Below are 55708 nucleotides of genomic sequence, written 5' to 3'. Positions count from 1 at the left end.
GCGATCGGTGATGCCGGCCCGCAACTGGCGGCGCGCATGCTGCGCGGTGAGCCAGGCGAGCCCGGCCACGGCCTCGATGATCGCGATCAGACCGTAGCGGAAGCCCTCCAGGCCGATGCCCAGGTTGGGCAGCAGCACCGCGGCGACGCCGCCACTGGTGAACAGGCAATATGGCACCAGTCGCGATGCGGCACGCAGGCTCTCGTCGCATGCCGCGGCGTGATATCGGCTGGGAGCGGGCTGCTGCCGGACGATCTGCACAAGCCTGTTTCGTGCCGCCTGCAGCAGACTCATCCGGAATTCTCTCGATAGCGAACGGGTGCAGCCTATGCCGGAAGGCTCGTCAGGCCGCCGCATCGAGAAGCGAGGCTAGCATGCGTCGCACTAGGTTTGGTTGTAATAAAAAGCCGGGCACGGTTGTATCCGGCCCGGCTTCACGGAAATGTCAATCACGTAGCCGTGAAGAATTAATTTTGTTTCAGGCTGCCTGGAGCTGAAGCTTTTCCAAGACGTCGTTGGCGGCGAGGCCGAATAATTCCTCGCAGCGGCGAATATGTGCAAACAGCGTTGCGCCCGCCACATCCGGATCGGTTGCGGGATGATAGGCGCGGGCGAGGTCCTCGTCGATTTCCAGGTGCGACGGCCCTTCGTGGTCGTCCTCCATATGCGCGAGGCCCCAGATCCAGCGACCGGACGGGAAAGCGCCGGTGAAGGCTGGGGCATGGCACAGGTAGGCCGCCAGTTCTTCCGCAATATATTCGGTGCCGGCGAGCCAGCAGAAGAACTCGACCGGATCCTCGCTGTCGGCGTTGGCGAGCAGCTGCTTCACGCCTTCGACCATCGGGGAGTTGTCGAGATCGATGCCGAGCTCGTCCGCCGCGCGACGCCAGAGCAGGGCGTGCGAGCCTTCCTCCTCCTTCATCTCGCGCACCGCCTCGCGGGCCTCGTTGAAGAAGGCGCGCACGCGGCTCTGGCCGAAGCGCTGGACCAGCGGACGGGTCGGCAGCCGGCCGACGCGCACGTCGATGGCTCGCTCGAAGGCCTGCACGAACGGCCAGAAGCCGACCAGCAGGGCGCGGATCGCCTCGCGGTCGCCCGCAGCGCAGGCCCGGATCAGGGGGGAGCCGAAGACCTCTTCGCGTGCATGGACGCGCAGAGCGCGCCTGTCGACGGCAGGCTCGGAAAATAGCAATGCGTACATGATGCCCTCGGATTTTGAAGTCTTCGGCCCGGCAACGAAGGCTGCCGTGAGCGCCTGTTCATCCATAACTGTCGGGCATGTCCATAAAATGAGAAACTGCATGAAAATATTGCAGTCCTGTTCTATGAATTTAGCTTGAAAATCGTTTTTGAAACCGAAATAACCTGGAAGTTTGGGTTTCGTGGTTTTGACCTGACCCCGACGGGAGCAAATATGGCCCTGTCCGCGTAATCCTGGTCAAGTCCATAATTTGATACGATTTGCAGGATTAGCGCGGGAGGGCAGGCTCAGTCACGCAAGGATTGCAGCTCAACCCTTGGGCGCAAGGATCGCGTCCAGGCTGGAATGGTCGTTGCCCGACCGCACCAGGTGCGGATAGCGCAGGCCGGTGCGATCCTCGACCTGGATGGTGCGGTAGGTCCGGCCCGAGGTGACCAGCAGCTGGATCGGCGCCCCGGAATGCTGCGCCTGCGTGATGGCGTCGGCGAGGTCGTCGGCGTCCTGGAATTTCATCCCGGCGATGCCTTCGATGCTGTCGCCTTCGGTCAGCCCGGCCTTCCAGGCAGGGCTGTTCCAGGCCACCTCGACCACCTTCGCGTCCTTCAGCACCACGCCGATCGAGAAACTGAAATCGCGGATCTTCCGCTCGCGCTCGAAGGACTCGAACAGCGGCGATTTCTGGTCGGTCATCACCAGCCGGTAGCCGCCACGCTCGAGGCCGTCGAGCGGCGCCGAGCCGCCGCGCCGGTCGAGCCTGGCGTGCAGGAAGCCGGCCCAGTCATAGGGCAACGCCCCGTCCAGCGCCTTCACGACATCCTCGAATCGATACGTCCTGGTCACGAAGCTGCCGTCGTTGCTCGAGAACAGGCTGCGGGCGACATCGTCGAGCGACTTCGTGCCGTGGCTGCGCGCACGGATCAGCGTGTCGGCGTCGAGCCAGATCAGCATGCCTTCGAGGTAGTAGTCCTCGCCACGCTGCCAGTCGGGCCACGGCAGGTCGCGCCGGCGGACGAAGATCGGACTGTTCGTGGTGTCCTCGAGCGGGCGCCAGCTGCGCCCGACCTCGCTTTGCATCATGGCGCTTTCGTAGGCGAGCGTATCGAGCGCCTGCTCGCGGGTCCACAGCCCCGCCCGCGCGGTCAGCACCTGGCCCCAGTACTGGGTCATGCCCTCATAGACCCAGAGCAGGCTGTCACGCTCCGGGACGCTGTTGAAGTCCGGCGACCACAGGTCGGCGGGACGGAAGTACTTGCCGTTCCAGGAGTGGGTGAATTCGTGCGCCAGCAGGTCGCGGCCGTCGGCGGTCTTGTCCCACTCGCTGAAGTAATTGCCGTCGGTGGCGTTCTCGCTCGAACGGTGATGCTCCAATCCCTCGCCGGTCAGCTCGTCGCTGAGCGCCAGCAGGAAATCATAATGGTCGTAATGGTGCGACCCGTAGAGCCTGTAGGCCTGCTGCACGATGGCACGGTGTCCGGCAAGCTGCTGTGCGCTCACCCGCAGTTCCGACGGCTTGTCGGCAACGACGTCGAGGTGCACCGCAACCTTTCCGCCCGGATCCAGATCGAGCCGCTCGAAATAGCGCCCGGCATAAAGTGGGCTGTCGAGCAGCGTCGAGAACGGCACCGCCCCGAATTGCACCCGGCCATCCGGGTCGGCTGGCCCCTTGGCGCCGAGTGCTGTGGCGAATTGCCAGCCAGAGGGCAGCCGGACCGACGGTGCGACCTGGATGTCGCGGGTGAAGTAGCCGGCGGGATAGAGCGCCACCGTGTTCCATTGGAGATCCAGCATGGCGGGCGTCATCACCACGCGGCCCTGCCCCTCGATGGCCGGCGAGAGGAACTGGAAATCGATGCCGATCGATGTGGCGCCGGCCGGTACCGGGACATGGAAGGCGTACATGTCGACCGGATCGCGACGCCAGTCGAGTGTGGCGGTGCCCGCGCGTGCAACCAGCCCGGCAAGCAGTTCGATCGGCCCGGTCGGGCCATGCGCGCCGGGGATCCACTCCGGATAATGCAGGATCAGGTCGCCGGGCGCGGCGACCGGGATGGTTTCGTGCACCGACATGATCCGATGGGTGAGATCGGTGGCATCGACGGAGAGGGCGATGGTGCCTGGATACGGCGTATCGCGTGGCAGCGGCACGGCGGGTGGCATCGGCAACGGGGTTGGCGGCGCCTGACGGGCCCTGGCCGGAAGTGTGGCGAGCGAGGCGGTCGCAAGCAGCAAGGCGAAACGGATCATGCGGTATCCTGGTTGAAGGGTTTTCGGGTCAGGGTCGTAGCCGGGCCCACGCCGGGGCGTGGTCGCTGGCACCGTGCTCGCCACGCACTTCGCGGTCGACGCCGGCATCCTGCAGGCGTCTGGCGAGGTCCGGGCTCAACAGCAGATGGTCGAGCCGCAGTCCGGCGTCGCGCGCCCAGCGATCCCGCTTGTAGTCCCAGAAGGTGTAGAGCGGCGCCTTCGGGTGGCGGGAACGGAGCGCATCGGTCCAGCCCTGCCCGACCAGGCGCCGGAACGCCGCGCGCGGAGCGGGCTGCAACAGCGCGTCCTTCGCCCAGGATCTGGTCGGGTAGATGTCGGCATCGGTCGGCACGACGTTGTAGTCGCCGGCCAGCACCACCGGTACGCCAGCCTTCTGCAGCTCGGCTGCATGCGCGATCAGCCGTTCGAACCAGTCCAGCTTGTAGTCGAATTTCGGACCCGGCTGCGGATTGCCGTTCGGCAGGTAGATCGACGCGACGAGCACGCCCGCCACCGCCGCCTCGATGTAGCGGGCCTGGGTGTCCCTGGCGTCACCTGGAAGCTGCCTGCGTGTCAGCACCGGTTCGGTGTCCCGGGCCAGGATGGCGACGCCGTTCCATGTCGGCTGGCCCTGCCATACCGCGCCGTAGCCGGCCGCCTCGAGTGCCTTCGCCGGGAAGGCGTGGCTGGCGGCCTTGAGCTCCTGCAGGCAGACGATGTCCGGCTTCGAGTGCTGCAGCCACGCCAGCAGGTTCGGCAGCCGCCGGTTGACGTTGTTGATGTTGAAGGTCGCGATCTTCACGCGGCGGACAGGCGGGTCAATGGGTTTCCTGGCTCAAGTGGTGCCGATGATGGCCGTGCCGGTGATGCAGATCGGGATAATGCGCGTGCCGATGCCACAGGCGCGCGTGCCGGTGCGGGTGGGTGTGCGGCTCCCCCGGCTGTACGCCGGGCGGATGGGCGTGCCGGTGATGCTCGTCGTGCCGGTGGCTGTGCTCGTGCTCCATCTCGTCGTGCAGGTGATCGTGCTCGTGGCGTTCCGACAGATGCAGCCACAACCCGATCGCCATCAGCGCGCCGGCGGTGAGCAGGATGGTCGAGACCGGATCACGTAGCAGCACCAGAGCAAGCATCGCACCGACGAAGGGAGCCAACGAGAAATAGGCGCCGGTACGGGCCGCGCCCAGGTGGCGTAGCGCCAGGACATAGAGGGCGAGGCTGACCCCGTAGCCGAGGAAGCCGACCAGGGCAGCCATCGCCAGCAGGCGGGGATCCGGCAGCGGCACCCCGTGCAGCAGCGCCAGCACCACGTTGACGGCGCCGGCGACCAGTCCCTTGAGCATTGCCAGCTGCACCGGATCGGCGGCGGACAGGCGTCGCGTCAGGTTGTTGTCGATGCCCCAGCACAGGCAGGCGCCGGCGATCCAGACGCTGCCGAGGTTCAGGCGTGCCCGGGCGGCACCCTCGCCGCCGTACGACAGCAGCGCGGCGCCGGCCAGGATGGCGAAGGCTCCGGCCAGCAGCCGCCGATCCACGTTCTCGCGGAACACGATCCAGGCGATCGCCATGGTTGCGAGACCTTCGAGGTTCAGCAGCAGCGAAGCGGTGGAGGCGTCGGTCCGGGCCAGGCCCAGCATCAGCAGCAACGGTCCGGCCAGGCCACCGGTCAGGATCACCAGCCCGAGCCAGGGCAGGTCCCCGCGCCGCAGGGGTGCCTCGGCAGCCCTGTGCCCGAGCAGGCCACGCGCAAGTCGTGCGCAACCGAGACCGATCCCGGCGCCGAGATAGAGCAGTCCCGCGGTCATCTGCGGGTCGATGGAGCCGAGCAGCAACTTGGCCATCGGCGTGCTGGCGCCGAACAGCAGGGCGGACAGCAGGGCAAACGGTATCCCCGTGCGCCTCACCGCTCCGATGACCCGGAAGTCGTCAGCCTGCTAATCCTCCGCCGTCTCGCGGCGCAGCAGCACCTCGCGCTTGCCGACATGGTTGGCGGGACCGACCATGCCCTCCTTCTCCATCTGCTCGATCAGCTTGGCGGCGCGGTTGTAGCCGATCGAGAGATGCCGCTGGATGAACGAAGTCGACGCCTTGCCCTCGCGCGCCACCAGCGCCACCGCCTGGTCGAACAGCCCGGCCTCGCCGTCGAAATTGCCGCCGTTGAGGCCGTTGCCCGATCCGCCGCCCGACCCGCCGCCGCCGGAGGACCCGGAGGCGTCCTCCTCGAACGGCGAGGTCACGTCGTCCAGGTAGGTGGGCTCGCCCTGCTGGCGCAGGTGGCGCACGACGTCCTCGACCTCCGCGTCGCCCACGAACGGCCCATGCACGCGGGTGATGCGTCCGCCGCCCTGCATGTAGAGCATGTCGCCCTGGCCCAGCAGCTGCTCGGCGCCCTGCTCGCCCAGGATGGTGCGGCTATCGAACTTGCTGATCACCTGGAAGCTGATGCGGGTCGGGAAGTTGGCCTTGATGGTGCCGGTGATGACGTCCACCGAAGGCCGCTGCGTCGCCATGATGACGTGGATGCCGGCTGCACGCGCCATCTGCGCCAGCCGCTGCACCGTGCTCTCGATCTCCTTGCCGGCCACCATCATCAGGTCGGCCATCTCGTCGATCACCACCACGATGTAGGGCAGGTTTTCGAGGTTGAGCGGCTGCTCCTCGAAGATCGGCTTGCCGGTCTCGGGGTCGAAGCCGGTCTGCACCCGGCGCATCAGCACCTCGCCGCGCTCGCGCGCGACCGCGACCCGGTCGTTGTAGCCGTTGATGTTGCGCACCCCGAGCTGGCTCATGCCCCGGTAGCGCCGCTCCATCTCGCGCACGGTCCATTTCAGCGCGGTGACCGCCTTGGCCGGCTCGGTGACCACCGGCGCCATCAGGTGCGGGATGCCGTCGTAGATCGACAGCTCCAGCATCTTCGGGTCGATCATGATCAGCCGGCACTCGTCGGGCGACAGCCGGTACAGCAGCGACAGGATCATCGAGTTGATGCCGACGGATTTGCCGGAGCCGGTGGTGCCGGCGATCAGCAGGTGCGGCATGCGGGCGAGGTCGGCATAGATCGGCGCGCCCGAGATGTCCTTGCCGAGCGCGAGGCAAAGGCGGGACGGATTGGCGTGCCAGGCCTCGAGGTCGAGAAGCTCGGAGAAATAGACCGTCTCGCGCCGTGCGTTCGGCACCTCGATGCCGATCACGTTGCGGCCCGGCACGGTCGCGATGCGCACCGCGGTGACCGACAGCGAGCGCGCGATGTCGTCGGCAAGGCCGATCACCCGGGCGGACCGGATGCCGGGCGCCGGCTCGAGTTCGTACAGCGTCACCACCGGGCCCGCATGGATCTCCCCGATCGCCCCTTGCACCCCATAGTCAGACAGCACCGTCTCCAGCAGCCGCGCGTTGGCCTGCTGGCTCTCCGGCGAGGGGCCGGTGGCGGAGCGCGGCGGGGCCGCCTTCAGCAGCGACAGCGGCGGCAAGGTCCAGCCCTCGCCGTCCGGCTCGGGGGCGCGCCGCGGTGGCACCGGGCGCGATGCGGCGGCGGCTGGTAGTGGCTGCGCGGAAGCGCCGGCAGCAGGCTCGACGCGGCCACCCAGCAGCTTGCGGATCGACATCAGCGCACCCTCGCGCACCGGTGCCGGCTGCATATCGGCATGGCTTGGGTTCTCCCGATCCGCGGTGCGCGACCCGGTGGCCTGCACCGGCGTCGCGGTCTCGCTGGCGCGCCGGGCGGCGGCCCGGGCGGCAGCCGAGCGCAACGGCAGGATCGGAACCTCGTCATGCTCGTCACCGGCGCCAGGCGGCAGCATGTAGCCGCCGCCGTTCTGCGGCGTCGGCCCGGCGCCCGGCCCACGGCTCGGCACAGGGCTCAGGCTCGGCTCGCGGCGGGCACGGCTTCGCTCCTCGCGCGCATCCGGCCGAACCGAGGGTTCGGCCACTGCAGCCCGCCGTCCGGCTACCGCCGTGGCGGACGTCGCGGTATCCGCCGCGCGATCCAGGACAGAGTCCCGGGCACGGGACGCGAACGGAGACGGGCCGGAAGAGGTGCGGTCGGGCAGGTCGGCATCCGGCACGAAGCCGTCGGTGGGCATCGCGGTGCGGCGGCGCAGCCAGGACGGCACGGTGAAGCGGGCCTGCCGGCGCGCGGCGGCGCGGGACCGTCCGGCGACCGTCCCGGTCTCGCGGTCGCCATACTGCATCACCGGCCGGGTGGAAAAACGCGCGGCGCGACGGGCGCCGCGTCCGGCGGCGCGCCATTCGCCGGCGGACAACGCCAGCGACAGCGGCGACAGCACCAGTGCCAGCATGGCGCACAGCGCCCAGGCCAGCGGCGCCCCGGCGACGCCGATCATGTCGTGGCCGGCGCTCAGCGCGATGCGCGCGAGCGTCTGGCCGACCGCGCCGCCGAGCCCCGCCGGCCCGGGCCAGCGCAGGAACTGCGTATGCATCAGGATCGGCAGCGCCGAGAAGGCCGCCGCCGCCGCCGGCAGGGCGCAGAGCAGCGCGATCCCGCGCAGCGCCAGGCTGCCAAGGCCACGATGGGATCCGATGCGCCAAGCCCAGCCGAGCAGCGCCAGCGGCAGCAGCAGGGCGGCGAGGCCGAAGCCCTGGATCAGCAGGTCGGCCAGGATCGCGCCGGACGCGCCGGCAAGGTTGGCCGGTGGCGCGGTGGTGGCGGTGTTCAGCGACGGGTCGCGCGCATCGTAGCTGACCAGCGCAACCAGGGTGGTGATCGACACCAGCGCCAGCACGATGGCCAGCACCTCGGCGACGCGGCGCTGGGCGATCGCCTGCATGCGCGGCGAGGCCAAGCGTTCCGACAGGTACCGGCTGCCAAAGGCGACGTTCATCGGGCTGTTCCTGGGCATGATCAGACCGATCATGCCCTGCTGGTCGTGGCGAGGAGCCGCAGCCGTCGTGCCGGCGTTGCGAGCAAGGCCGGGATTCGGGTGCCGCTCCAGGGTGTTCCCGAGCTTAGCTCAGACCAGGGATGAGAAAAAAGCCGAGAACCTCGTCGTACCCTAGTAGGTGCGCGCGCCGGTGTCGGCGGTGCCGGAGCCGTGGGCTTCAGGGCCGGCGCCGTAGCGGGCGGCCAGCGCGCCGGCATTGCGGGACAGCAGCCCGATATCGGTGCCCACCGCCACGAAGCGCGCGCCGAGCTCGATGTAACGCCGCGCCAGTGCTTCGTCGCCCATCAGGATGCCGGCGGCCTTGCCCGACGCGCCGATGCGGCGCAGCGCGTCCTCGATGGCGGACTGCACCTCGGGCGCGGTGGGGTTGTCGAGATAGCCCATCGAGGCAGACAGGTCGGCCGGTCCGATGAACAGACCGTCCACCCCGTCGATGGCGGCGATGGCATCGAGATTATCCAGGCCGAGCCGGGTCTCGATCTGCACCAGCAGGCAGATCTCGGAGCCAGCGGCATGCAGGTAGCCTGCCTGCCGGTCGAAGCGGGAAGCGCGCGCGATCGCGGCGCCGACGCCGCGGACGCCCTCGGGCGGGTAGCGGGTGGCGGCGACCAGGGCGGTGGCCTGCTCCGGGGTCTCGACCATCGGCACCAGCAGCGTCTGCGCGCCGATATCCAGCAGTTGCTTGATCATCCAGGTCTCGCCGACCGGCGTCCGCACCACCGGATGCGAGGGATACGGCGCCAGCGCCTGCAGCTGCGCCAGGATCGAGCGCAGGTCGTTTGGTGCGTGCTCGCCATCGACCACCAGCCAGTCGAAGCCGGCGCCCGCGCAGACCTCCGCCGCGTAGGCATCGGCGAGCGCCAGCCAGAGTCCGATCTGCGCGCCGGGCTCGCGGAGCCGTGCCTTGAAGGGATTCGGGATCGGCGTCATCGGGCTCGCACCATGCACGGTCTTGCTGACGGACCGGAGCAGAGGCGCCGCCGGTTGTCCAGCCTGGTCAGACCTTCATCCTGCGCCGCCGGATGGGAGTGGGCGCGAGGGGGGCGGGCGGCAGGACGGGCGTCAGTGGCGGCTGCCAGCGGCCCTCCAGCACGCCGAGGATGCCGGCGATGCGCGCGGCATCCGGCCGGTCGAAGCCGGCTTCGGCGATCCTGCCATCTTCGACGACGAGGCGGCGGTCGGTGATCTGGGCGGTTGCGACCGCATCGACGCTGTTGACGAGGACGCAGGTGAAGCACCCGTCGCGCCAGGCTTCCCCGACCCGCGCCTGCGCGCGGAAGCCGCCGCACAAGGGCGCGTCCGGGAAATGCGCCGGCAGGTCGGGACGCAGCTCGCGCGAAGCCGAAAGCACGATCTGGAGCCCCTGGTCGGGATCGACCAACGCGACATGCAGCCGGCCGGCAAGGCCGACCCCGGGGATGAACGCCCATCCCTTGATCTCGAACCGGTCGCCCGCCTGGCTGTCCGGCGGGAGTTCACCGAACAGGTCGATATGGTGGCGCAGCGACCGATTGGTACGCCAGCTCGCGCGGCCGACCGGAACCCGCGGCAGCACCAGCCCGGGTTCCTCCCCGGTCTGCGCCGCGACCCGGTAGAACGCCCAGGTGACAGTCTCGTTGGATGGCCGGTGCTGGGACGCCTCGACGATGCGACCGGCCTTGACGGTGATCGACAGCCCGGTCAGGCCGAAGGCGGCGCGGTCGCCGAAACTGTTGACGAGCGCCACCAGGTAGCGGCCCTCGCACCATGCGCCGCGCAGCGCGATGCGGGCATTGAAGCCCGACCGCCGCGGCGCATCGGGGAAGCTCGCCTTGATGTCGTCCCGCGCCTCGCGCGTGGCCGGACAGAAGATCACCGCCCCGCCTTCCAGGCCGACCAGCGCGACATGCACCTGCCCGTCGAAACCCAGCTTCGGCACGAAGGTCCAGCCGCTCACGGCCAGTTCGTCGGCGGGCTGCCAGGGGTCGCGTTCAAGATGGTCGGGGGAGGCGCCGCAGACGCTGTCGAGATGCACCTCCGAGCCCTGCACATGGCTCCAGTCCTGGATCTGCGCCGGCAGCTCGAGCCGCACGCCGGAGCGGCGGCTCGGATCGAGGATGTGCCTGGGCGGCGCGAGGCTCTTCCAGCTCGCGTGCGGCAACAGGTGAAGCTGGCCCGCATCCAGGCCGAGGCCGACCTGGCTTAGCCGCCGCGCCGGCGTCACCGATCGATAGACCTCCAATACCCGGGCTGCATAGTCGTCGGCATCGGTCCAGAGATGCGGGCCGAGACCTGCGCGCATCCTGGCCAGGCGCCGCGGATCCGCCCGCAGCAGCTCGAGCAGATCCAGCACCGCGCTGGCGTCGCCGATGCGCACCTTGAAGCCGTTGACCCCGTGCTCGACCCGCTCGCCGAGGGCGCCGATGTCGCTGACGATGGGAACGAGGCCGGCCCGCCAGGTCTCCGAGAGCGAGATGCAATAGGTCTCGGGCCAGATCGACAGGTGCAGCGCGATGTCGGCCTGCGCCAGCAGTCCGGTATCCCCCGGTGCGTAGCGCCCGTGGCAGGTGACGTTGGGCCGGTCGAGCCGCGCCAGCAGATCGGCATAGAGCGGCTCCGCGGCGCCCAGCAGATGGAACCGGAACAGCGCCGGGTTGGCCTCCTCGATCAGGCTCACCACCAGGTCGGCACCTTTGGCGCGCAGGAAGTTGCCGGCGACCATGATGGTCAGTGTCCCGTCCCTGGCGGGCGTGCGCGCCGGGGGGGTGGCCTGAATCGTGCCGCCCGGGGCCGGGATGCCGAGGACCAGCCGTCGCCGGTCGGCGAGCCCGGGGTAGATCCGCAGCATCAGCGCCTCGGAGCTGGCGGTGCCGTACAGGAAAACGTCGATCGAGCGGATCACCTCGACCATGAAGGCGCGCCGCGTCTGTTGCGCCCCGGCGGGGATCGCCTCCGCGGTGCGCAGGCAGATGTCGCAGGCACTGATCGATTTGTTCCCGATGTCGCAGAATACCTGCTCATGGTTCAGCAGCATGTAGCGCGAGCAGACCAGGAAGAAGTCGTGCGCCGAAAACACCGTGCCGGCGCCGCACGCCTTCGCGATGATCGGCAACGATGCCGCGTGATGGCCGAGATGCTGGAAATGCACCAGGTCGATGCCGTACTGCCCGATGACGTTGGCGAACGCGATCTCCTCCGGGGCATCCGTCAGGCAGTCCAGCCAGCCGATCGCCGGCATGTCGAAGCGCTCGAGGATCTCGCCGCCCTCATCCAGCAGCTGGCACTCGCCGTCGCGTCGCAGCCAGAACAGTATCTCGGCCTCGCCATCGAGCATGGCGCAGACCGTCTGCTGGTAGACCTCGACGCCGCCCCACTCGTTGTTCCGGATGGTGGAATGCGTGCACATCAGCACACGCAGCCTGCGCGCCGGCAACGATGGCGGCGCCGCCCGACGCACCTCGAAATTGCCGCCGCTGACGGCGCGCAGCCTTGCCATCCGGTGCGTGTAGAGTTCGCAGTCGCTGGCCGAGCTCTGCGCGTCGGCCGCCTTGGCTGCGCGCAGCATCGGGTTTTCCAGGATGCGCCTGATCGCGCCGACGAGATCCTCGCCGTCGCGGACGAAATCGATACCGCGCAGGGCGTCGAAGCGGCCGGCCTGCAGGGCACCGCCGCAGTCCACCACCTGCGCGGTGCCGCTGCAGGCCAGCTCGAACAGGCGCGGCCCGGGCGCCGTCGCCTGGCCGGCGTCGCCGTGGCTGGCATAGTCGCGAAACATCGTCAGCGTCACCCGGCTCGCATTCGCGAAGTCGATGAAGGAGGAATGGCTGACCGGCCACTGGATCGCGAGACGCGCGAGGTCGGTCGGCAGCGGCGGCAGGAAGTCGTTGGTCGGGCAGACCAGCTTGAGCCTGGCATCGGGAAACGCGGTCAGGATGCGGCGCAGGCCGCGCACGCGATTGGGCCACATGGTGCCGGCAAAGAAGATGTCGTATTCGAGATCGGCGTCCGGCCTGATCTCCCGGTGATGGAATTTCAGGCTTCCCGCCAGCGGCAGGTAGTGCCCCTTGGCGCCGTACAGGGTGGCGCAGGCCGGATCGTTGCTCAGCACGACATCGAACAACCCGGCATGGCCCTGGTTGTATTCGAGCATGAACGGATCCTCGAACAGCCACAGCACCATGGTCGGGAAGGCGTGCCGGACACGCCTGAGCAGGCCTTCGTGCAGCCGTTGGCCATCCAGGCAGATCAGCACGTCGTGCAGCCCTTCGGCCGCCAGCGGCGCCAGCGTGCGATTGTCGGCGAGCACCACATTCTCGCCGCCGAACACCTGGCGCGCGGCGTCCATGATCGCGAGCGTGAGGTAGCTGTTCGGATTGTGGGTGAAGTTGGTGTTGTAGAGGACCGTCATGCGAGGCCGATGGCCTGCAGCGTGTCGATCACCTGACGTGCGCGATGGGCATAGAGATGATCCGAGAGCGCCCGTCGCTGCGCCAGTTCGGCGGTCATCAGCCGACGTTCCGGATCGTGCAGGAAGGTCTCCAGCAGGCGGCCGAACTCGGCCTGGTTGGAGAAGGCGGGGACCTCCCCGGCGGTGAAGCAGTGCCGGATCTCGTAGGTGTCCTCGTGGAAGAACTGCACCGCGCCCGCGAGTGCCGCCTCGAAGGTGCGTGGCCCCGGCGACGAGGGCGTGATCATGTGACGGCGGTTCTCGAAATGCAGGCTGCGGCCGAGATTGAGGACGACGCGCGCCTGCCGGTAGAGCCCGGCCAGTTGCGCATTGTCGATGCGCCGGTCGGAAAATCCGTGGCCGAGCCTGCCCCAGCCAGGTCCGATGAAGCAGAGCTTCAGGCCGGCCAGGCAATCCCGCAGGTCATCGACGATCTCGAGCCGGCTGGTGAAGGCGACGCCGCAGAACAGCACGTCGATCGGCTTTCCGGCATTGCCGTCGATCGGCGCGTAATGGCGCTTGTGGCAGCCGGCCAGCGGAAGATGGAATACGTGAGGGTGGGTGTAGAAGTTCGCGCCCCACCGGTCGCAGGAGAAGATCGCATCGAAGTCGTGCTCGATGCGATAGCTGGCATCCTGCTCGTACGGGTCTTCGGTGGCCCAGAACACGGTAGTCTTGCCGAGGCGGCGGGCCGCACGGCTGACCTCGCCGAAATAGGTGCTCTCCGGCAGGTAGGAACCAATGCCGATGACAAGGTCGGGCACGGTCGCCTCGATCACCGCCGCCGCGCCACTGATGTTGGCGCTGAGGACGTTGTCCTGGCCGAGGCATTCGATCCAGCCGTCGACGATGCATTGCCTGACCAGGACATTCGCATCGGACTCGAAGCGACCGCCGCTGCAGATCAGGGCCGTCAACGCTGCCGGCATGCAGGTGAACCTCCGCGGCGAAATCATTTCGCCAGCAGCACGCTTCTCCTACACGATCATGGTGTCACGTTCCAGGTGCGCTACGCGGGTGATTCCGCGCCGTGCCTGCAGCGTGGCGGGTCAGGAAGCCGGCCGGAAATGCTGCCGCCGTTTGGCGGTCGGCAGCATGTCCCGGTTTGGCGTCATTCCGCCTTCAGGTTGACCGCGGAAATGCGGCCCTTCTGACCGGATTCGAGGTCGAAGCTGACCTTCTGACCGTCGTTGAGGCTGCTCCAGCCGGCGCGCTCGACGGCGGAGATGTGCACGAACACGTCGCTCGAACCATCGCTCGGCTGGATGAAGCCGAAGCCCTTGGTCGCGTTGAACCACTTCACGGTGCCGCTTGGCATGATCCGTTCTCCATATATTCGGAGGCCGCCACGCTGGCAGCCCATATTGCTCGCAAACAGTAAGAGACGGTCGCTTTGGAAGACGAACTGCCCGGCTGGAAGAAGCACCGAGCCCGCATTATGGCCGCGCCGGGGCCCGCTGCCTAGAGTGGCCTCCGGGCGCTGCTGTCGATCAAGGCTGCTGCCGCAGGCCTGCTGCGCCGGGTCATGATGTGCGGAGTTCGCGGGACAGCGGTGGTGGAGCTGAGGGGAATCGAACCCCTGACCTCCTCATTGCGAACGAGGCGCTCTCCCAACTGAGCTACAGCCCCGCCGTGCCGGCGGCGGAAGGTAGCCAACGGCCTGATGAAGTCAAGCGCGATCACCGGGCCCAGGCCGCCGGACCGGACAACCAACGGCCGCATTGCCTTGCCCTGCCGGCCTCGCTAGCTTCCGGCCCTGTTCGGGAGGCGCAATTCCTTGCTCGTGACCAATCTGTTCGACCTGGTCATCCTGGTGATACGCCTGTTCAGCTGGGCGCTGATCCTGTCGTGCGTGTTCAGCATGCTGTTCGCTTTCGGCGTGCTCGATACCCGCAACCGTGCCGTGTGGACCATCGGTAACTTCCTGAACCGCGTCACCGAGCCGGTGCTGGCACCGGTCCGGCGGGTGATGCCCAATTTCGGCAATATCGACCTGTCGCCGCTCGTGGTGCTGCTGCTAATCCAGTACGTGGTGATCCCGTTGATCGTCACCCTCGAGTACCGCGTGCTGGCCGGCGGCGCCGGGCTCGCCGGCTGAGTGCCGGCGGCACCGTGCGGTTCTGCCCGCATGCGTGCTCTGGCATCGGGCTGCAGGGGCAGTACAGTCGGTCTACGTTCAAGGGCTCGTCGGCCGGGTGAGATCTAAGGCCGGATCGAAGCACGGGAGAGCACAGCGAATGCGCCATCGACCCGCGACCAGGACCAGCCTCCCCGGGAACGTCCCTGCCTGGAACGTCCCGGCCTGGAAGGTCTGGGCATGACTGCCCAGGACAAGGCGATCCAGCCGGCGGAGATCCAGGCCGGCCACACGCCGCTTGCCTTCGAAGGCAGCAACGGACCGCTTTCGCCCGGTATCGCGATCGTGGGCGCCGGTTTCAGCGGCACCCTGCTGGCTCTCCACCTGCTGCAGCGCGTGCCGCTGCAGACGCGCGTCGTGCTGATCGAGCGCAATGCGCAATTCGGCCGCGGACCGGCCTATTCCACCGGCAATTCCTCCCACGTGCTGAACGTGCCCGCCGGAAAGATGAGCGCCTTCCATTCCCGCCCGCTCGACTTCCTGCAATGGCTGCAGGCGTTGCCGGCCGATGAGCTCTCCGGCATCGACCCGACCGCCACCACCTTCGTGCCGCGCCGGATGTTCGGCCGCTACATTCGCCACTTGCTCAACCAGGAGGTGAAGGCACGCAATCACGGCGACCAGTTCGAGCTGATCCGCGGCGACGTCGTCGACATCGTGCCCAACGGCGGCGGCCTGAGCCTGACGCTGGACCGCAATCGCACGGTCGAGGTCGATCGCGCGGTGCTGGCGATCGGCAACTTCCCGCCGGCGCCGCCGCCGGTCGCCGACATGTCGTTCTATGACGGCCCAAGCTACCGGCCCGACCCCTGGGCCGCCGACACGCTGGACGCGCTCGATCCGGACCTGCCGGTCCTGCTGATCGGCACCGGCCTCACCACAATCGATACTGTGATCTCGCTGCTCGACCGGGGGCATCGCGGCCCGATCACCGCGCTGTCCCGGCGCGGGCTGCTGCCGCATCGCCACGGCTCGAGCCCGCCGCCGCCGGACATGCCGGAATCCGACAGCTTCCCGACCCGGGTCAACGACCTCGCCCGTGTCCTGCGCGAGGGCAGCCGGCGCTGCCGTGAACTCGGCGGCGACTGGCACACGGTGATCGACGAGTTGCGTCCGATCACTACCGAGCTGTGGCAGGCGATGTGCGTGAAGGACCGCGCCCGCTTCCTGCGCCACATGCGGCCCTGGTGGGACGTGCATCGCCATCGCGTGGCTGGACCGGTCGCCGACCGCATCGATGCGGCGCGCGGCAGCGGGCAGCTGCAGATACGCGCCGGCCGCATCCGCGAGTACCGGTCGCGGCCGGACGGCCTCACCGACATCGTGTATCGCCCGCGCTTCGGGGCCGGGCTCGAGAATGGCGGCCTCGACTGCGTGACCGCGGGCCGGGTGGTGAACTGCGCGGGACCGGATGCGGACTACAGCCGGATCCGCGATCCGCTGGTGCGCTCGCTGCTCGGCAACGGCCTAGTCCGGCCGGATCCGCTCTGCCTGGGCCTCGACGTGACCGCCAACTGCGCCACGCTCGGCCGAGACGGCTCGATCTCTCGCCGGCTGTTCGCGGTCGGGCCGGTGACCAAGGGCACTTTCTGGGAGATGACGGCGGTCCCGGACATCCGCCAGCAGGCGGAGTTCCTGGCCGGGCAGCTGGCCTCGCTGACCAAGCCGGTGCGCGTAGCCGCCGCTTCCGGGGGGCAGGCAAGCTAGCTTCTGGTGCGGCCGGCCAAATCCGACCGCACTGCACAAAAGCTTGAGTTTCGGCCCGGTAGCCGTTAGACACGGCGGCGGTGCACCGCGCGCACCGCTACGATCCCTTCAAGGGTGTGCCTGGCGCGGACGGCATGCCGGCTTAGGGAAGACCACGAACGACTGCACAGACCATCTGAGCCTGTCGCCCGGCATCTTGCCTGCGTTCGTGCTCGTCCAGCCGGTGGACCCGCTGTCCGCCTGATTTCCCTCCCTGTCTCGACACTGGCCCGACCGCGCTGCGGCGGATGCCTGACCGAGCCTGGCGCCAGGAGGCGCCTCGTATGACAAGTTTTGCCGACCTCAAGCTCTCCGAGCCCTTGCTGCGTGCCCTGAACGAAGAGGGCTACACCACGCCGACGCCGATCCAGGCCGGCGCCATTCCCTACCTCATGCAGGGCCGCGACCTGCTCGGGCTCGCCCAGACCGGCACCGGCAAGACCGCCGCCTTCGCGCTGCCGATCCTGCACCGGCTCTCGACCCACCGGCATCCGGCGCCCGCGCGCGGCTGCCGCGTCCTGGTGCTGGCGCCGACCCGTGAGCTTGCCTCGCAGATCGACGCGAGCTTCGTGACCTATGGCCGCCACATGCGCCTGTCGCACACCGTGGTGTTCGGCGGCGTCGGCCAGGGTCGCCAGGTCGATGCCATGCGCCGTGGCGTGGACGTGCTGGTCGCCGCACCCGGCCGTCTGCTCGACCTCATCGGCCAGGGCCATATCGACCTCTCGACGGTGGAAGTCCTCGTCCTCGACGAGGCCGACCGCATGCTCGACATGGGCTTCGTGCGCGACATCCGCCGCGTGGTGTCGATGCTGCCCAAGGAGCGCCAGACGCTGCTGTTCTCGGCCACCATGCCGCGTACCATTGCGGAACTTGCCGATGGCCTGCTGCGCGACCCGGCCAAGGTCGAGGTCACCCCGCCCTCCACCACGGTGGAGAAGATCCGGCAGGCGGTGATGTTCGTCGACGACGCCAACAAGAAGGCGGCGACGCTGATGCTGCTGCAGTCGCCGAAGGTGGCGCGTGCCATCGTGTTCACGCTGATGAAGCACGAAGCCAACAAGGTCGCCGAGTTCCTGGTGAAGTCCGGCGTATCCGCCGAGGCGATCCACGGCAACAAGTCGCAGGGTGCGCGCGAGCGGGCGATGGCCGGCTTCCGCTCCGGCGCCGTGAAGGTGCTGGTGGCGACCGACATCGCGGCCCGCGGCATAGACGTCGACGACGTCAGCCATGTCTTCAACTACGACCTGCCGAACGTGCCGGAGAGCTACGTCCACCGCATCGGCCGTACCGCGCGCGCCGGCCGCGAAGGCTGGGCGATCTCGCTGTGCGACGCCGAGCAGCGCGCCTGGCTGCGTGACATCGAGCGCGAGATAGGCCAGCCGATCCCGGTGTTCGCGGATCATCCGCATCATTCGGAGGCGGCGAAGAACTCGACCATGCGGCCCCCGGTGCTGGGCGGTGGCGGCGGTCGTGGACAGCGCAGCGGCGGCGGCGGCGGCCAGAACCGCAGCAGCAGCAACCGCGGACGCCCTGGCGCCCGACGGGCAGCCTGACCTAAACTCTTTGTGCGCCGCAACAAACCCGTTGACTCCCGGGGCGGCGACAACCACTATTACGGATGTGGCGCTGCTCTTGCGCGCCACATCTTGGACGTTTCCTCCCTAAACTTGGGCGGCGCCTCGTGCGCCGCCTTTTTTTTGTCTCAGTGGCCTGCTGACGATCGGGGGCCCTGGGCGGCCAGGGGTGGCGCAAGCGGCGTCAGCACCGGCCGGACCGAGAGGCCCAGGGGGACCTGCGGCTTTGTCGCCCCGTTCGGTCCGGCGTCGGAATACCAGTCGGGCACCGTCGCCCGGCGATCGTTGCGGATGGCCTGGACCTGCGACACCCGCAGCTGCCGGTAGAGGCTGCGGAAGGTCGCATACGGATCCAGCGCGCCGGCCTTGACCTGCTCGATGTCCTTCAGGTGCGCGGCCGTCTGGTCCAGTGCGCCGAGGCCCGCCTGCGACCAGCCGAACGAGTTGGAGCCGTCGAAGGACAGCCACGTGAACGGGTTGTAGGCGGCATCCATGCCTCGTCCGACACCATCGCGCAGGCCGGACGGCCCGAACACCGGGAGATAGAGGTATGGACCCGCCGGGACACCCCAGAGCGCCAGTGTGGTGCCGCCGTCGGCGTTGTGATCCGGGTAGCCAGCCGGCTTGGCGAGGTCGAGCACGCCGCCGATGCCGAACGTCGTGTTGATGGCAAAGCGCATGAAGGTATCGCCGGCGCGCCTCGGCTTGGCCTCCAGCACGTCGTCCACGAACTGCACCGGCATGCCGATATTGTTCAGCACGTTATGGATGCCGGTCCGCACCGGTCGCGGCACCAGCGCCTGGTACTGCCGCGCCACCGGGGTCAGGGCATAGGTCAGGATGCCGTCGTTGACCGCGTAGAAGAAGCGGTTGGTCGGCTCCAGCGGATCGTTGGTCGCCTTGAAGTCGGCGACGGCATCCGGATCGCTGGCCGGCGGAGGCGTCGCGCAGCCGGCGAATAGGCCGAGCACAGGCAGGAGGATGAGCATCGCCGGGCAGGCTGGCCCCCGGCGGATCGATCTGGGTTGCATCCGGTGTCCGATGTCGTTCTTGCCCCGCAAGGGAGCAGGGCATCGATACTTGCAGAAGGCCAGGCGCGCCAGTGGCTGGTTTCTGCAACTTTACCGCGTGTTGCCGGTTGCAGGCTGGTTTCGCCGCCGATCCCCCTTGCCCTCATGGGTCTGCCCCTCCACGCCTGACTGGATTGCTCAGTGACCCCTTACTCCTCACCGTCGGACCAGCCGTATCCCGGCAGCGGAAGCGCGGTGCATGGCGCAAGGCCACCGGACGGGGATGCCGCGCGAGGCTTCGCTGCCCTGGTGCAGCAGTCTGCCGACTTCATCGCGATGGCCGCCGCCGACGGAACCGTCGACTACCTCAACGAAGCCGGCCGTCGCCTGATCGGACTGGCCGACACCGACGCCCTGTATAGTCGCCCCCTCGCCTCGCTTGTCCTGCTCGCCGATGATCCGGCGCTGGACGGACGCTTCGAACGGGAGGTGCTCGCCGGCGTCCTGGGCGGGACCCCCTGGCGTGGCGATCTCGGCCTGCGCCGGCATGATGCCGAGGGATGTGTCACCGGAGCCACCATACTGGCGTCCTGCACGGTGTTCCCGTTGCGCGACCGGCAGGGACGGGTCAGTGGCTTCGGCCTGGTGGCGCGCGACGTCGCACAGGCGCGGCAGGCAGCGCTGCGGACGCAGGCCCGGGTCGAGCTCGGTGACCGCCTGCGCGAACTCGACGATCCTGCCGAGATGGCACGCACGGCGGCCGAGATCATGGGCCGCACTCTGGGTGTCAGCCGGGCCGGCTACGGCACCATCGATGCGGTTCGCGAGACGATCACCATCGAGCGCGACTGGACGCTGCCGGGGATCTCCAGCCTTGCCGGCACGCTGCGCTTTCGCGAATTCGGCTCATACATCGAGGACCTCAAGCGCGGCGAAACGGTGGTGTTCGCCGATGCCGAGACCGATCCCCGCACCGCCGCCGCCGCCCTGGAGAGGATCGAGGCGCGGTCGCTGGTCAACCTGCCGATCGTCGAGCAGGGTCACTTCGTGGCGTTGTTCTACCTGAACAACAAGCAGGCCCGGGCCTGGAGCGAGAGCGAGCTCGACTTCGTCCGCGAGATGGCCGGCCGCGCCCGCGAGGCGATCGAGCGCAGACGCGCCCAACACCAGCTGCACCGCCTTGCCGACGACCTGCAGCGGCTGGTGGCGCAGCGCACCGCCGAGCGCGACCGCATGTGGAGGCTGTCGTCGGATGTCATGCTGGTGGTTACCCTCGAGGGTGCCATCGAGAGCGTGAACCCGGCCTGGCACAGCGTGCTGGACTGGAACGAGACCGACCTGCTCGGCCATAACTGCGCCGAGCTCATCCATCCCGACGACCTGCCGAGCACGCAGGCCGAACTGGGACGGCTTTCGACCGGGCGGGTGACCCAGCATTTCGAGAACCGCTACCGGCATCGCGACGGCAGCTATCGCTGGCTGGCCTGGACCGCGGTGCCGGAGGGTGGCCGGGTGCATGCCGTCGGCCGCGACGTGACCGAGGAGAAGGCTTCGGCGGAAGCGCGGCAACTGCTCGAGGCGCAGCTGCGGCAGGCGCAGAAGATGGAGGCGGTCGGCCAGCTGAGTGGCGGCATCGCCCATGACTTCAACAACCTGCTGACCGGGATCACCGGCAGCCTGGAACTCCTTGGTACCCGGTTGAGCCAGGGCCGGCTGCAGGGGGTGGAGCGATACATCACCGCCGCCACCGGGGCAGCAGGGCGGGCAGCTTCGCTGACACATCGGCTGCTGGCCTTCTCGCGCCGGCAGACCCTCGATCCGCGTCCGACCAACCTCAACCGGCTGATCGGCGGCATGGAGGAACTGGTCCGCCGCACGGTGGGGCCGACGATCACCGTCGAGGTGGTGCAGGCCGGCGGACTGTGGATCACGCTGTGCGACCCGAACCAGCTCGAGAACGCGCTGCTCAACCTGTGCATCAACGGCCGCGACGCCATGCCCGCGGGCGGCCGGCTGACCATCGAGACGGCGAACAGCTGGCTCGACGAGCGCGCGGCGCGGGAACGCGACCTGCCGCCCGGCCAGTATGTGTCGCTGTCCGTGAGCGATACCGGCGTCGGCATGGAGCCGGAGACCGCATCGCGCGCCTTCGACCCGTTCTTCACCACCAAGCCGCTGGGCCAGGGCACCGGCCTCGGCCTGTCGATGATCTACGGCTTCGTGCGCCAGTCGGGCGGCCAGGTGAGGATCTATTCGGAGATCGGGCAGGGCACCACCATGGCGCTCTACCTGCCCAGGCATCATGCCGATGGAGCCGAGGAGTCCGCCGAGGTGGCGGCGAGCCCAATACCACCGGCCGAGAGCGGCGAGGCGGTGCTCGTGGTGGACGACGAACCGACGGTGCGCATGCTGGTCGCCGATGTGCTGGAGGAGCTCGGCTACCGGGCCATCGAGGCGCAGGATGGCGCTTCCGGCCTGCAGGTGCTGCAATCGGGCACCAGGGTCGATCTGCTGGTGACCGACGTAGGCCTGCCAGGAGGCATGAATGGACGCCAGTTGGCCGACGCGGCGCGTCGCGAACGCCCGGACCTGAAGGTGCTGTTCATCACCGGCTATGCCGAGAACGCGGTGATCGGCACCGGGCTGCTGGCGCCGGGCATGGAGCTGCTCACCAAGCCTTTCGCGATGAGCACGTTGGGAAGACGCATACGCAACATGATCGAACCTTGAGCAGCACGGCGCCAGGCAAGGTAGTGTCTGCCCCCACCCCGCCCGGCATCACGCCGCGCCTGACCGCCGTCCTCGCGGTCGCCTGCGGCGCCATCATATCCAACATCTATTATGCGCAGCCGCTGGTGGCTCCGATCAGCCGGTCGTTGCACATGCCGGTACGCCTGTCCGGCCTGGTGGTGACGCTGTCGCAGCTCGGCTTCGGCGCCGGTCTGCTGCTGGTGGTGCCGCTCGCCGACCTGCTGGAAAATCGTCGCCTGGTCATCGTGATGCTGGCGGTAACCTGCCTCGGCCTCGCCGGGGTGGCGCTGTCCGGCTCGACCGACACCTTCCTGCTGGCGGCGTTCGTGGTCGGGCTCGGCTCGATCGCCGCCCAGGTGCTGGTCCCGCTGGCGGCGCATCTCGCGCCGGATGACCAGCGCGGCCGCGTCATCGGCAACGTCATGGGCGGACTGATCGGCGGCATCATGCTGGCGCGGCCGCTCGCCAGCCTGCTGGCGGCCAGCTTCGGCTGGCGGACGGTTTTCGAGGTCTCCTGCGTGGGCATGATGGTGCTGGCGGTGGTGCTGCGGCGCGTGCTGCCGGTCCGCGACCCGGGCCTGGATCACCAGGACCATCGACCGCGGTACGGCCAGCTGCTGGCGTCGATGCTGCGCATGCTGCGGCTGCGGACGCTGCAGCGGCGGATCGCCTACCAGATGCTGGCCTTTGCCGCCTTCAACCTGTTCTGGACCGCGATCCCGCTGATGCTGGCCGAGCGCTTCGGCCTCACCCAGCGCGGTATCGCCCTGTTCGCCCTGGCCGGTGCGGGTGGCACCCTGGCGGCGCCGCTGGCCGGCCGGCTCGCCGATCGCGGCCTCACCCGCCAGCTCACGCTCATGGTCCCGGTCATGATGGCAGCCTGCTTCCTCACCACACGCTGGGCCGCCGGAGCCGGCAGCCTGCTGGTGCTGGTCGCGGCCTCCGTGATCCTCGATGGCTGCGTGCAGATCAACCAGGTGACGAGCCAGCGGGTGATCTACGCGCTGCAACCGCAGGCGCGCGGGCGCATCAACGGGATCTACATGGCGATGATGTTCGTGGGCGGCGCCTGCGGCTCGTCGCTCGGGACGGTCACCGAGGCCGATGGCGGCTGGGCGCTGACCGCTCTCGCCGGCGCCGGTCTCGGGCTGCTGGCGTTTGCCCTGGTGCTGACGGAGCGAGCCTCGGTTCCCCGCCGGCCGTAGCCGTCCTACCATCGGCATATCAATCCTGGAGACGACCACGATGGATCTGGAACACGCGCGGAAACTGATCGATCGCGCCCTGGAAGGCGTGACCCGCTTCGGCAAGCCGATCTGCATCGCGGTCTGTGACGAGCGCGGCCTGCTGCTGGGCTTCGTGCGCATGGACGGTGCGCCTGTCCGCAGCGTCGAGATCGCGCAGAACAAGGCCTACAGCGCCGCCCGGCTCGGCGTGACCACGGCCGCCTTCCATGAGCGGATGCTGCGCGAGAACATGCCGGCGAGCTATTTCGGCGATCCGCGCCTCACCGGCATGCCCGGTGGAAGCGTGGTGCTGTCCGCCGATGGCCGCGTCGTGGGCGGCGTCGGCATCAGTGGCCTGGCGCCCTCGCAGGACCAGGAAATTGCCGACCTGATGGTGCAGTAGACTTCTGCCGGGCAGGTGCGTGGTCTGAGTGACCACGCCAGCCGGTCGGACAATCCGTCAGAACTCGTCGACGAACTGCTCCAGCAGGGCCGCGAAGCGTGCCGGGTTCTCGACATGCAGCCAGTGACCGGCCTCCTCGATCATCTCCAGCCGATGTCGCGGGAACAGCCGATGCATGGTGGCGTGGTGCTCGGCGCGAATGTAGGGAGAGCGTCCGCCGGCGAGGAACAGGGTCGGGCCATCATAGGCGTGACCCTCCGGAATATACGGCCAGCCCTCGATGTTGATCATCGAGGCGACCAGCTCCTGCAGGCCGATCTGCCAGCCCGGGTTCTCCCCGAAGCGGATGTTCTGCAGCATGAGCTGGCGTATGTCGGCGTTCGGCACTGCCTCCGTCAGCAGCGCGTCTGCGGCGCTGCGGCTGAGCGTTGGCGGAAACTCGATGCGCAGCATGTCGCGCCCAAGCCTCGAACTGCCATGTCCGGTGATCGCCGGCGGGATGTCGGCGACCAGCAGGCTGTGCACCAGCTCCGGCCGGGTAAGCGCCAGCGTCATCGCCGCCTTGCCGCCCATCGAATGCCCGACCAGCGTCGCCGGCAGCGCGTCATGCCCGGCCAATGTCTCCACCAGGTCGAACGCCATCGCCATGTAGTCCATCTGGCCGTGCGGACTGTCGCCATGGTTGCGCAGGTCGATGGCGAGCGTGCGCCGGTCCGCTGCCAACCGACGCTGGAAATGCCCCAGGTTGCGGGCCCGGCCGAACAGCCCGTGCAGCAGAACGATCGGCGGGCGCCCGGGCGCCACCTCCGCACGATCCGGGCCGCGCTCCACCACGTTCAGCCGCAATTGCACTCACCTTCATTACAGGGTGAGCATGATCTTGCCCGAGTGCGATCCGCTCTCCATCAGCGTATGGGCTCGGGCCGCATCCGTGAAGGGCAGCACGGCGTGGATCAACGGCCGGATCGCGCCACCCGAAAGCAGCGGCCAGACCTGCTCGCGAAGCGCGTCCGCCACCTCGCCCTTGAAGGCGGCCGAGCGCGGTCGAAGCGTCGATCCGGTGAGCGTCAGCCGACGGCGCATCAGCTGCGACAGCTTCAGTCCGTCCACCTTGTCGCCACCCAGCACGGCGATGGTCACCAGCCTGCCATCATCGGCGAGGCTGTCGAGATTGCGCTGGAAATAGCTGGCCCCGATCATGTCCAGGATGACATCGACGCCGCGTCCCCCGGTCAGCGCCTTGATGCGCTCGGCGAAATCCTGCTGCCGGTAGTTGATCGCCTCGGCGGCGCCCAGCGAGCGGCACAGCGCGCACTTCTCGTCGGTGCCGGCGGTGGCGTAGATGGTGGCGCCCCTGGCGTGCGCGAGTTGGATCGCGGTGGTACCGATCCCGCTGCTGCCGCCATGCACCAGCGCCGACTGGCCGGCCTGCAGATTGCCGATCCGGAACAGGTTGATCCAGACGGTGAAGTAGTTCTCGGGCAGTGCCGCCGCCTGCACCGCGTCGAAGCCGTCCGGCCAGGGCAGGCACTGGCGCACCGGCGCCACGCAATATTCCGCATAGCCGCCGCCGTTCACCAGCGCGCAGACCTTGTCGCCGACGGCAGGCCCGGCGGAGGCGCCCTCCAGGGCCTGCCCGACCGCCACCACCTCGCCGGCGACCTCCAGGCCCAGGATCGGGCTTGCATCGGCCGGCGGTGGATACAGGCCGCGCCGCTGCATCAGGTCGGGAGCGTTCAGGCCGAGCGCCTGCACCCGGATCAGCACCTCGCCAGGCCGTGGCCGCGGCACCGGCCCGTGCTCGACCTGCAGGACCTCGGGGCCGCCGTCGCCGCTACGGCCGATGAAGCGCATGGCCTGCGGTATCGCGTCGAGGTTGTCCTGGGTCATGTCATGCTGCTTCCGGTTCGGCGGTGGATCATGGCGGAGCAACCGCCCGCGCCCCGGACGGTTCTCGCATGGCAGACATCAGGTGATAGGCCCATGCTCCTCGTTCCCTGCACCGTCCCGGTCACTCGCTTGAAGCGTGGTCCCATGACCGCCTACTTGCGCTGCGCCAGCGACACGCCGCCGCCGCCGCCGTTTCCAGACGAGGATGACGACGATCCGGACGCGCCGGCGCCGGTGGGCGATCCGCCGGCCCCGATCCCGGTTCCGCCGCCGCTGGAACCTCCGCCGGTGTATGTTGGGCGCGCCTGACCCGATCTTGAGAGCCGCCCCCGGCAAGGGTGGGACCTGAGCGCCACACACCGGCAGTTTCGCGCTCCAATCGGGTTCGCTGGCACGGAGTTTGTTGATCCGGCGCGGCGCGGGCCCCACAAGCAGGGCGCTCGCCCGCAAATCGGGTCGAGCGCAGGCGCGGTCCGATGATGTGTGGCAGTTGCAGAGGGCGCGAGTAGATGCCTGGCATGTTCGCCACGGCGATGCGTCGCGTCTCGGGGCCGGGGCGCAAGGCCAGGCCGAAGCTCTCACGTGCGACCAAGGTGGTTCCGCGCGGTGCCGTCTGGCTGCGCGACCATGCCGTTCCGGTGCAGCGTTGGGTGGTGCACGCGCCGCACACGCTGCGCGCCCTGGTGCGTGCCGACGAGATCTGGCTTGTGGTGCTGGCCGCCTGCATCGGCATCGTCGCCGGCGTTTTCGTGGTTGCCATGAACGACGCCACCCTGCTGGCGCACCGGGTGCTGTTCCGGCTGGATAATGACGGCCGCCTGTCGGGACTGTCTTCCGTGGACCCGCAGCGCGCCCTGCTGGTGCCCACCATCGGCGGCCTGTTGCTCGGCCTCAGCGGCCTGCTGATATCCCGCTACGTGTCCGGCCGCCCGGTCGACCCGATCGAGGCCAATGCGCTGCATGGCGGCCGCATGTCGTTGCGCGACAGCGCCATCGTGGTCGGCCAGACGCTGCTCTCCAACGGCGCCGGCGCCTCGATCGGGCTGGAGGCCGGCTACACCCAGATCGGCTCGGCGTTCGCGTCCTGGATCGGCCGCTCGTTCCGTGTGCGTCGGGCCGACCTGCGGGTGCTGGTCGGGTGCGGCGCCGCGGGGGCGATCGGGGCGGCGTTCGACGCACCGCTGGCCGGCGCCTTCTACGCCTTCGAGCTGGTGATCGGCACCTATTCGCTGGCCAACCTCGCGCCTGTCACGCTGGCCTCGATCTGCGCCATCGTGGTGACGCACGCGCTCGACGGCACCGCCCCCTCGCTCGACCTCGCCCTGCCGGCGACGCTGGAATGGCGCGACTACCTGCCGATCGTGGCACTCGGCGTGATCAGCGCCCTGGTCGGCATCGCCATCATGCGGATGGTCACCCTGACCGAGACGATCTTCCGGCGCTCGCGGGTGCCCGGCTGGAGCCGGCCGGCGATCGGTGGCCTGATCGTGGGCGCGCTGGCGCTGGTGACGCCGGCGGTGCTGTCCTCCGGCCACGCCGCGTTGCGTCTCGGGTTGAACGGCGCTTTCGGCATCCGGCAGGCGGCGCTGCTGCTGCTGCTCAAGGCCTGCGCGTCGGCAATCTCGATCGGCTCGGGGTTCCGCGGCGGCCTGTTCTTCGCGTCGCTGTTCCTCGGCGTGCTGACCGGCACCCTGTGCGGCGACCTGCTCGGCATGCTGACCACGACCTCGCTGCCGCCGGTCACCTGCGCGCTGATCTGCATGAGCGCGCTGGCGGTCGCCATCATCGGCGGCCCGCTGACGATGGTGTTCCTGGCGCTGGAATCCACCGGCAGCCTGCCGCTGACGGTCGCGGTGCTGGTGGCCTCGGTCGTCTCGGCGCTGACCGTGCGCCGCACCTTCGGCTACTCGTTCGCCACCTGGCGCTTCCACCTGCGCGGCGAAAGCATACGAAGTGCCCTCGATGTCGGCTGGATCCGCAACCTCACCGTCGGGCGGATCATGCGTCGCGAGATCCGTACGCTGCGCTCGACCACCTCGCTCGCCTCGATGCGCCGCGACTTTCCGCTCGGCTCCGAGCATCGCGTCGTGGTGGTCGACGAGGGTGGCCGCTATGCCGGTATCGTGCAGGTGCCGGAGCTGCATGCCGCCGACCACGACGCCTCCTGGCTCGGCGAGCTGCTGCATTACGAGGAGACCATGCTGCTGCCGCAGATGAACGTGAAGGAGGCCATCGCCCTGTTCGAACGGGCGGAGAGCGATGCGCTGGTGGTGGTGGACAATCCCGACAGCCGCGTCGTGATCGGCCTGCTGACCGAGCAGCACGCGTTGCGCCGGTACAGCGAGGAACTTGATCGCAGCCGGCGCGAATTGTCTGGCGAGAGCTGAGTCGGAGCCGGTCTTGGATACAATAAGTGGCTGCTCGCGCCGGCGCTTCCTGGCCTGCGCGACGGTCGGCGCGGCCGGATTGCTGGCGGCCGGGAACGCCCGTGCCAGCCGGACCCTGGTCGAGCCCGAGCGCGTGACCCTTGCAGGGGACGGCGGCGTGCTGGTGCATGCGCCGTGCGGCGACGTGCGCGGGCGCCTGGCGAACGGTGTGGCACGCTACCTCGGGATCCCATACGGCCACGTGCCGGGCCGCTTCCTGCCGCCGGTGCCGCCGCCACGCTGGAGCAAGGCATTCGAGGCGGACCGGTTCGGCCCGATGGCGGTGCAGCGCGTCGGCCATACCCAGGATGTCGCCAGCGAGCAGTGCCTGAGCCTGGACATCTTCGTGCCGCCTGATGCGGTTGGAGCGCCGGTCATGGTCTGGATCCATGGCGGCTCCAATGTCAGCGGCGCGGCAAGCGAGCCGATCTATGACGGCGCCCGCTTCGCACGCTCCGGTGTCATCTGCGTCACCCTGGACTACCGGATGGGCGTGCTCGGCTTCCTCGAGCTCGGCGACCAGCTTGGCAGCCGCTATGCCGGCAGCGGCAACAACGCGATCCGCGACCAGATGCTGGCGCTGCGCTGGATCCGTCGCAATATCGCAGCGTTCGGCGGCGACCCCGGCCGCGTCACGCTCGCCGGCGAGTCGGCCGGCGCCAAGGATGTCGCAGCCCTGGTCGCGGCACCCGCTGCTCGCGGCCTGTTCTCGCGGGTGATCCTGGAAAGCGGCGGCGGCCGTACCGTACTGTCGATGACGGCGGCGCGCGAGATCACCCTCGAATACCTGCGCCTGCTGTCGCTGCCGCCGCTGAAGACCGCGGCGCTGCTGCACCTCGATCTCGACCGGCTGATAGAGGCGCAGCACGAGCTGATGCTGGATCCGCCGCATAATTTCCCCCTGCGCCCGATCGTGGACGGCGTGCTGCTGCCGGCGATGCCGGAGGACGCCATACGCGGCGGCTGCATGAAGTCGTGGCCGTTGCTGCTCGGCACCAACCGCGACGAGAGCCGCCTGTTTCTCGGGCCAGGTGCTGCGACGCAGCCGCTGCAGGCACGCAACCTGGGCAACCTGCAGCCGGACAGCTTCGAGCGCATCCTGCAGCACTACGATGCCTCGATCACGGTCCCCGACCCCGCCGAGCTGCGCTGGCGGGCGCTGACCGCCGAGGAATACTGGATCCCGTCGGTGCGGGTGGCGGAAGCCCAGTGCCATGCCGGTGGCACGGTCTGGATGTATCGCTTCGACCGTGCCGCGCAGGACGGCGTGTTCGCCGGTCGCGCAGCGCATGCCAGCGAACTGGCCTATGTCTGGGACAACCCGGGGGACACCAATCTCGAGCCGCTGGATGCGGGTTTCGATGCGGGGCTGGCGGAGAGGATGCATGCGGCCTGGGTGGCGTTCATCGCCGGCGGCGCGCCGGCGGCTCCGGGACTGCCGGAGTGGCCACGCTACGAGGTCCCGCAGCGGGCAACGATGATCCTGGATGTCGACAGCAGGGTGCAGGACGATCCGAATGCGCTGGAGCGCCGGCTATGGGCGGGAGTGCTTGGCGCGACCTGACAACAGCGTCCAGGGCGATCGCAGCCGGCTGTGGCGCGGCAAGCGTGCGAAGATGACGACGTTGCCGAGCAGCACAAGGGCAAGGCCGAGGATCGCTCCCGGCGTCCAGCGATAGGTCTCGAACAGGCTGGAGACCAGCAGCGCGACCACCGGGGAGAGCACCGTCGCATAGGCGGCGCGGTCGGCACCGATGCGCAGCGCCAGCGACAGGTAGGCCAGGAATCCCACCACCGAGCCGATCACGGCGAGATAGGCGAGGCTGCCGAGCCAGGGCAGCGTCGGCACGATAGCGAAGCGGTCATGCTCGAACAGCATCACCAGGGCCAGTGCCGCCGCTCCCCAGCCCATCCCGCGCAGCACCGCATTCGGCAGATCCGTGCCGGTGACCGCGATGCGGGCCGACACCAGGTTGCCGAGCGAGAAAAACATGGTGCCGCCGAGCGCCAGCGCCACGCCGATCAACATCCCTGAGCGGTGCGGACCGGCATCGACACCGAACAGCAGCGCCACGCCGACGACGCCGAGCAGCGCGCCGGTCAGCACGCGGATGGTCGGACGCTGGCCAAGCAGCCACCACCGGTTGAAGGCGGTGAGCACGGTGGCCATGCTGAACACCACCGAGGCCACGCCACTCGGGAGCCACGTCTCGCTCCGGTAGATCAGCAGGAAGTTGGTCGAGAACAGGGTGAGGCCGAGCAGCGCCATCCAGCCATGCAGCCGCCACGGCACCGCGCGCAACCGGCCGCTGGCGGCGAGCGCCAGGGAGAGCAGGGCGGTCGCCAGCACGAAGCGCCAGAACACCTCCACCTCGATCGGCAGCGCGCCGAGCTGCAGGCGGATCGCATACCAGGTCAGGCCCCAGGCAAGGACGACGACCAGGAACAGGATCGGGCTCGAAACGCGCATGACTGGCCTCCGCGACGGCAGGACGGCGGGCCCGCAATCTGTGGCACCCGCAGGGTCCGGTATGTCATGTGCGTGCGCCGTCCTGTCATCCGCGTGCGGTTCATCGGTGCGGTGCACCGTGGCGCCTTGCCGTGCGCGCCGTTTGTATCCTCTGATGCGGAGCCAGGCAGTGGACGACATGGTCGGGAAGGGTGCGCGCGACATGACCGACCTCAGCGGGCACACCGTTTTCGACAGCCTGGCGCGCACCAGCGCCAGGCTCGAGCGGTCGGTCCGGCTGGCGTCGGGGCTGTCCGCCGCCATGTGGTCGCGCGACGAGATCGGCAGCACGCGGTATGCCGAGCCGAGCCATCACACGCTCAGCCTGTACCTGTCGGGGGGCGAGGGCTTCCGGTTGCGCGGTCCGCGCGCGGTGCAGCCAAGCCTTGGAGCCGGAAGCGTCTGCGTCATGCCGAAGGGCATCACCACCGACTGGGACGTCCGCGGCGCGGTGAGCCTGTTCCATCTCTATGTCTCGCCGGAGGCTTTCGACCGCGCGGTGATCGAGACGCTCGATCGTGATCCGGCGCGGCTGGAATTGCGGCCGCTGGTGTATCTGCGCGAGCCGCTGATCGAGGGCATGATCCGCGCCGGCGTGCTGGGACTGGGATGGGACGAGCCCGGCGAGCGGGTGGCGCTGTCCTACGCGATGCAGGCGCTGCTGGCGGCGCAACTGGTGCGGGTCAGCGCCACCGATCGGCCGCACGATGCCGCCCCGCCGGCGCCGCATCGCGGTGGCCTGTCGAGAATGGCGCTGAAGCGCGTGCAGGAATCGGTGGAGGCACGGCTGGCCGAGGCGCTGACGATCGAGACACTGGCCGCGGAAGCCGGGCTGAGCCCGTTCCACTTCGCGCGCGCCTTCCGGACCAGCACCGGCGAGAGCCCGCACCGGTACGTGCTCATGCGCCGCATCGAAGCAGCCCGCTCGATGATCGATGCCGGCGAGGCGCTGTCGCAGGTTGCGCTGCGCTGCGGCTTCGTCGGCCAGAGCCACTTCACGGCGCGCTTCCGCGAACTGGTCGGCGTCACCCCGGGACGCTATCGCCAGTCGAGAGGTGCCTGAGGGACCGGCTCAGCTCATCTCGATCGGCTTCGAGCGCGAGCGCCCGACCGTCTCCCGCTGGGCGCGGCGGCACACCACCGGGGCCAGGCCGCGCAGGATCAGTCCGGCATCGGCCACCGCCTGCCGGCCGATATCGTGCAGCGCCTCCACCAGCGCACCGGCGCGGTGCGCCGACAGCAGCAGGTTGGGCGTACTGCGCGCCGGGTCGTCCGCCGCCAGCGGCTCGCTCGGGAACACGTCGGTGGCCACCCGCAACCGACCGATCCGCGCCTGTCGCAGCATCTCCGGGAAATCGACCACCGCCGCCCGGCTGAGCAGCAGGAACGAGGAGCCCGGCTGCATGGTCTCGAACTGTGGGCGAGCGATGAAGCCGGCATTCTCGCTGCTGACACCGGCGAACACGAACACGGTGCGCGATTGCGCCAGCACCTCGTCGAGCGAGGTTGGCTCGACGCCCTGGGCGCGCAGGAAATAGTCCGGCAGCCAGGGATCGAATGCACGCACCCGGCAGCCGAACGGCGCCAGCAGGCGGTGCAGCGCGCGGCCGAGGTCGCCATAGCCGACCAGCCCGACGGCACTCCCGGAGAACATGAAGCAGCCCGTGTTGCCGGCGAGGCCCCAGGCTTCGTCGCCAGCCCGCATCGCCCGGTCGGCACCGGTGATGCCGCGCGCGAGGTCGATCGCCATGGCGAGCGCCATCTCGGCGACCACCGGCGCAAAGGCGCTGCCCGGCGTCAGCACGTGGATGCCGCGCGAAAAGCAGGTCTCGTAGTCGATGTTGGCCAGGAAGTTGGTCTCGACGTTGATCACGCCGCGCAGGTTGGGCGCCCGGGCCAGCCGCTCCGCCGGCAGGTCGGTCTGGCCGAGCAGCAGGCTGGCGCGCGGCAGGTGCTGCTCGACCAGCGCCGCCGGCATCGGCCCGCCGGCGTGTTCGACGATCTCGCCGAGACCGTCGAGCGCGCGGCGGGTCTCGTCGTCGAAGATATCCGTGCTCGCCCGCGGGTGCGGGTCGAGCAGGATCAGCGGCCGGGTCGTCACACCGAGTAGTACATCTCGAACTCGACCGGGTGCGGGGTGTGCTCGAAGCGATAGACCTCGGCCCACTTGATCTCGCAGTACGCCTCGATCTGGTCCTTGGTGAACACGCCGCCCTGCAACAGGAACTCGTGGTCGGCCTCGACCGCGCGCAGAGCTTCCCGCAGCGAACCGCACACCGTCGGGATGCTCTTCAGCTCCTCGGGGGGCAGGTCGTACAGGTCCTTGTCCATCGCCTCGCCGGGATGGATCTTGTTGCGTATGCCGTCCAGGCCGGCCATCAGCATCGCCGCGAAGGCGAGGTACGGGTTGGCGGTCGGGTCCGGGAAGCGCACCTCGACACGCTTGGCCTTCGGGCTGGTCGCATACGGGATGCGGCAGGACGCCGAGCGGTTGCGTGCCGAATAGGCCAGCAGCACCGGCGCCTCGAACCCGGGGATCAGGCGCTTGTAGGAATTGGTGGAGGGGTTGGTGAAGGCGTTCAGCGCCTTGGCGTGCTTGATGATGCCGCCGATGTAATACAGCGCGGTGTCCGACAGGTCGGCATAGCCGTTGCCGGCGAACACCGGCTTGCCGTCCTTCCAGATCGACTGGTGCACGTGCATGCCGGAGCCGTTGTCGCCATGGATCGGCTTCGGCATGAAGGTCGCGGTCTTGCCGTACGAGTGCGCGACGTTGTGGATGCAGTACTTATAGATCTGCATCTGGTCGGCCATCTTGGTCATCGAGCCGAACTTGGTGCCGAGCTCGTGCTGGCTCTGCGCCACCTCGTGATGGTGCTTCTCGATCACCAGGCCCATCTCGCCCATGGTGGAAAGCATCTCGGCGCGCAGGTCGTTCTCGCTATCGACCGGCGGCACCGGGAAATAGCCGCCCTTGACGCTCGGGCGGTGTCCCATGTTGCCTTCGGGATAGTCCTTCAACGATGCGCCGGGCCCTTCGATGCTGTCGAGCTGGTAGGTGCCGTAGTTCGGACCGGTGCCGTACTTCACGCTGTCGAAGATGAAGAATTCGGCTTCCGGGCCGAAGAAGGCGGTATCGCCGATTCCGGTGGATTTCAGGTACTGCTCGGCAAGCTTGCAGGTGCCGCGCGGATCCCGGTTGTAGAGCTGCCCGGTGGATGGCTCGACGATGTCGCAGAACAGGATCATCTGCGGCTTGGCCGCGAACGGGTCCATCACCGCGGTCTCGGCGTCCGGCATCAGGATCATGTCACTCTCGTTGATCGCCTTCCAGCCGGCGATCGAGGAGCCGTCGAACATGATGCCGTCGCGGAACACCTCTTCCTCGATGGTCGAGACGTGCTGGGTGGTGTGGTGCCACTTGCCGCGCGGATCGGTGAAGCGCAGGTCGACATACTCGACCGAATGCTCCTGCAGCATCTCCATGACGCGGCCGACGCCGTCGGGGGTGGGAGCGCTGGGGGGCGGCACCGGAGCGGAGGCCGACGATTTCTTCGCCATACGGATCTACCTGTTGTTGCAACCGCGCGCACGGTTGTCTGGATGGAATTGGGAAATCAAGCGGGGGTGACGGGCCGGCACCGTCTTCTAGACGGCATCCTCGCCACGCTCGCCGGTGCGTATGCGGATCACCTCGTCGAGGGTGCTGACAAAGATCTTGCCGTCGCCGATCCGCCCGGTGCGGGCCGCGTCTACGATGGCCTCGACGGCGCGCTCGACTACCCGGTCCTCGCAGACCACCTCGATCTTCACCTTGGGCAGGAAGTCGACGACATATTCCGCTCCGCGGTAGAGCTCGGTGTGGCCCTTCTGGCGTCCGAACCCCTTCGCCTCGGTCACGGTGATGCCCTGCAGACCGATTTCGTGCAGCGCCTCCTTCACCTCGTCGAGCTTGAAGGGCTTGATGATGGCCTCGATCTTTTTCATGCGGCGCCGGGGTTCGGCATCCTCCCTTGGATCTCCCTGCGCGCGCGTTCGCGCAACGAGACTGATTTTGCCGGCCGGGGCCGGATTGACGGGTCGGCACGAAGCATTGCAGGCATGTCCCGGCCGGGCCGCAAGGTCGCACAAGGTGGCGTGCACGGCAATTGCACCCCATATTCGCGCGCATCTCTCAGACGCCTTCCCGGCCCCAGCAACTTACGAGATCCGCCTGCCGATGAAGCCCGCCAACTCCATGTTGTCCGCGCTGCCAACCACCATCTTCACGGTGATGTCGGCGCTCGCGGTCCAGCACGACGCGATCAATCTTGGCCAGGGCTTCCCCGATACCGAGGGTCCCGAGGACATCGTTCGCGCCGCCGCCGACGCCCTGCTCGATCACCGCAACCAGTATCCGCCGCTGACCGGACTGCCGGAGCTGCGCGCGGCGGTGGCCGAGAGCAACCGGCGCTTCTATGGGCTCACGATCGATCCGGCGTCCGAGGTGGTGGTGACCTCCGGCGCCACCGAGGCGCTGGCCGCGTCGCTCGCCGCCCTGGTCGATCCCGGCGACGAGGTGGTGCTGATCGAGCCGCTCTACGACACCTATCTGCCCACCATCCGGCTGCTCGGCGGGATCCCCCGCCTGGTGCGGCTGCACGAGCCGGACTGGACGCTCGATCGTGCCGAGCTGGCCGCCGCGTTCGGGCCGCGCACCAAGGCGATCCTCCTCAACACGCCGATGAACCCGACCGGCAAGGTGTTCTCGCGGGAGGAGCTGGGCTTCATCGCCGACCTGCTGGTCCAGCACGACGCCTATGCCGTGTGCGACGAGGTGTACGAGCATCTGGTGTTCGCGCCGGAGCGCCATGTGCCGCTGATGACGCTGCCGGGGATGCGCGAGCGCTGCCTGCGCATCGGCAGCGCCGGCAAGAGCTTCTCGCTGACCGGCTGGAAGGTCGGCTACGTGACCGCGCCGGCGCCGCTCGCCGCCATCGTCGCCAAGGCGCACCAGAACCTGACCTTCACCACGCCGCCGAACCTGCAGCGCGCGGTGGCGCTCGGACTGTCGCGCGACGAGGCCTATTTCGAGGAGCTGTCTTCGAGCCTGGCGGCCAGGCGTGACCGGCTCAGCGCCGGGCTGCGGCGGATCGGCTTCGCGGTGCTGCCGTGCTCCGGCAGCTACTTCGTGATCGCCGATTTCCGGCCGCTTGGATTCGAGGGGGATGCGACCGCGTTCTGCCGCCACATCACCGAGCACGCACGGGTCGCGGCGATCCCGGTGCCCGCCTTCTATGATGGCGGCAACGGGCCGCAGCACTTGGTGCGCTTCGCCTTTTGCAAGCGCGAGGAAGTGCTGGACGAGGCGATCCACCGGCTGGCGGCACTGTTCGGCGGCGATTGACTGACTCGGACGGTTCCCCTAGATCGGGCGGCTCTGTGGCGGACGTAGCTCAGCTGGTAGAGCGCCAGGTTGTGGTCTTGGATGTCGCGGGTTCGAGCCCCGTCGTTCGCCCCAGTTCCTTTTCATCATGAGCGGCCGCGTCGCGGGCCTGATCCTGGCCGGCGGCGAAGGCCGGCGCATGGGTGGCGTCGACAAGCCGCTGCTGCCGCTCGGCGGCCGCCCCCTGCTACGGCATGTCCTGGACCGGCTGGCGCCGCAGGTCGGGCCGCTCGTGCTCAGCGCCAACGGCGATCCGGCGCGCTATGCCGCCCATGACCTGCCGGTGCTGGCCGACGAGGTGCCCGGCCAGGGTCCGCTGGCCGGCCTGTTGCGCGGCCTCGACTGGGCGGCGGGGCAGGGCTGCGACAGCCTGTTGAGCGTCCCCGGCGATACCCCGTTCATCCCCGCAGACCTGCTGGTCGCCCTGTCGCCAGCGCCCGCCGTCGCGATCTCGGCCGGGGTAAGGCATCATCTGGTGGCGCACTGGCCATGCGACTGCCGCACGGCGTTGCGCCGGTTCCTCGCCACCGACGCCCGCCGCTCGGTGTTCGTGTTCGCGCGCCTGCTCGGCCTGCGCGAAGTGGAGTTCGGCGAGCCGGACCCGTTCTTCAACATCAACACGCCCGAGGAACTCGCCGTGGCGGCGTCGCGGCTGGCCTCGGTGCCATCGCCGCCAACCCCTGCTCCAGGCTGATCGGCTCGATCCCGAGCAGGTCGCGCATGGGGCCGATATCGAAGGCCTTGTCCTCCAGCAGCCGGCGTATCTCGGCCGGCCCGATATCCGGTAGCCCCGGCACTGCCCGCGTCACCAGGGAGAGCGGGATCAGCAGTGCTGCCGGGACCGGTAGTACTGGCCGTGCCCGCAATCCCCATGCGCGGGCCACCGCCGCCACGAAGTCGCGGTAGGACACCGCCTCCGGCCCCGCCACCACCAGGCTGTGCGGAGCGTCCCACGGATGGCGCAGGCAAGCCTTGATGGCGCGTGTCAGGTCGGCTTGGTTGATTGGCTGCACCAGGGCACGACCGCCGTTGGGCAGCGGCACCACCGGCAGGCGACGCAGCAGGGCCGCGAGCCGGCGAACGTTGTTCTCGCCGTCGGCGCCGTAGATCATCGTCGGGTGCAGCATGATGCCGCCCCGGCCCGACTGCAGCAGCGCCCTCTCACCAGCCAGCACGCCGTTGCCGTGCGCGTCAGGCCAGCGGGTGAACTTGCGGGTGCTGCCGAGGAAGACCAGTTGCGCGGATGGCGGCGCCGCGGCGATCACGCGCTCCGCGTTGCGCGCGTGCGCCGTGCAGACGATGTGGGTGGCGTCGGCCAGGGCGCGCAGCAATGCGCCGGGCTCCTCCAGGTCGGCAACCCGGGCCTCGCCCGGCAGCCCTGTGGTGCGCCAGCGCTGCAGGCTGCGCACCACCGGCACCACCGCGACACCGTCGGCCAGCAGAGCCCGGCCGAGTGCCGCACCGGAGCGCCCCGAGGCGCCGATGACATGCACCCGCGCGGGCAGGCCTGCCTCGCTCAACCCGCCGATCCAACGTATACGGTATCCCAATACCGCAGCATAAAACCCTGTCCGTGCGAGGGGTTTTTCCGATCGGACTTGACCCGGGCCGCGTGCGCGATCATAACCCGCGCCTCCACCGCCACCTGACGGAACCCATCATCCATGAAGACCACCCTCTCGCTGAAGCCCGCGGAGGTGACGAAGGGCTGGATCCTGATCGATGCCGACGGCCTCGTTCTCGGCCGGCTCGCCGCCATCATCGCCCAGCGCCTGCGCGGCAAGCACAAGCCGCAGTTCACCCCGCATGTCGATTGCGGCGACAACGTCGTCGTCGTCAATGCCGAGAAGGTGCGCCTCACCGGCAACAAGGCCGGCCAGAAGCTGTTCCACTACCACACCGGCTACGCCGGCGGGATCAAGCAGCGCACGATCGCTCAGAGGCTCGAGGGCAAGAATCCAGGCCATGTGATCACCAAGGCGGTCGAGCGCATGATCACCCGCGGCCCGCTGCAGCGCGCGCAGATGAAGCACCTCTATGTGTATGGCGGCGGCGCGCATCCGCATGACGGCCAGCAGCCGGCGACGCTCGACGTTGCCAGCCTGAACCGGAAGAACTCCGTCAACAACAAGAAGAGCGTCGGAGCCTGAGCATGTCAGAGACCCAGACCCCCCGCACCGGCTCGCTGGCCGACCTGAAGGACCTCGCGGTTTCCGCCGGCGTGGCGGTGACGCCCGACGACGCGCCCCGCTACGAAGCCAAGCGCGATGCCCTGGGACGTTCATACGCGACCGGTCGCCGCAAGAACGCCATCGCCCGCGTCTGGATCAAGCCCGGCAAGGGTGAGATCAGCGTCAACGGCAAGAAGGTCGGCACCTATTTCGCCCGCCCCGTGCTGCGCATGCTGATCACCCAGCCGTTCCTGGTCGCCGACCGCTACAACCAGTTCGACGTCTATTGCACGGTGACCGGCGGCGGTCTCTCGGGTCAGGCCGGCGCGCTGCGTCATGGCATCAGCCGCGCGCTGACCTACTACGAGCCGGGCCTGCGCGGCATCCTCAAGGTGGCGGGGTTCCTCACCCGCGACAGCCGCGTGGTCGAGCGCAAGAAGTACGGCCGCATGAAGGCGCGTCGTTCGTTCCAGTTCTCCAAGCGCTGATCCCGTCCTCGGGTCACGAAGCGACAGGGCGGGACCTTCGGGTTCCGCCCTTTTTCTTGTACGGGTAGGCGTCCAGCGCAGGGAGCGGCGGCATGACGCCCAGCATCTTCATCGACGGTGAGGCGGGCACCACGGGCCTCGGCATACGCACCCGCCTGCAGGACCTGCCGGTAACGGTGCGCTCGATCGCACCGGAACGCCGCAAGGATCCCGAGGCGCGGCTGGCGCTGATGCGCGAGGTCGACCTCGTGGTGCTATGCCTGCCGGATGACGCGGCAAGGGAGAGTGCCGCCCTGGTAGCCTCGCTCGGAACCATGGCGCCGCGCCTGCTCGATGCGAGCACCGCCTTCCGCACCGCGCCGGACTGGGTCTATGGCTTCCCCGAACTGGCGGCCCGGCAGGCGGAGGCAATCGCCACCGCGGCCCGGGTCTCGAACCCAGGCTGCTACGCGACCGGCGCGATCGCCCTGCTGCGTCCGCTGGTCGATGCGAATCTGGTCCCCGCCGACCTGCCGCTCTCGATCAACGCGGTCAGCGGTTATTCCGGCGGCGGCCGCAGCATGATCGAGGCGCACGAGACATCCGGGGGCCCGGCATTCCAGCTCTACGGCCTTTCGCTGGCGCACAAGCACCTGCCGGAGATCACCGCCCACGCGCATCTGCGCACGCCGCCGATCTTCGTGCCTTCCGTCGGTCACTACGCGCAGGGCATGATCGTCTCGATCCCGCTGCATCTGGCGCAGCTCGGTCACGTATCGGCCGAAATTTTTCTGGACGCCCTGCGGACGCACTATGCCGGCAGCGGGATCGTCCAGGTCGTCAAGGCGGCGGCGGAACTCGACGCCGGGTCATTGGCCGGCAGCGACCGCATGGAGCTGAGTGTTCACGCCGGCGCATGCGGCGCGCACGCCCTGCTGACGGCCCGGCTCGACAATCTCGGCAAGGGTGCGTCGGGTGCCGCCCTGCAGAATATCCGGCTGATGCTGGGACTGGATCGGCGCTGAAGTCCGGACCGGCGGCAAAGCCGGTCCGGAGCTTGCTTCACGCCAGGTCGGTGACGCTGCTGATGATGCGCGACACCATGCCGTACTTGATCGCCTCCTCGGCGCTCAACCAGTAGTTGCGGTCGCTGTCCTTGGCGACCTTCTCGTAGGTCTGCCCGGTCTCGCGCGAGATCAGCCGGTTGAGCCGCTCGCGCATCTTGATGATCTCGCGAGCCTCGATGTCGATATCCACCGCCGGACCGCGCACGCCGCCCATCGGCTGGTGCAGCAGGAAGCGCGTGTTGGGCAGGCAGAAGCGACGCTCCTTTGCGCCGGCCACGAAGATCAGCGCGCCGGCGCTGGCGACCCAGCCGGTGCCGATGACACGGACCGGGGCCACGCTGTCGACGAAACGGATCATGTCGTGGATGGTGTCGCCACTCTCGACATGGCCGCCGGGCGAGTTGACATACACGTCGATCGGCTTGTCGGAGGCCCCTGCGAGGGCCAGCAGGCGGCCGGTCACATCGCGCGCGACCTTGTCGTTGATGGCTCCGAAGATCAGCACCTTGCGCTGGTCGAAAAGGCGGCTCTCGAGCTCGTTGATCGGCGAGGAAAGCGTCTTGTTGTCTCCGGGCTCCTTGGGCTCCGGACCGTTCGGCTCCGGGATGTCGGGGCCATCCGGGTTCTCGGGGTCCTCGTCGTCCATCCGGATACGGTGTGTCGGCGACATGCCGTTCATGCTTAGTCTCCCTGTAGCCGGATCGCTGATCCGCTGTTGGTATCCTGTTTCGACTTCCCGGCCAAGCAAGCGGCCAGGTCCAGCCCGCGTGGCGGCCGCGGGCTGATGGCTTGCGTCCGGGCCGGGCCGCGCTAAACCCTGGAGGCAAGCGGGATCGGGACAGACATGGGCAACAACCGGCCAGGACCAAGAGCGTGTCGGATGACGCTGGGTGCCCTGATCCTGGCGACGCCCCTGGCTGCGAGCGGCTGCGGCGGCAGGGATACCGTGGATACGCCCGTCAACTGGTGGCACCAGCTGGAGGGTGGCGAAATCGCGAAGGATCGCCCGCCGCCGCCCGGCGTCAACGATCCCTATCCGCATGTCGGAACGGTGCCCGCCGCCGCCCCGGTGGTCGCCTCCGCAGCCCTGCGCGCGTCGGTGACGGAGTCGCTGATGCGGCAGCGCAATCTTACCACCCGCGTCGACGCCAACGATCCGCTTCCGCCGCCGGTGCTGCCGCCGCATCCGGTCAGGCCGACGCCGGCGAACGTCCAGGCCGCGCCTACGGCTGCACCCGCCGGAGGGTCCTCGGCGACCCTCGACGCCGCCGAAGCCACGCCCCCCGCGCCAGGGGCGCAGCCCAACGCTCCGCAGACCGCGGCGACCGGCGAGAAGCCGGCTGCCGGGGCGACGACGCCGGCCGAGGATAGCGAGCCGGAGATCGCCATGCCGGCGGTCACCGTACAGGCGGATACCGGGCCCGGCACTGTGACGATCCCCGCCATCCCGGGCGGCCCGCCGTCGTCGCCGCGGCTGCCGGGCCTGCAGGCCGAGGAGGCATCGGCCGAGGCCCACGCTCCGGTGGCGGCGGTGCTGCCGGACTACCATGTGGCGCCGCAGACCGGCACGCAGGTCGCCTTCGTCGGCAACACCGACGTGGTGCAGTCGGGCGAGACGGGGCTGGTGCATGCCGTCGCCGCGCGCCGCCGCACCGGCATCATCGTGGTGCACGGCTATGGGGAGGCCTCGTCGTCCGATCCGGAGGCGCAGGCCGACGCGCTCAATCTCGCTACCCTGCGTGGCCGCGCCGTCGCCGACATGCTGCGCACGCAGGGCGTTCCGTCGCGCGCCATCCAGCTGCAGGCGGACGCATTCGGTCGCGGCGCGAGCCTCACTCTGGTACAGTAACAGCCGCGCTGTTCCCGAAAGCCTGTCCAGAGAAGCATGATGAGCGAAGAGTTCCACCGCATCCGCCGCCTGCCGCCCTACGTGTTCGCGGAGGTCAACAAGGCCAAGGCGGCGGCCCGGGCCCGCGGCGCGGACATCATCGATCTCGGCATGGGCAACCCCGACAGCCCGACGCCGCCGCATATCGTCGCAAAGCTGGTCGAGACGGTGGCCGACCCGCGCTCGCATCGCTACTCGGTCAGCAAGGGCATCCCCGGCCTGCTGAAGGCGCTCGCCGGCTACTATGCGCGGCGCTTCGACGTGCAGCTCGACCCCGCGACCGAGGTGGTGGCGACGCTCGGCTCCAAGGAGGGTCTGGCCAACCTGTCGGCGGCGATCACCAGCCCGGGCGACACCATCCTGGTGCCGAACCCGTCCTATCCGATCCACCAGTTCGGCTTCATCATCGCCGGCGCCTCGGTGCGTTCGATCCCGGCGCGACCCGACGAGGACATGCTGCGCGCCCTGGAGCGTGCGGTGCGCCACTCGGTGCCGAAGCCGACCGCGCTGATCGTGAACTTCCCCTCGAACCCGACCGCCTATGTTGCCGATCTTGATTTCTACCGAGAGCTGGTTGCGTTCGCGCGCCGCGAGGAGATCTGGATCCTCTCGGATCTCGCCTACGCCGAGATCTATTTCGGCGACACCCCGCCGCCCTCGATCCTGCAGGTGCCGGGCGCCAAGGATGTCGCTGTCGAGTTCACCTCGCTGTCCAAGACCTATTCGATGGCCGGCTGGCGCATGGGTTTCGCGGCGGGCAATCCGCGCCTGATCAATGCGCTCACCCGCATCAAGTCCTATCTCGACTACGGTGCCTTCACCCCGATCCAGGTGGCCTCGGTAGCGGCCCTCAACGGTCCGCAGGAGTGCGTCGAGCAGATGCGCACGCTGTACCGCGACCGTCGCGACGTGCTGATCCGCGGGCTCTCCGCGGCCGGCTGGAACGTGCCGTCGCCGGAGGGCTCGATGTTTGCCTGGGCACCAATCCCCGAGCGCTTCGTGCATCTGGGCAGCGTCGGCTTCGCCAAGCTGCTGATGCAGGAGGCCGGTGTCGCGGTCGCACCCGGCCTCGGCTTCGGCGAGTACGGCGAGGGCTTCGTGCGCATCGGGCTGGTCGAGAACACCCAGCGCCTGCGCCAGGCGACGCGCAACATCCGCACCTTCCTGAACGCGCATAATGGCGGTCCGGCCCGCACCGAGGTGCCGGCCGACGGCACGCTGGCCGACGCATCGTGAGTTTCCCGGGCGATCCACGGCAGGGAGATAGACTGCGACCGGCGACGCTGCGTGTCGGTATCGCCGGCCTCGGCACCGTCGGCGTCGGCGTGGTCCGCCTGCTCGCCGCCAATGCCGAGCTGATCGCCACCCGCGCCGGACGTCCGATCGCGATCACCGCGGTGGCTGCGCGCGACCGCACCCGGGAGCGTGGCGTGGACCTCTCCGGCCTGCGCTGGCATGACGATGCGCGCGGGCTCGCCGGCGACCCGGATGTCGATGTGGTGGTCGAACTGATCGGTGGCGCCGAGGGGCCGGCGCGGCAGCTGGTCGAGGCCTCGCTCGCCGCCGGACGGCCGGTGGTGACCGCCAACAAGGCGCTGATCGCAATCCACGGCGCCAGCCTCGCCGCCATGGCGGAACGCAGCGCGGTGCCGCTGTGCTTCGAGGCGGCGGTGGCCGGCGGCATTCCGGTCATCAAGGCGGTGCGCGAGGGGCTCGCGGCCGACCGGCTGACCCGGGTCGGCGGCATCCTGAACGGCACCTGCAACTACATCCTCACCGCCATGCGCGAGAGCGGGCGCGACTTCGCATCCATCCTTGCCGAGGCGCAGGCACTGGGTTACGCGGAGGCCGATCCTTCCACCGACATCGACGGCATCGACGCCGCGCACAAGCTGGCGATCCTGGCGGCGCTCGCCTTCGGCCGGCCGGTGGACTTCGCCTCCGTGCATGTCGAGGGCATACGCGCCGTGGGCGCGCTGGACATCGCGTTTGCGCAGGAGCTCGGCTACCGCATCAAGCTGCTCGGCATCGCGCGCCTGGCGGAAGCCGGCGTCGAGGCGCGGGTGCATCCGTGCCTGGTGCCGCAGACCATGCCGATCGCCCTGGTCGACGGCGTGTTCAACGCGGTGTTCGCCGAGGGCGACTTCGTCGGGCGCGTCATGCTCGAAGGCCGCGGCGCCGGCGCCGGCCCGACCGCCTCGGCGGTGGTGGCGGACCTGATCGACGTCGCGCGCGGCACCACGATCCCGGTCTGGGGCGCCAACGCCGAACATCTGTCGCAGGTCGTCAGTGTCCCGATCGGCGAGCGGGTCGGCGCGTATTATCTGCGCCTGCAGGTGCTCGACCGTCCCGGCGTGATCGCCGAGATCGCGGCGATCCTGCGTGACAGCGGCGTCTCGTTGAAGAGCATGCTGCAGCATGGCGCGACCGAGGACGTGTCCGGCAACGATGTACCCGATGCGGTGCCGATCGTGCTGGTTACCCACCAGACCCGCGAGCATGCGATGCGGCGTGCACTCGAACTGATCGCCGCCCTTGACGTGGTGATCGAGCCGCCCGCGATGATCCGCATAGAAGCTGGCTGAAAAGGATCGAATTCATGTCCGAGAACAAGCCCGGGAAAAAGCAGTCCTACCAGGCCAGCGATCGAAATCTTGCGCTTGAGCTGGTGCGTGTGACGGAGGCGGCGGCGCTGGCTGCGTCGCGCTGGACTGGGCGGGGCAACAAGAACGAGGCGGATGGCGCCGCGGTCGAGGCCATGCGGCTGGCGTTCGATACCGTTGCCATCGACGGCACCGTGGTGATCGGCGAAGGCGAGATGGACGAGGCGCCGATGCTGTACATCGGCGAGAAGGTCGGTGCCGGCGGCCCCGCGATGGACATTGCCGTCGACCCGCTGGAAGGCACCTCGCTGACCGCAAAGAACGCGCCGAACGCCCTGACCGTGGTGGCGCTCGCCGAGCAGGGCAATTTCCTGCACGCGCCCGACATCTACATGGACAAGATCGCGATCGGCGCCGGCCTGCCGCCCGACACGGTCAGCCTCGATGCCTCCATCGAGACCAACCTGCGCAACCTGGCGCGGGCGCGGAAGACGACCATCGAGGAACTGACCCTCTGCACGCTCGATCGCGACCGGCACGAGGAGCTGATCGCCCGCGCGCGCGAGGCCGGTGCGCGGGTCATGCTGATCACCGACGGTGATGTGGCGGGAGTCATCGCGGCTTGTCTGCCCGGCAGTGGCGTGGACATCTATGTCGGTTCCGGCGGCGCGCCCGAGGGTGTGCTGGCCGCCGCCGCGCTGCGCTGCGTGGATGGCTTCATGCAGGCGCGATTGATGTTCGAGAACGATGAGCAGGTGTCGCGCGCACGCACCATGGACGAGGGCGATCCGCGGCGGCTGCTGACGCTGACCGATCTTGCGCGCGGCGACGTGCTGTTCTCCGCCACCGGCGTCACCGACGGCGCGCTGCTGCGCGGCGTGCGTCGGACGGCGGAGCGCGGCGTCACGCACTCCATCGTCATGCGCTCGAAGTCCGGCACCGTCCGCTTCATTGAGGGCCAGCACAACTTCGCCACCAAGACCTGGAGCCCGACCTGAACGTCATCGCGACGCAGATACCGGCCGTCCGGCCGGTGCTGGATGTCTCGAACAGCCTGAGCGGACGACGCTGGCAGTGGCGCAGCGAAGGGATGGGGCAGGAGCGACTGGCGGCCGCCATCTCCCAGACCTGTGGTCTGCCGGAACTGATCGGCCGGCTGCTGCATGCGCGCGGGATCACCGCCGAAGGCGCGGCGCATTTCCTCGAGCCGACCCTGCGTGCGCTGCTGCCGGATCCGAGTTGCCTCACCGACATGGACGCCGCCGCCGAGCGACTGGCCGATGCCGTAGCCGGTGGCGAGACGGTCGGCATCTTCGGCGACTACGATGTGGACGGCGCCTGTGCCACCGGCCTGCTGGCGGGACTGCTGCGCGAACTCGGCTGCGCGGTGCTGACGCACGTGCCGGATCGGATGCTGGAGGGCTACGGGCCGAACGCGCCGGCACTGCTTGCCATGGTGGAGCGCGGCGCCGGCCTGATCGTGTGCGTCGATTGCGGCACCGCCGCGCCCGAGCCGCTGATCGCGGTGGTGGGGCGTGCAGACGTGGTGATCCTGGACCACCACAAGGCGGAAGGACCGCCGCCGCCGGTGCTTGCGACGGTCAATCCGAACCGGCTCGATTGTGCATCGGGCCTGGGCACGCTGTGCGCTACCGCGATCGCGTTCCTCGCCGCGGTGGCGATGGTGCGGGCACTGCGCCGCCGCGGCTGGTTCGGGGCGAGGCGCGAGCCGGACCTGATCTCGCGCCTCGACATGGTGGCGCTGGCGACGATCTGTGACGTGATGCCGCTGACCGGGTTGAACCGGGCGCTGGTCACGCAGGGGTTGAAGGTGATGGGTCGGCGCGAGCGGATCGGCCTCAAGGCGCTGCTCGAGGTGGCGATGGCGCACGAAGCGCCGAGCGCCTTCACCTGCGGCTACGCGATCGGCCCGCGCATCAATGCCGGTGGCCGCATCGCCGAGGCCGATCTCGGGCTGCGTCTGCTGCTGTGCGAGGATGCCGACGAGGCGCGCGGGCTGGCCGAGCGTCTCGACGCGGTCAACCGGCAACGGCGCGGCGTCGAGGCCGCGATCCTCGATCATGCGATGGAACTGGCGGCGGCGCAGGTGGCGGCCGGCCATGCCGTCCTGCTGCTGAGCGGCACCGGCTGGCATCCGGGTGTGGTCGGCATCGTCGCCGGCCGGGTCAAGGAGCGGTTCAACCGCCCCGCCCTGGTCGGCGCGGAATTGGAGGATGGCAGCGTCAAGGGCTCCGGCCGGTCGGTGCCGGGGCTTGATCTTGGCACCGTGATCATCGCGGCGCGGCAGTCCGGACTGCTGCTGACCGGCGGCGGCCACGCCATGGCGGCGGGCTTCTCGCTGCGCGCGGACGGTATCGCGGCGTTGCACGGCTTCCTGGACGAGAGGCTGGCGGCAGCGCGCCACCGTCCGGCGGCGGTCGATCTGCCGGTGGATGCGGTGCTTGGCGTGGCGGGTGCCAATGCCGAGCTGGCCGCCCATGTCGGCAGGCTGGCGCCGTTCGGACCCGGAAATGACGAGCCGGTGTTCGTGCTGCCGAACGTTCGCGTGGCGCGTGCCGACCGCATCGGCAAGGAAGGCAACACGCTCAGGCTGCTGGTCGAGGGCGAGGGCGGCGGTCCGCGACTGAAGGCGTTGCTGTTCCGCGCGGGTGAGGGCGCGCTGGCGCCAATGCTGGAGAGCCGCGATGGGGCCAGGTTGCACCTTGCAGGCCAGCTGCGCGCCGAGGCCTGGCAGGGGCGGGTGGAAGCCGGCTTCTTCATCGCCGATGCGGCTCTCGCCTTGGGGAACGCTCACCTGTCTTGACCGACCCGGCCCCGCTCCGCTACCCACCGCGGGCCGCATGTCCCGTTCGTCTAGTGGCCTAGGACACCGCCCTTTCACGGCGGTAACACGGGTTCGAACCCCGTACGGGACGCCAATCCTTCCAATGACTTAGTTGCTTTGCCTGGATTGGTTGTCCAAGATCTGGCCAATATACAGTCTTGGACACGGGTAAATGGTGAAACTCAGACGTGGCTTGGAAGTGGCTCAGCACGAGGCGCTGCTGCAGCGCACGGACTTCCACCTCAACCTGGTCGAGCAGCAGCTGCATCAAACCTACGGCCGGTCCTGGCAGACGAAGCTGCGCGTGCTGCGGCGCCACCTGAGAGGCCTCCAGGAAGACCTGCGCCGGCGCTTCCTCGAGCAGGAGGTGGACAAGGTCTGACGCGCGCCGGGACGGTTGCTTCGGGGCCGGGCGGGTCATGTACGGTAGCTCGGAGAACGCGCAGCGTGCGCTTTCCGGTCCTCCTCGAGCAACCGGGTGGTGACGTACATCATCGCCCGCGTCGGTGGCAGCATGACCAGCAGCGCGATCTCGCGCACAAGGCGGCTCATTGCTGCACCTGCCCGGCGGTGGCCTGAAGCGCATTGTGCTGCAGCGACCGCGTCAGGTTGCTCTCGAGGTCGGCGACAACGTCCGACAGCCACTGGAGCACCCGGATCCAGCTGTCCAGTTCCTCGTGGATAGGTGGCGTCACCTCCGCCATCCGCACGAAGAGCAAGGTCATCGCGGCATGGACGCGGCCGAGCTGCTGCTCAGTCCTCATCGCTGCCATCCGGACCAGGGCGTTACCGTCAACGCCCGCGGTCAAGCTGCACCTGTCAGGTCACGAACCAGCGCCCAGATCATCTGGCTGTTCCAGAAATCGTCCTCGTGACGGCCATTCTTCTCAAGCTCGGCATCCCAGAGACGAAGCATCCTTGCCCGAGCTCGCGCACCCTCCATGGTCGTAGCTCGAAGGGTGACGATCTGCCGCAGCAGAGGCTCCTGCTTGTCGAACAGGTCGTCCCGGAACGCCTCCACCTCGTCGTCCTCGCCATCCTCCGCATGCGACTGGATGCGCTGCTGCTCGAACTCGTCGAAGGCGGCGCATAGGGCGATCAGTTCGGCGTCTGGGCCGGTGCTCGACTGAAGGCTGTGGAGACCGCCGTCTAACCCTTCTTGGTCACCAACCTGGACCGCGGCCGCCGGCAAGTCTGGGCGCATCCAGCCGACGGCCGCCACTGCAGCTAAGCCGGTAAAACCGGCGGCGGTTAATAAAGCACGGCGCGACGAACCCACCTCGGGTGTGATATCGGCAGAAATAGCCATGATCCTGCGCTCCAGCGTCAGGGTTGCGGTGAGGCCGGGCTCGGTGTTCCACCACCGCGCTCGGCCGTTGTTCCTTGCGGAACGACATCCTCAATGTCACTATGCTGGTCGAAGATCAAGCGGAAAGTGACATCGTGGATACCATTTCCCCGGCCCAAGTCCGAGCGGCCCGAGGACTCCTAGACTGGACCCGCGATCAGCTGGTCGCGAGCAGCGGCGTCCCGAAGAGCACCCTGGTGAGGTTTGAGGACCAAGGCTCACGGCCTCGGGGGGCGACCCTGTCGGCTCTACGTAGGGCTCTAGAGGCCGCCGGAGTCGAGTTCATCCAGGAGAACGGGGGTGGGGCGGGGGTGAGGCTGCGGTTGGCCACAGTCTAGAGGCCATAACAATCAACAACTAAAAGCACACAACGAATCGCTGAGCCCTCGATTACTGGGGCTCGACTCTTATTCAGAAGTACGCCATGTAAACATTGATGCCGCTCAGGTGGAGCGACGGCCGCAGCTGAAACTGCGGCCGCCACCGAGTCCAACCTGGTAACCCGCGCCCGGGTTACGCTTACTGGGAGATTAGGAACCCACCAACAACCGGAACCTCGTCTTCTAAGAGCGTGGTGTCAAGCGGATCTCGCCATGAAGGAGATCCCAAATGGCAACGCGATCCAATCGTTACCCAGAGCTTCCACAGTCTGAAATCATCCTGGTCTTGAAACGGCTAGAAGCTGGTGAACACCAGCACATCGTAGCCGCCGATTATCTGGTCAATCAGGGTAGGCTTTCCGAATTGAAAAACGGAAAGCGAACAACCTTCAGACCTGGGAAGCATATCTAACTGACAAGGCGGGGGTTTCGACCCCCGCCTTCTCTTTAGCACTCCCTGTTAGCGCGGCATTTCGCCCGGTCCCTGCCACACCCCGGTCTCGTAGGCATCCCGATCAGACTGCTTGATCCGGATCGAGTTGCCGATGCGGAGGTGACCCAGCTTGCCAGTCGACACCAGAGTGTAGACAGTCCTCTCGGACACGCCCCAGATGCGGGCTAGCTGAGGAACGGAATAGGCATAGGGTTCAGACATCGCCTCTGCTCCACCAGGCGGGATCGGACGTAAAGCCTTGCCCTAAGCTAAGCCGCGCTTCGGTAGCGGGGTCCAGTCCATGTGCTCCTTCAGGCTGGGACAATGGATCCCGCAGAGCTCGTAGGGACGGGTTTCCCCCTTACGAGGGCAATCATCCGCCCGAGCCTCCACCACCATCCACACCAGCTCCCGCGGCCCGTGGAACGCCAGTTCCTGCGCTAGCGGCCAGCGTTCGTCGAGCCCGCAGCGATTGCACGCCACCCGGACAGTGTCGGTCTCGGCATAGAGGTCGGCGAGGGTGCTGGGGCGATCGCGTGGTAGAGCCATGGCGCCAGCATAGCCGAGGGGCATCCATGTTCGACGACGTAGATCAATACGAGGCTGTGTTCGGCCCTGACGGCAGCCTCATCATTCCCGCAACACTGGCCGAGAAGCTCGGCTGGCGGCCAGGCCACCGGCTGCTGCTCGAGCAGATCGACGACGGCTTCCTGGGGACAGCGATCGAGGTGCCAAGGGGGCGGATCCTAAACGCAGTCTCCTGCTGCAGAGCTCATCAAACTAACTTCACAACATAATAATGTCGCATTCTTTACTTGCGTGAAAATCTTTTAGATTGGCATGACGCGCCGTCTGGAGGCTTTCATGGATCTAACGATTACACAGGTTGCAAGGTGCAATCGGCTCATCATGCACTGTGAGGGACTGATCCGCAGCTGGGGAGTCAGGAGCGGTGCATCTGGGCGCTTTCAGTCAGCCGACTATTTAATCACCTGTATCGAAACCCCGACGAGGACGACGTTGCGCGTGCACTACTATGGTCAGTCTGTGCTTCACGCGAGGTGGGACTTAAACAACCACACCGGGACTGCCGACTTTCTCCCCGGGCCATGGGAGTATGACGCTCTTAGCTTGCGAGTCCAGAAACCGAGCCGGTGGCAAGGCGAGGCGCCGTAAAAGGCACCGCTAGTAATTCAGTTCAAGTTCTCTGTTCGAAAGGCAGCGGCGTAAGTCGCCACGGTGCTGACGCTCGTCGAGCCGCCGGTCGTGTTCATGGCGGCGGTCAGACCGAAGGTGACCCGAAGAGGTACACGTCACCGAAGAGTGGTGCGATCAGGGGCAGTGCCCAAAGGACGACCACAGCTGCGACGGTCAACACTGTCGCGGCCATAGCCAAGATATACTGGCGGTAGAGGCTGGCTGCCTTGCGGCTCCACTTCAGGCTCTCAGCCTGTAATACAGCCCTGTCGGCCACGACAACTTCCGGCATAGAGGTCGGGAAGGTCGAGGGGGTCTTAAGGTCGACATGAGCACCACGGTGCGGCACGGCAATGTATCCTGCGGCCGGGTTTCAGACGTCGTCCGCGGAGATCATGGGCGTCGTGTCGTACAGGACGGCACAAACGGACCAGAACGCTCCGAACAAGACGAAGCTCATGAGCATAAGAACCATTTCGAGCATGTCAGCGATCCCTGCCTAACGTTACGTTAGCGTGTTGGCTGGGGTGCTATCTATGCGCCTGTGCTGCTTTGACGTAGTGAATAGAACGTGACACGTAGCCTCTGTGCGTTATTATCGTGACAGATCCGAGGTGCCGGGAGAGCGCCTCCCTTGGACCTTCCCGTGATTGGCTTCCTGCCAGCAGCCCCCACCTTCGCGACACCCGGCCGCCGCTACCGGCCAAGCGAGTAACGTCCTCGCTAGTGGATTGCGTCACTTTCAGCGGCGATCCGGCGTCGAACGCTTTCAGCAGGACGCCGAAGCCTAAATGAAGGTATACACTACGCATCGCTGACATCCGCCAATCGCGTTAGGCGTTAGCGACTGAGAGGGCTCAAGCCTCCCGCCTTATCGGCACGGGAGAACCGCATGCCTGTCTACAAGCTTTTTCCGATTGATCCAGATGGCAAAATCACCGGGGTCGGTAGCGAGTACGAATTCGACAGTGACGGAGATGCCCGGGTCCGTGGGGAGTCCGTCGTAGCGAAGGGCGACTATGTTGAGATCTGGCGCGGCGACAAGAAGATATTCTCCCGAGCGCCGCGCGTTTGACGAACGCATCGGGCAGAAGAGTTTTCGCTAGCGTCTAGTCGCAGTTGAGGCGATCGACAGATCCGGAAAGGCATGATCAACTCGCTCTGGGAGCCGCCCGAAATCAGTGCAGCCGGTCGCTAGCAGGAGGTTGTCGTTTGATGACAGCCTGCGCGAGGAGCAGGCGCCGACGCATCCAGCCGATGTCGATCGACTTGTCGCCAGCCTGGCCATGCTCAGCGGCAGAGATGGCAGCCCGCCAGAGGCTCACGGCTTGGCTCATGTGGCCGTGCGCCTCGCACGCTAGAGCCTGATCGCGTAGTCCGGCAGCATCATCCGTAAGCGCATGCATCCTGACATTAAGCGCCAAGGGAGCGTCCGACGGTGCCAAAATGTGTGTGGGAGTGTCTGTATGACGAAGGTTTACCGCTGGATCGTTGATTGAAGATCCCGTTTTGTCCGCATCTGTTTACGAGACGTGCCTTCAGGTAGGCATCGTACCTAGCAGGCGTAGGGATCTCCTCTCGCCTGGTGAAAGAGGCTGGTAGCGTCGCTGCCGCGGTCAACGGCATTGTCAGCCGATTGGCCATAGAATGCCCCCGCTGCTCTAGGCTTCTACTTCGTGCTGTCGATCGGGCCGGCCGGCACCGCCGTTACCGTCAGAGAGGCCTGCGGTTCCGTCAGGCTGTTCTGGCCAGATCCGGAGACCGTCGCACCATAATTCAATGCACTGTCCAATAGAGGTCCAAGTCCGCGTGTGAGCCCAAGCGATGGCGGGAGTGGCAGCGGCAAATCCGTCGATCAAGACCACGGCGCCGGCGCTGTCGATTACAAGCAACTGGAAGTCAGCCATTCGCACGAGCCCCAAATTCAGCCGACTGCATGAAGCTATCGCGATAGCCTGGAATACAGCTTGTCAGCGGAATGTGCGATGAGAGACCCAGTGCGGAATATACTTAGCAGACCGTATTGACTGCGGTGACTACCTAGTATCTCATAATTAAATGTAGTGTAGAAATCGCACACCGCTTTCCGCGATCATTCGTTTACAGATAGGATTAGCGGCAATGGCTGTCCCGATGTTTGTATTGATCGTGGAAGACGAACCCTTTATTCAAGACTTAATGGCCGAAGTCTTGATAGACAACGGCTACCGCATCGCGGCCGCGTCAGATGGCATCGAGGCGATGTCGTTCCTCGACCATGAGGGCTCTCGGTATGACGTCATGATCACCGACGTGGTACTTCCGGGCCTGCTGTCGGGGTGGGAGGTTGCCGCACGGGCTCGCTGGATCAACCCAACGCTACCTATCATCCACATGACCGGCGGCGAGCCGGGAGCATGGAACGCGAGAGGCGTGCCAGGCAGCGTCATGCTGGCAAAGCCGTTCACGTTGACGCAACTCGTTCAGGCTGTCGTACAGGTTACGAAGGTGTTGTCCCTCTCCTTATATTGTTGACCGGTAGAGGCGTTGGGGGCCGTCGATGACTGCGGCCTCTCGAACGGTCTAGTATCCCGACCCCTGTTCCCTTTATGTTCTCAGCATGGGACAGAACCTCACCCGGAGCCGGCGTCTGCAGGTGGTGCTCGCCACGCCGCTTTCGAATTATCGGAACAAGCCTTGGGTGCTCGTGTGCGCCTGCCGGGCCTGCTCCGCCGAGGTTGACCTGCCGATCGCCAAGCTACTACCGGCGCACGCATCCACTACGATCCGGGAGGTGCTGGCGATGCTCCGGTGCCAGCGCTGCAGGCAGCCGCCGACCGGGGTTCTGTTGCAAAGCGTGCCAAGCAGCACGACCGGCAACGCCGATATGATGGTTCTGGCCGGGCCGGGTGCCTACGGATAGACCACCACCAAGACGGAGACACCAGCGAGGCTCGCCGCCAGGGCGAGCGCCCCAGCCCAGGCTTGGACCAGTGCCTCGTTAATCGACGCTGGTGCGCCTGGTCCACCTCCGAGCTCCAAACCCTCCAGGAAGTCTCGGATGGTCACGGCCGACATGTCCGTTGCTCCTACGCTGCTGAAGCGCTGTGAGGTGGCAATTTCCTTACTAGCGGCGCCTTGTTGCGGACCAGTGACGCCGACACGGTTGCGGCTCGAGCAGACCGACCAGTGCGGACGAGTGTGGACGGCTGACGGGGATGAAATCTGTGGGCGGACATCATCTCCATGTTGACGACCGCCGGGAGAGCCCACTATCATTTTGATAGCAGAACGGCAGGGTGGGGTCCGATCTCCCGAACGTCTGCTGATGCTGGGCATTTCATCAAGATATTTTAGGAAGCTGCCATGGAAGAACGTCTGGTGGACGTCTTGGACGGCCACAACCGCATCCTGCACGTCTTTCCGGTCCCTGCAGACGGGGGACGGAGTGAGGAAGACTGCGTCCAGCAGGCGGTTCAGGAAGCAGCGCACCTGAAGCTGGTGCCAGACGAGGATGTTCCTAGGCTGCACGGCCGCCCCCATGTCTGCCGCGGAGGGAGCCTGACACCCGTCGCTGACGTCCTGCAGTTGCGGGCTGATGAGGAAGACCGTCGGCGCGATGCCATTCGCACCCGCGCGTACTTCATGTGGATTGATGCTGGGCGCCCTGACGGCATGGCCGAACAGCATTGGAAGCAGGCGATGGAGTTCACCGAGATCTCAGCGGCGGCGTGAGGGCGGGCGGCATTTATGAGAAGGTGCCGAGAACGCTTCGAAGCTCGCTTGTTCTAAGCACGCTGGGATCCACCTGTGTTGGCTGCACCTGCCCCACGTTGCTGCCGTCACGCCGCCGACCCAACCAGCCGCGGTGACTTGCCGACCAGGGCCACGGTGCGAGCCGGGCCATCCGGCAACGGTACGTTCGGGTCAGTGGCGAGGGCCGCGACCGCCTGGCGCCAGGGCTTCGACGCGTCCAGGGCCTGAGCTTTCCAGCTGTCCCGGTCCTCCGAGACGGCTTCGCTCCCCCAGTCGACCGGCGCCGCGAGAAGGCGCTTGGCCGCTCGTCTCACCTCGTTGTCGATTGGTTGGCCGTGCGAACCGCCGGGCTCGGGATCCTTTTCGTAAGCACCCATTTCCTGGAGAAAGAGCAGCGCTGCGCCCCAGCTTGCGAGCTCGCGCTGCAAGCCAGCGACATGCTGCGAGACAGCCTGAGCAGCGTCTCGCCCATCGGCTGCCAGAACCGCCGCGATGGCAGCATCGAGCTTCTGCCGCACCAGGTGGTCCTGCCACGGCCGGTCGCGAATAGCGCTTGCACACGCAGCCTGCGCGTCCCGCCGGGCCTGCAAGCGCAGCTCGGCCTCCTCCACCGCATCCTCGAGCTGCCGGCGCGAGGGCGGCTTCCCGGTCGCCGTACCCTGCGCCTCGGCGAGGTAGTACGCGCTCAAGGCCCGCTCGAACTCGCCCAGCGCCTGCCTAGCGGCGTCAACATCCTCGACTGCCTGGTAGACTGACGCCTCGAGCCGCTGCCGCTGCTGCTCGAGCTCACGCTTGGTGTTCTCAAACTGCTGCACGTCCGCGATCGCTGCAGCCAGCGCCTGACGAGCCGAGGAGGCTGAGACTAGCTTCTGCATCACCGATCTCACTTCAGCCGACCCGCGTTCGGGAAGCGCCGACGGTAATCCGCATCGTCGGCCTGGCTCATCCGTTCGGTCCGCTGGCGCCCGGCACGCTTGCTGGCCAGGAACACCGCGCGGGCCGTGGCCGCATTGTTGCCCAGATCGCTCGTGCCAACGCCCATGTTCTGCAGCGCCGACACATACACCTGGTAGGGCGTGGTCATGGCGGCCGTGTCAGCTGCGAAGCCCTGGCACTCCTGTTCGGCGCGTTGGAGAGACTGCACCGCCTTCACGGCCCGGTCGGCGGCGAGCTGGGTGTCGTAGGCATAAGACGGCATTGGCGTTTCCTATCGTGCATTAAAACCGAGGCGGGGACGGAATGGAGTGGAGGCAGGTCGTCGCGGCATCGTTCGGATGCGTTCAAGAGTGGCGTCGCTGATCACGATCGGTTTGCGCACCGACGCCGGCATCAGCAGCGCACCAACCGTTGCGTTGGCGCAATCATCATGAGATCCTGCACCGGGCGGGTGGTCGATCGAATCCCTCCCGCCTCGAGCAGTCCGCCGCTCGAGCGAGCACAGCTGCGCTATCGTCCGCGGATGATCCAGCAGAGCGCAGGCGCCCTGGTTGAGCATCGGTAGCGCTTCCCGGTACAGATCGGACTTCGGCTTCGCACTCGGCGTGACCGTGATTTTGTGCTGTGCGAAGGCCTCTATCACCCAGCTGCCGCCCCATTTGTCCGACTGCGCAGACCGGACGCCGTAGGTGTGCAGCAGGTCGGCAAACTCAGCGACGACATCGGACGGCCGAAACTGGGGCTTGCGCTCCCTGATCGCGTCGAT

General features: G+C 67.9%; 54 protein-coding genes and 3 tRNA genes (2 of these 57 cut by a window edge). 29 read left to right on the top strand and 28 right to left on the bottom strand.

From position 1 onward, the window contains the following. The 11 genes from FE263_RS16620 to FE263_RS16570 all read right to left on the bottom strand — a co-directional run. Window positions 1–294: the beginning of a putative bifunctional diguanylate cyclase/phosphodiesterase gene (locus tag FE263_RS16620; RefSeq protein ID WP_171034153.1), read on the bottom strand. Its footprint begins 2121 nt before the window's first position; the window shows 294 of its 2415 coding nt (coding positions 1–294); the start codon lies at window positions 292–294; the stop codon falls past the left edge of the window. Window positions 295–478: 184 nt separating this feature from the next. Beyond that, the gene (locus tag FE263_RS16615; protein ID WP_240759802.1) at window positions 479–1303 is read right to left on the bottom strand and encodes a hypothetical protein; all 825 of its coding nucleotides are present in this window, start codon (window positions 1301–1303) and stop codon (window positions 479–481) included. A 207-nt stretch (window positions 1304–1510) separates the two neighbouring features. Continuing rightward, window positions 1511–3445 carry a M61 family metallopeptidase gene (locus tag FE263_RS16610; RefSeq protein ID WP_138327146.1) on the bottom strand — a complete coding sequence of 645 codons (1935 nt, stop codon included), beginning with the start codon at window positions 3443–3445 and terminating at the stop codon, window positions 1511–1513. A 28-nt stretch (window positions 3446–3473) separates the two neighbouring features. After that, window positions 3474–4247 (bottom strand): exodeoxyribonuclease III, encoded by a 774-nt coding sequence (locus FE263_RS16605; protein ID WP_138327145.1) that lies wholly within the window; start codon window positions 4245–4247, stop codon window positions 3474–3476. 16 nt (window positions 4248–4263) lie between these two features. Then, complete coding sequence (locus FE263_RS16600; protein ID WP_138327144.1) at window positions 4264–5349, bottom strand: DMT family transporter; 1086 nt, start codon at window positions 5347–5349, stop codon at window positions 4264–4266. Window positions 5350–5379: 30 nt separating this feature from the next. After that, complete coding sequence (locus tag FE263_RS16595; protein WP_138327143.1) at window positions 5380–8286, bottom strand: DNA translocase FtsK; 2907 nt, start codon at window positions 8284–8286, stop codon at window positions 5380–5382. A 171-nt stretch (window positions 8287–8457) separates the two neighbouring features. Continuing rightward, window positions 8458–9276 carry a 4-hydroxy-2-oxoheptanedioate aldolase gene (gene hpaI, locus FE263_RS16590; protein ID WP_138327142.1) on the bottom strand — a complete coding sequence of 273 codons (819 nt, stop codon included), beginning with the start codon at window positions 9274–9276 and terminating at the stop codon, window positions 8458–8460. Between the two features lie 67 nt (window positions 9277–9343). Beyond that, window positions 9344–12733, bottom strand: coding sequence for a glycosyltransferase family protein (locus FE263_RS16585; RefSeq protein ID WP_138327141.1), 3390 nt, complete (start codon window positions 12731–12733; stop codon window positions 9344–9346). Then, window positions 12730–13701, bottom strand: a complete 972-nt coding sequence (locus FE263_RS16580; RefSeq protein WP_138327140.1) for a CgeB family protein — start codon at window positions 13699–13701, stop codon at window positions 12730–12732. The genes FE263_RS16585 and FE263_RS16580 overlap by 4 nt, the downstream gene beginning before the upstream one ends. A gap of 182 nt (window positions 13702–13883) precedes the next feature. Next, complete coding sequence (locus tag FE263_RS16575; protein ID WP_138327139.1) at window positions 13884–14090, bottom strand: cold-shock protein; 207 nt, start codon at window positions 14088–14090, stop codon at window positions 13884–13886. A gap of 235 nt (window positions 14091–14325) precedes the next feature. Next, window positions 14326–14401: transfer RNA gene (locus FE263_RS16570), tRNA-Ala, on the bottom strand. A 154-nt stretch (window positions 14402–14555) separates the two neighbouring features. Here FE263_RS16570 and FE263_RS16565 point away from each other — a divergent pair. The 3 genes from FE263_RS16565 to FE263_RS16555 all read left to right on the top strand — a co-directional run bounded on the left by FE263_RS16565 (window position 14556) and on the right by FE263_RS16555 (window position 18211). Further along, window positions 14556–14870: a YggT family protein gene (locus FE263_RS16565; RefSeq protein ID WP_338086739.1), complete on the top strand. Its 315-nt coding sequence runs from the start codon at window positions 14556–14558 to the stop codon at window positions 14868–14870. A gap of 219 nt (window positions 14871–15089) precedes the next feature. Beyond that, entirely contained in the window at window positions 15090–16616 is a 1527-nt protein-coding gene (locus tag FE263_RS16560) for an FAD/NAD(P)-binding protein (RefSeq protein ID WP_138327137.1), read from the top strand. A gap of 323 nt (window positions 16617–16939) precedes the next feature. Next, complete coding sequence (locus FE263_RS16555; protein ID WP_138327136.1) at window positions 16940–18211, top strand: DEAD/DEAH box helicase; 1272 nt, start codon at window positions 16940–16942, stop codon at window positions 18209–18211. Between the two features lie 149 nt (window positions 18212–18360). On the opposite strand, the gene FE263_RS16550 is transcribed toward FE263_RS16555, so the two are convergent. After that, the gene (locus tag FE263_RS16550) at window positions 18361–19221 is read right to left on the bottom strand and encodes an MlaA family lipoprotein (RefSeq protein ID WP_171034152.1); all 861 of its coding nucleotides are present in this window, start codon (window positions 19219–19221) and stop codon (window positions 18361–18363) included. 222 nt (window positions 19222–19443) lie between these two features. Between FE263_RS16550 and FE263_RS16545 the strand changes: the two genes are divergently transcribed. From FE263_RS16545 to FE263_RS16535, 3 genes are read left to right on the top strand one after another with little or no spacing between them, the layout of a single operon-like run. Beyond that, window positions 19444–21972 carry a GAF domain-containing hybrid sensor histidine kinase/response regulator gene (locus FE263_RS16545; RefSeq protein WP_205880416.1) on the top strand — a complete coding sequence of 843 codons (2529 nt, stop codon included), beginning with the start codon at window positions 19444–19446 and terminating at the stop codon, window positions 21970–21972. Between the two features lie 23 nt (window positions 21973–21995). Then, window positions 21996–23198: an MFS transporter gene (locus tag FE263_RS16540; RefSeq protein ID WP_240759800.1), complete on the top strand. Its 1203-nt coding sequence runs from the start codon at window positions 21996–21998 to the stop codon at window positions 23196–23198. A gap of 40 nt (window positions 23199–23238) precedes the next feature. After that, a complete protein-coding gene (locus FE263_RS16535) occupies window positions 23239–23622 on the top strand; it encodes a GlcG/HbpS family heme-binding protein (protein WP_138327133.1) in 384 nt (127 codons plus the stop codon). A 57-nt stretch (window positions 23623–23679) separates the two neighbouring features. On the opposite strand, the gene FE263_RS16530 is transcribed toward FE263_RS16535, so the two are convergent. Both FE263_RS16530 and FE263_RS16525 read right to left on the bottom strand, forming a co-directional pair. Continuing rightward, entirely contained in the window at window positions 23680–24468 is a 789-nt protein-coding gene (locus FE263_RS16530) for an alpha/beta fold hydrolase (RefSeq protein WP_138327240.1), read from the bottom strand. A gap of 15 nt (window positions 24469–24483) precedes the next feature. Next, window positions 24484–25512, bottom strand: a complete 1029-nt coding sequence (locus FE263_RS16525; protein WP_240759797.1) for an NAD(P)H-quinone oxidoreductase — start codon at window positions 25510–25512, stop codon at window positions 24484–24486. Window positions 25513–25656: 144 nt separating this feature from the next. Between FE263_RS16525 and FE263_RS22170 the strand changes: the two genes are divergently transcribed. The 3 genes from FE263_RS22170 (at window position 25657) to FE263_RS16515 (ending at window position 29502) form a co-directional block, all read left to right on the top strand. Continuing rightward, complete coding sequence (locus FE263_RS22170; protein ID WP_171034151.1) at window positions 25657–25821, top strand: hypothetical protein; 165 nt, start codon at window positions 25657–25659, stop codon at window positions 25819–25821. A 200-nt stretch (window positions 25822–26021) separates the two neighbouring features. After that, entirely contained in the window at window positions 26022–27899 is a 1878-nt protein-coding gene (locus FE263_RS16520; protein ID WP_240759796.1) for a chloride channel protein, read from the top strand. Between the two features lie 13 nt (window positions 27900–27912). Then, complete coding sequence (locus tag FE263_RS16515) at window positions 27913–29502, top strand: carboxylesterase/lipase family protein (RefSeq protein WP_171034150.1); 1590 nt, start codon at window positions 27913–27915, stop codon at window positions 29500–29502. Here FE263_RS16515 and FE263_RS16510 read toward each other — a convergent pair. After that, a complete protein-coding gene (locus tag FE263_RS16510; protein WP_138327131.1) occupies window positions 29473–30408 on the bottom strand; it encodes a DMT family transporter in 936 nt (311 codons plus the stop codon). The two genes, FE263_RS16515 and FE263_RS16510, sit on opposite strands and share 30 nt — an antisense overlap. A gap of 178 nt (window positions 30409–30586) precedes the next feature. Here FE263_RS16510 and FE263_RS16505 point away from each other — a divergent pair, with 178 nt between their 5' ends. After that, window positions 30587–31510, top strand: coding sequence for an AraC family transcriptional regulator (locus FE263_RS16505; protein WP_240759832.1), 924 nt, complete (start codon window positions 30587–30589; stop codon window positions 31508–31510). A 9-nt stretch (window positions 31511–31519) separates the two neighbouring features. Here FE263_RS16505 and FE263_RS16500 read toward each other — a convergent pair whose 3' ends face one another. The 3 genes from FE263_RS16500 to FE263_RS16490 all read right to left on the bottom strand — a co-directional run bounded on the left by FE263_RS16500 (window position 31520) and on the right by FE263_RS16490 (window position 34434). Further along, window positions 31520–32548, bottom strand: coding sequence for a hydroxyacid dehydrogenase (locus FE263_RS16500; protein WP_138327130.1), 1029 nt, complete (start codon window positions 32546–32548; stop codon window positions 31520–31522). Then, window positions 32545–34008, bottom strand: coding sequence for a type I glutamate--ammonia ligase (gene glnA / locus FE263_RS16495; protein WP_138327129.1), 1464 nt, complete (start codon window positions 34006–34008; stop codon window positions 32545–32547). Before glnA ends, FE263_RS16500 begins: the two co-directional genes overlap by 4 nt. 87 nt (window positions 34009–34095) lie before the next feature. After that, complete coding sequence (locus tag FE263_RS16490) at window positions 34096–34434, bottom strand: P-II family nitrogen regulator (protein WP_138327128.1); 339 nt, start codon at window positions 34432–34434, stop codon at window positions 34096–34098. 232 nt (window positions 34435–34666) lie between these two features. Between FE263_RS16490 and FE263_RS16485 the strand changes: the two genes are divergently transcribed. From FE263_RS16485 to mobA, 3 genes are all read left to right on the top strand, one after another. Continuing rightward, window positions 34667–35833 carry an aminotransferase gene (locus tag FE263_RS16485; protein ID WP_138327127.1) on the top strand — a complete coding sequence of 389 codons (1167 nt, stop codon included), beginning with the start codon at window positions 34667–34669 and terminating at the stop codon, window positions 35831–35833. A gap of 38 nt (window positions 35834–35871) precedes the next feature. Further along, window positions 35872–35947 (top strand) — tRNA-His (locus tag FE263_RS16480). Between the two features lie 13 nt (window positions 35948–35960). After that, window positions 35961–36566, top strand: a complete 606-nt coding sequence (mobA, locus tag FE263_RS16475; protein ID WP_138327126.1) for a molybdenum cofactor guanylyltransferase MobA — start codon at window positions 35961–35963, stop codon at window positions 36564–36566. Here the strand turns inward: mobA and FE263_RS16470 are convergent. Next, window positions 36487–37392: an SDR family oxidoreductase gene (locus FE263_RS16470; protein WP_240759795.1), complete on the bottom strand. Its 906-nt coding sequence runs from the start codon at window positions 37390–37392 to the stop codon at window positions 36487–36489. The two genes, mobA and FE263_RS16470, sit on opposite strands and share 80 nt — an antisense overlap. Window positions 37393–37536: 144 nt before the next feature. Between FE263_RS16470 and rplM the strand changes: the two genes are divergently transcribed. The 3 genes from rplM (at window position 37537) to argC (ending at window position 39535) form a co-directional block, all read left to right on the top strand. Further along, the gene (gene rplM / locus FE263_RS16465; RefSeq protein ID WP_138327125.1) at window positions 37537–38022 is read left to right on the top strand and encodes a 50S ribosomal protein L13; all 486 of its coding nucleotides are present in this window, start codon (window positions 37537–37539) and stop codon (window positions 38020–38022) included. Between the two features lie 2 nt (window positions 38023–38024). Then, window positions 38025–38531 carry a 30S ribosomal protein S9 gene (gene rpsI / locus FE263_RS16460; protein WP_138327124.1) on the top strand — a complete coding sequence of 169 codons (507 nt, stop codon included), beginning with the start codon at window positions 38025–38027 and terminating at the stop codon, window positions 38529–38531. Between the two features lie 92 nt (window positions 38532–38623). Further along, window positions 38624–39535, top strand: a complete 912-nt coding sequence (gene argC, locus FE263_RS16455; RefSeq protein WP_138327123.1) for an N-acetyl-gamma-glutamyl-phosphate reductase — start codon at window positions 38624–38626, stop codon at window positions 39533–39535. 37 nt (window positions 39536–39572) lie between these two features. Here the strand turns inward: argC and FE263_RS16450 are convergent, their stop codons facing one another. Continuing rightward, window positions 39573–40256, bottom strand: a complete 684-nt coding sequence (locus FE263_RS16450) for an ATP-dependent Clp protease proteolytic subunit (RefSeq protein WP_138327122.1) — start codon at window positions 40254–40256, stop codon at window positions 39573–39575. Between the two features lie 201 nt (window positions 40257–40457). On the opposite strand from FE263_RS16450, the gene FE263_RS16445 reads away from it, so the two are divergent. The 7 genes from FE263_RS16445 to FE263_RS16415 all read left to right on the top strand — a co-directional run bounded on the left by FE263_RS16445 (window position 40458) and on the right by FE263_RS16415 (window position 47295). Further along, window positions 40458–41426: a hypothetical protein gene (locus tag FE263_RS16445; protein ID WP_138327121.1), complete on the top strand. Its 969-nt coding sequence runs from the start codon at window positions 40458–40460 to the stop codon at window positions 41424–41426. A gap of 39 nt (window positions 41427–41465) precedes the next feature. Then, window positions 41466–42701: an LL-diaminopimelate aminotransferase gene (locus FE263_RS16440; RefSeq protein WP_138327120.1), complete on the top strand. Its 1236-nt coding sequence runs from the start codon at window positions 41466–41468 to the stop codon at window positions 42699–42701. Then, entirely contained in the window at window positions 42698–44050 is a 1353-nt protein-coding gene (locus FE263_RS16435; RefSeq protein WP_240759793.1) for a homoserine dehydrogenase, read from the top strand. Before FE263_RS16440 ends, FE263_RS16435 begins: the two co-directional genes overlap by 4 nt. Window positions 44051–44064: 14 nt before the next feature. Further along, window positions 44065–45066 carry a class II fructose-bisphosphatase gene (gene glpX, locus FE263_RS16430; protein WP_138327119.1) on the top strand — a complete coding sequence of 334 codons (1002 nt, stop codon included), beginning with the start codon at window positions 44065–44067 and terminating at the stop codon, window positions 45064–45066. Window positions 45067–45158: 92 nt separating this feature from the next. Beyond that, complete coding sequence (gene recJ, locus FE263_RS16425) at window positions 45159–46892, top strand: single-stranded-DNA-specific exonuclease RecJ (protein ID WP_138327234.1); 1734 nt, start codon at window positions 45159–45161, stop codon at window positions 46890–46892. Between the two features lie 39 nt (window positions 46893–46931). Then, window positions 46932–47007: transfer RNA gene (locus FE263_RS16420), tRNA-Glu, on the top strand. A 78-nt stretch (window positions 47008–47085) separates the two neighbouring features. Continuing rightward, entirely contained in the window at window positions 47086–47295 is a 210-nt protein-coding gene (locus FE263_RS16415) for a hypothetical protein (protein ID WP_138327118.1), read from the top strand. Between the two features lie 35 nt (window positions 47296–47330). Here FE263_RS16415 and FE263_RS22820 read toward each other — a convergent pair whose 3' ends face one another. The 3 genes from FE263_RS22820 to FE263_RS16405 are packed head-to-tail and all read right to left on the bottom strand — an operon-like array spanning window position 47331 to window position 48222. Next, window positions 47331–47465, bottom strand: a complete 135-nt coding sequence (locus FE263_RS22820; protein ID WP_276611216.1) for a hypothetical protein — start codon at window positions 47463–47465, stop codon at window positions 47331–47333. Next, entirely contained in the window at window positions 47462–47677 is a 216-nt protein-coding gene (locus FE263_RS16410; protein WP_138327117.1) for a hypothetical protein, read from the bottom strand. Before FE263_RS16410 ends, FE263_RS22820 begins: the two co-directional genes overlap by 4 nt. A gap of 41 nt (window positions 47678–47718) precedes the next feature. Continuing rightward, entirely contained in the window at window positions 47719–48222 is a 504-nt protein-coding gene (locus FE263_RS16405) for a hypothetical protein (protein ID WP_138327116.1), read from the bottom strand. Between the two features lie 134 nt (window positions 48223–48356). On the opposite strand from FE263_RS16405, the gene FE263_RS22950 reads away from it, so the two are divergent. Further along, window positions 48357–48599, top strand: coding sequence for a helix-turn-helix domain-containing protein (locus FE263_RS22950; protein WP_408886207.1), 243 nt, complete (start codon window positions 48357–48359; stop codon window positions 48597–48599). A 502-nt stretch (window positions 48600–49101) separates the two neighbouring features. Here the strand turns inward: FE263_RS22950 and FE263_RS16395 are convergent. After that, a complete protein-coding gene (locus FE263_RS16395) occupies window positions 49102–49296 on the bottom strand; it encodes a helix-turn-helix domain-containing protein (protein ID WP_138327115.1) in 195 nt (64 codons plus the stop codon). A gap of 353 nt (window positions 49297–49649) precedes the next feature. On the opposite strand from FE263_RS16395, the gene FE263_RS16390 reads away from it, so the two are divergent. Then, on the top strand, window positions 49650–49871 hold the full coding sequence (locus FE263_RS16390) for an AbrB/MazE/SpoVT family DNA-binding domain-containing protein (RefSeq protein ID WP_138327114.1): 222 nt from the start codon (window positions 49650–49652) through the stop codon (window positions 49869–49871). 1292 nt (window positions 49872–51163) lie between these two features. Beyond that, window positions 51164–51346, top strand: a complete 183-nt coding sequence (locus tag FE263_RS16385) for a hypothetical protein (protein ID WP_138327113.1) — start codon at window positions 51164–51166, stop codon at window positions 51344–51346. A gap of 103 nt (window positions 51347–51449) precedes the next feature. Here FE263_RS16385 and FE263_RS22165 read toward each other — a convergent pair whose 3' ends face one another. Beyond that, window positions 51450–51608, bottom strand: coding sequence for a hypothetical protein (locus FE263_RS22165; protein ID WP_171034149.1), 159 nt, complete (start codon window positions 51606–51608; stop codon window positions 51450–51452). A gap of 784 nt (window positions 51609–52392) precedes the next feature. Between FE263_RS22165 and FE263_RS16380 the strand changes: the two genes are divergently transcribed. From FE263_RS16380 to FE263_RS16370, 3 genes are all read left to right on the top strand, one after another. Continuing rightward, window positions 52393–52785, top strand: coding sequence for a response regulator (locus tag FE263_RS16380; RefSeq protein ID WP_138327112.1), 393 nt, complete (start codon window positions 52393–52395; stop codon window positions 52783–52785). An 85-nt stretch (window positions 52786–52870) separates the two neighbouring features. Then, window positions 52871–53173, top strand: coding sequence for a hypothetical protein (locus FE263_RS16375; RefSeq protein ID WP_138327111.1), 303 nt, complete (start codon window positions 52871–52873; stop codon window positions 53171–53173). 443 nt (window positions 53174–53616) lie between these two features. Further along, on the top strand, window positions 53617–53985 hold the full coding sequence (locus FE263_RS16370; protein ID WP_138327110.1) for a DUF2934 domain-containing protein: 369 nt from the start codon (window positions 53617–53619) through the stop codon (window positions 53983–53985). A 107-nt stretch (window positions 53986–54092) separates the two neighbouring features. On the opposite strand, the gene FE263_RS16365 is transcribed toward FE263_RS16370, so the two are convergent. The 3 genes in view from FE263_RS16365 to FE263_RS16355 are tightly spaced (at most 9 nt apart) and all read right to left on the bottom strand, a layout consistent with a single transcriptional unit that may run on beyond the window. Then, the gene (locus FE263_RS16365; protein ID WP_138327109.1) at window positions 54093–54881 is read right to left on the bottom strand and encodes a hypothetical protein; all 789 of its coding nucleotides are present in this window, start codon (window positions 54879–54881) and stop codon (window positions 54093–54095) included. A gap of 8 nt (window positions 54882–54889) precedes the next feature. Next, window positions 54890–55204, bottom strand: a complete 315-nt coding sequence (locus FE263_RS16360; protein ID WP_138327108.1) for a hypothetical protein — start codon at window positions 55202–55204, stop codon at window positions 54890–54892. 9 nt (window positions 55205–55213) lie between these two features. Then, window positions 55214–55708: the end of a hypothetical protein gene (locus FE263_RS16355; RefSeq protein ID WP_205880415.1), read on the bottom strand. It continues 996 nt past the right edge of the window; the window shows 495 of its 1491 coding nt (coding positions 997–1491); its start codon lies off the right edge, out of view; it ends in the stop codon at window positions 55214–55216.

This window comes from Lichenicoccus roseus, assembly GCF_005844085.1.
GTDB classification, from domain to species: Bacteria; Pseudomonadota; Alphaproteobacteria; order Acetobacterales; family Acetobacteraceae; genus Lichenicoccus; species Lichenicoccus roseus.
The sequence above is the reverse complement of the archived record's forward strand: the minus strand, read 5'-3'. Positions and strand labels throughout refer to the sequence as shown.

Bases quoted from the DNA above. Each gene is read 5' to 3' on its own strand.
- FE263_RS16615 (WP_240759802.1), bottom strand. From the start codon at position 1,303: ATGCAGTTTCTCATTTTATGGACATGCCCGACAGTTATGGATGAACAG.
- FE263_RS16610 (WP_138327146.1), bottom strand. From the start codon at position 3,445: ATGATCCGTTTCGCCTTGCTGCTTGCGACCGCCTCGCTCGCCACACTT.
- FE263_RS16595 (WP_138327143.1), bottom strand. From the start codon at position 8,286: ATGAACGTCGCCTTTGGCAGCCGGTACCTGTCGGAACGCTTGGCCTCG.
- hpaI (WP_138327142.1), bottom strand. From the start codon at position 9,276: ATGACGCCGATCCCGAATCCCTTCAAGGCACGGCTCCGCGAGCCCGGC.
- FE263_RS16585 (WP_138327141.1), bottom strand. From the start codon at position 12,733: ATGACGGTCCTCTACAACACCAACTTCACCCACAATCCGAACAGCTAC.
- FE263_RS16580 (WP_138327140.1), bottom strand. From the start codon at position 13,701: ATGCCGGCAGCGTTGACGGCCCTGATCTGCAGCGGCGGTCGCTTCGAG.
- FE263_RS16575 (WP_138327139.1), bottom strand. From the start codon at position 14,090: ATGCCAAGCGGCACCGTGAAGTGGTTCAACGCGACCAAGGGCTTCGGC.
- FE263_RS16560 (WP_138327137.1), top strand. From the start codon at position 15,090: ATGACTGCCCAGGACAAGGCGATCCAGCCGGCGGAGATCCAGGCCGGC.
- FE263_RS16555 (WP_138327136.1), top strand. From the start codon at position 16,940: ATGACAAGTTTTGCCGACCTCAAGCTCTCCGAGCCCTTGCTGCGTGCC.
- FE263_RS16550 (WP_171034152.1), bottom strand. From the start codon at position 19,221: ATGCTCATCCTCCTGCCTGTGCTCGGCCTATTCGCCGGCTGCGCGACG.
- FE263_RS16535 (WP_138327133.1), top strand. From the start codon at position 23,239: ATGGATCTGGAACACGCGCGGAAACTGATCGATCGCGCCCTGGAAGGC.
- FE263_RS16525 (WP_240759797.1), bottom strand. From the start codon at position 25,512: ATGACCCAGGACAACCTCGACGCGATACCGCAGGCCATGCGCTTCATC.
- FE263_RS22170 (WP_171034151.1), top strand. From the start codon at position 25,657: ATGACCGCCTACTTGCGCTGCGCCAGCGACACGCCGCCGCCGCCGCCG.
- FE263_RS16520 (WP_240759796.1), top strand. From the start codon at position 26,022: ATGCCTGGCATGTTCGCCACGGCGATGCGTCGCGTCTCGGGGCCGGGG.
- FE263_RS16510 (WP_138327131.1), bottom strand. From the start codon at position 30,408: ATGCGCGTTTCGAGCCCGATCCTGTTCCTGGTCGTCGTCCTTGCCTGG.
- FE263_RS16505 (WP_240759832.1), top strand. From the start codon at position 30,587: ATGGTCGGGAAGGGTGCGCGCGACATGACCGACCTCAGCGGGCACACC.
- glnA (WP_138327129.1), bottom strand. From the start codon at position 34,008: ATGGCGAAGAAATCGTCGGCCTCCGCTCCGGTGCCGCCCCCCAGCGCT.
- FE263_RS16490 (WP_138327128.1), bottom strand. From the start codon at position 34,434: ATGAAAAAGATCGAGGCCATCATCAAGCCCTTCAAGCTCGACGAGGTG.
- FE263_RS16485 (WP_138327127.1), top strand. From the start codon at position 34,667: ATGAAGCCCGCCAACTCCATGTTGTCCGCGCTGCCAACCACCATCTTC.
- mobA (WP_138327126.1), top strand. From the start codon at position 35,961: ATGAGCGGCCGCGTCGCGGGCCTGATCCTGGCCGGCGGCGAAGGCCGG.
- rplM (WP_138327125.1), top strand. From the start codon at position 37,537: ATGAAGACCACCCTCTCGCTGAAGCCCGCGGAGGTGACGAAGGGCTGG.
- rpsI (WP_138327124.1), top strand. From the start codon at position 38,025: ATGTCAGAGACCCAGACCCCCCGCACCGGCTCGCTGGCCGACCTGAAG.
- argC (WP_138327123.1), top strand. From the start codon at position 38,624: ATGACGCCCAGCATCTTCATCGACGGTGAGGCGGGCACCACGGGCCTC.
- FE263_RS16450 (WP_138327122.1), bottom strand. From the start codon at position 40,256: ATGAACGGCATGTCGCCGACACACCGTATCCGGATGGACGACGAGGAC.
- FE263_RS16445 (WP_138327121.1), top strand. From the start codon at position 40,458: ATGACGCTGGGTGCCCTGATCCTGGCGACGCCCCTGGCTGCGAGCGGC.
- FE263_RS16440 (WP_138327120.1), top strand. From the start codon at position 41,466: ATGAGCGAAGAGTTCCACCGCATCCGCCGCCTGCCGCCCTACGTGTTC.
- glpX (WP_138327119.1), top strand. From the start codon at position 44,065: ATGTCCGAGAACAAGCCCGGGAAAAAGCAGTCCTACCAGGCCAGCGAT.
- recJ (WP_138327234.1), top strand. From the start codon at position 45,159: ATGGGGCAGGAGCGACTGGCGGCCGCCATCTCCCAGACCTGTGGTCTG.
- FE263_RS16415 (WP_138327118.1), top strand. From the start codon at position 47,086: ATGGTGAAACTCAGACGTGGCTTGGAAGTGGCTCAGCACGAGGCGCTG.
- FE263_RS22820 (WP_276611216.1), bottom strand. From the start codon at position 47,465: ATGAGCCGCCTTGTGCGCGAGATCGCGCTGCTGGTCATGCTGCCACCG.
- FE263_RS16410 (WP_138327117.1), bottom strand. From the start codon at position 47,677: ATGAGGACTGAGCAGCAGCTCGGCCGCGTCCATGCCGCGATGACCTTG.
- FE263_RS16405 (WP_138327116.1), bottom strand. From the start codon at position 48,222: ATGGCTATTTCTGCCGATATCACACCCGAGGTGGGTTCGTCGCGCCGT.
- FE263_RS16395 (WP_138327115.1), bottom strand. From the start codon at position 49,296: ATGTCTGAACCCTATGCCTATTCCGTTCCTCAGCTAGCCCGCATCTGG.
- FE263_RS16390 (WP_138327114.1), top strand. From the start codon at position 49,650: ATGTTCGACGACGTAGATCAATACGAGGCTGTGTTCGGCCCTGACGGC.
- FE263_RS16385 (WP_138327113.1), top strand. From the start codon at position 51,164: ATGCCTGTCTACAAGCTTTTTCCGATTGATCCAGATGGCAAAATCACC.
- FE263_RS22165 (WP_171034149.1), bottom strand. From the start codon at position 51,608: ATGAGCCAAGCCGTGAGCCTCTGGCGGGCTGCCATCTCTGCCGCTGAG.
- FE263_RS16380 (WP_138327112.1), top strand. From the start codon at position 52,393: ATGGCTGTCCCGATGTTTGTATTGATCGTGGAAGACGAACCCTTTATT.
- FE263_RS16375 (WP_138327111.1), top strand. From the start codon at position 52,871: ATGGGACAGAACCTCACCCGGAGCCGGCGTCTGCAGGTGGTGCTCGCC.
- FE263_RS16370 (WP_138327110.1), top strand. From the start codon at position 53,617: ATGGAAGAACGTCTGGTGGACGTCTTGGACGGCCACAACCGCATCCTG.
- FE263_RS16365 (WP_138327109.1), bottom strand. From the start codon at position 54,881: ATGCAGAAGCTAGTCTCAGCCTCCTCGGCTCGTCAGGCGCTGGCTGCA.
- FE263_RS16360 (WP_138327108.1), bottom strand. From the start codon at position 55,204: ATGCCGTCTTATGCCTACGACACCCAGCTCGCCGCCGACCGGGCCGTG.